The following is a 57,671-nucleotide window of genomic DNA, read 5'->3' as shown; positions in this document are numbered from 1 at the left end:
CCTTACAATGACGACGAGGACGGTTATGAAGGCGCATGGTTTACCTGCCCTGTGACCTTTGAGGAAATCAAGGAAAAATTAGGCGTGGAAAAAGAGGAAGATTTTGAAATTGAGGACTACGAGCTGCCCTTTTCCCTCAATCCAGATATGCCGCTTTGGGAAATCAACGCCTTGTGCCGCATGGTGCAGGAAATCGAGGGCACGCCCCTTGGCAATGAATTAAGCGAGATACAGGCAAAGTGGTTTCAAAACATCAGCGACTTTTTCGACCACAAGGACGAGATACGCCACTATGATGTGCCGGACTCGGCTTCTCTTGCAGAATACCTTGTCATGGAGGAACACCGCTTCGGGGAGCTGCCGCCGGAACTTATGAAGCACATAGACTTTATTTCCTACGGTCATGAGCTGGAACAAAGCGACGAATACCTCTTTACGACCAGCGGTGTGTTCCGCTATCGGTAAGGCGGTGGCTGACTTTGGAGGAAATGCGTGTCTATATTGCCAACCTTGGCAAGTACAACGAGGGCGAGCTTATAGGCGACTGGTTCACGCCGCCTGTGGACTACGACGAGATGGCAGAGCAGATCGGCTTGAATGACCGATACGAAGAATACGCCATCCATGACTATGAGCTGCCCTTTGAAATCGACGAGTACACGCCCATTGAGGAAGTCAACCGCCTGTGCGAGATGGTGGAGGAACTGGACTATCCGCTGAATGAGGTGATTGACGACCTGCTCTGCCATTTTTGCAGCGTGGAGGAACTCTACGACCATAAGGATGACATTATTCAGTACCCTTGCGATAACATGGTGGACGTTGCCTACCACTTAATTGACGAGTGCGGCGTTCTGGGCGAGATACCCGACCGATTGCGTAACTACATAGACTATGAAGCCTTTGCCCGTGACATTGACTTGGAGGGATGCTTCATAGAAACCAGATACGGAGTCTTTGAGTGTCCGTATTAACAAGCTGGCAGACCTGCACAAACGTGTGATTCTGGCAGCTAATTTTATATATGACAACAGGTGGTAAATCCATCTGCTTTATGCAGCAGTCTGTGAAATGCAGGCTGCTGTTTCCATTTTAGAAGAAAGGAATGGTACAAAACATTGAAGAAAATAAGAAGCTATACCAGCATTTGGAGCGTGGAAAAGGTCATTTACGCAATCAACGACTTTCAGCTCCCGTTCCCCATCACACTTACACAGATGGCGTGGTTCGTGGTATCCCTCTTTGCGGTAATCGTGTTTGCAGAGCTGCCGCCCCTAAACATGATTGACGGGGCGTTCCTCAAATACTTTGGTATCCCCGTGGCGGTGACGTGGTTCATGAGCCAGAAAACCTTTGACGGAAAGAAGCCTTATGGTTTCCTAAAATCCAGTTTCAGCTACCTGCTGCGCCCGAAAGTGACCTACGCCGGAAAAGCGGTGAAGCTGAAAACCGAATTATTGAATACAGCCATTACGGCAGTTAGGAGTGATGTGTATGTTCCCCATTAAATATATCGAAAACAATCTGGTGTTCAACCATGACGGGGAGTGCTTTGCTTACTATGAGCTGATACCCTACAATTATTCGTTCCTGTCGCCGGAGGAAAAGTACATGGTACATGACAACTTCCGGCAGCTAATCGCACAGAACCGTGACGGGAAGATACACGCCTTGCAGATCAGCACCGAGTCCAGTATCCGGCAGACACAGGAACGCTCCAAAAAAGAGGTCACAGGCCGGCTCCGTGAAGTGGCTTGTGCAAAGATAGACGAACAGACCGAAGCGTTGGTTGAGATGATTGGGGAAAATCAGATTGACTACCGCTTTTTTCTTGGCTTCAAACTGCTGGTGAATGAGGAAGAAATCAGCTTGAAGCACGCCGGAAAGTCCGCTGCCATGACCTTTGCCGACTTTCTCTACGAGGTCAACCATCAGCTCATGGGGGATTTTGTGTCTATGAGCAATGATGAAATCGCCCGTTTCCAAAAGATGGAGAAGCTCTTGGAGAGCAAAATCTCCCGCCGCTTTAAAATCCGGCGTTTGGAAAAGCACGACTTCGGCTACCTAATCGAGCATATTTACGGGAAAACAGGCGTTGCCTATGAGGACTATGCCTACGACTTCCCGGTAAAGAAACTGAAAAAAGAAACGCTGGTGAAGCGGTTTGACCTTATCCGTCCGACACGCTGCCAGATTACGGAGAACCAGCGGTATTTAAAGATGGACAGTGAAGAACAGACGACCTATGCCGCCTACTTCACCATCAACAATATCGTCGGCGAGCTGGACTTCCCATCCAGTGAGGTATTTTACTACCAGCAGCAACAATTCACGTTCCCCGTGTCCACGTCTATGAATGTGGAAATCGTCACCAACAAAAAAGCATTGACGACGGTAAGGAACAAGAAGAAAGAGCTGAAAGACCTGGACAACCACGCTTGGGAGTCCAACAACGAAACCAGCAACAACGTGGTGGACGCTCTGGACTCTGTAAATGAGCTGGAAACTACCTTAGACCAGTCCAAAGAGTCCATGTATAAGCTGTCCTACGTGGTGCGTGTGGCGGCTGACAGCTTGGACGAGCTGAAACGCCGCTGTGATGAAGTCAAGGACTTTTACGACGACCTCAATGTGAAGCTGGTGCGCCCGTTCGGGGATATGCTTGGTCTGCATGGGGAGTTCATTCCAGCCAGTAAGCGATACATCAACGATTATATCCAGTACGTGACAAGTGATTTTCTGGCAGGTCTTGGCTTTGGTGCGACCCAGCAGCTAGGAGAAAGTGACGGTATCTATATCGGCTACAACCTTGATACGGGCAGGAACGTCTATCTGAAACCGAGCCTTGCGGCACAGGGAGTCAAAGGCTCGGTCACAAATGCGCTGGCGGCTGCATTCCTTGGCTCACTTGGGGGCGGCAAGTCCTTTTGCAACAACCTCATTGTCTACTATGCGGTGCTGTTCGGGGGCAGTGCGGTCATTGTAGACCCAAAATCCGAGCGTGGGAACTGGAAAGAAACGCTGCCGGAGATTGCACAGGAAATCAATATCGTGAACCTTACCAGTGAAGCGAAAAACAAAGGACTGCTTGACCCTTACGTGATTATGAAGAACTTAAAAGACGCTGAAAGCCTAGCAATCGACATCCTGACCTTTTTAACAGGTATCAGTAGCCGTGACGGTGACAAGTTCCCCGTGCTTAGAAAGGCAATCCGCTCTGTCACACAGGGCAAAAGGCGAGGTCTTTTGTGCGTCATTGACGAGCTGCGGAAAGAGGACACTCTTGTTTCCAACAACATAGCGGAGCATATCGAGAGCATGGTGGACTATGACTTTTCCCATCTGCTCTTTTCCGACGGTACGGTGGAACAGTCCATCAGCTTAGATAAGCAGCTCAACATTATACAGGTGGCTGATTTGGTGCTGCCAGACCGTGACACAAAGTTTGAGGAATACACCACAATGGAGCTGCTCTCCGTGGCTATGCTTATCGTTATCAGTACCTTTGCTCTCGACTATATCCACTCCGACCGGAGCATTTTTAAGATGGTGGATTTAGACGAAGCGTGGACGTTCTTACAGGTGGCACAGGGCAAGGCTCTGTCCAACAAGCTGATACGTGCCGGACGTTCCATGAACGCCGCTGTCTATTTCGTGACACAGAACTCCGGCGACGTGGACGACGAGAAGATGAAAAACAATATCGGTCTGAAATTTGCATTTCGATCCACGGACATCAGCGAGATCAAGAACACGCTTGAATTTTTTGGTGTGGACAAAGACGACGAGAACAACCAGAAGCGGCTACGGGATTTGGAGAACGGACAATGCCTGTTTCAAGACCTTTACGGTCGGGTGGGCGTTATCCAGATACACCCTGTCTTTGCCGACCTGTTCCATGCCTTTGATACCAGACCGCCAATCAAGACAGAAGAAACGAGGTGAAGCCTATGCGTAAACATAAAATACTGCGCTATGCAGGTATCACCCTCTTAGTCATTGTGGGTATCCTCGTTTTCCTGTCCATCACAGGTACGGTGGCTCATGCCGCCGGATTGGTGGACGACACGGTGGACGCTGCCAACCAGTATTCTAAGTATCCGCTGGAAAACTACCAGCTTGACTTCTACGTGGACAGCTCATGGGATTGGCTGCCTTGGAACTGGCTGGACGGTATCGGCAAGAGTATCCAGTACGGCTTGTACGCTATCACCAACTTTGTATGGACAGTGAGTATGTATATCTCCAACGCCACAGGGTACGTGGTGCAGGAAGCCTACAAGCTGGACTTTATCTCCGATACCGCAAACGCAATCGGAACAAACATCCAGACCCTTGCCGGGGTAAATGCAGGTGGCTTCTCGACACAGGGGTTTTATGTGGGTTTCCTGCTTATCCTTGTACTGCTGGTGGGTATCTACGTGGCGTACACAGGTCTTATCAAGAGGGAAACCACAAAGGCTGTCCATGCAGTCGTCAATTTTCTTGTGGTATTCGTCCTGTCTGCGTCTTTTATCGCCTACGCTCCCAATTACATCACGAAAATCAATGATTTTTCTTCGGACATCAGCAGTGCGGCACTGTCACTGGGTACGAAAATCACCCTCCCAAACTCCGATAGTCAAGGGAAAGACAGTGTGGACTTGATACGGGACAGCCTGTTTTCCATACAAGTACAGCAGCCGTGGCTGTTATTGCAGTACGGCAGCTCCGATATGGAGGACTTGGGTGCAGACCGTGTGGAAAGCCTGCTCTCTGCCAGTCCGGACACCGACACCAGAGAGGATACGGTAATTGCAGAAATCGAGGACAAGGACAATCCAAACATGAGCGTCACTAAGACCATGAGCCGCTTGGGAACGGTGGTCTTTCTGTTCCTATTCAATATCGGTATTTCCGTTTTTGTATTCCTGCTTACGGGCATGATGATTTTCTCGCAAGTGCTGTTTATTATCTACGCCATGTTCCTGCCCGTGAGCTTCATCCTGTCCATGATACCCTCTTACGAGGGCATGGCAAAGAAAGCCATCACAAAGCTGTTCAACACTATCATGATGAGGGCAGGCATTACCCTCATTATCACCGCCGCTTTTAGTGTGAGTACCATGTTCTACTCCATCTCGGCAGGCTATCCATTCTTTATGATTGCCTTTTTGCAGATCGTCACCTTTGCAGGCATTTACTTCAAGCTAGGCGATTTGATGGGAATGTTCAGTTTGCAGTCCGGCGACGCACAGCAGGTCGGCAGGCGTATCTTCCGGCGACCTTATATGCTCCTAAACCGTGGGGCAAGGCATATGGAGCGTCGTGTCGGCAGGACGTTAGCCGCTGGCATGGCTGGCGGTGCGGTAGGTGCTGCGGTGGCTTCTGGCAGCCGTAAACCCGATACAAGGAAATCTGCGGACAGACAGAACCACGCCACAGGCAGCCGCACCAATCATGATACCGGGCAGTCCGGGGATACTGCTACTTTTGGCAAGCGTGCTGGCTCTAAGGTGGGTGCGGTGCTGGATACAAAGCAGAGAGTCAAGGACAGGGCACAGTCCGTTAAAGAACAGGTGAAAGATATGCCGATACAGGCTGGATACGCCGTTCATTCCGTGAAAGAACGGGCAAAGGAAAACGTGTCCGACTTCAAGCGTGGCATGGTGGAAGAAAAAACCACCCGTCAGCAAGGACGGGCGGCAAAACAGGACAGCCACAGGCAGACCATAGCAGAAAAACGTATGGCAATGGAAAGAGCAAAACCTACAGGATCAATGGCGAAAGGTGCTGCCCCTGTCCATGAGCGACCAGCCACAACGCCTGTATCCGGCGTAACAGCACCACAGGCGACCGCTGCGAAAGGTGCAGCCGCTAAGACAGAGCCGACCAGCAGGGAACGTCCGGCGGCGGTATCCAGAGAAAGCTATGAGAAGCCGACGACCACGAAAGGCAGCGAGCCAGCGGCAAAACCACAGGAACAGCGCACACAAGTGGTACGGGAGTCGGGGGCACGTCCACAGACAGTCAAAGAGCCAACAAAGGCACAGATAAAAGAGCCTGCTCCTGCCGGAACTAAGACCACTCGACAAACCAATACACAGAAAACGAGCCAGAACATCCAGCGTAACACTGTGAAGAAATCCACCAACCACAACATGAAGAAAGGACGGAAAAAATGAAGCTGCGGCATTTAGCACTGCTTGGTGGAATTTTCACGGTGATTATTAGCCTGCTGCTGTTTTTGTTTATCATCACAGCGGACGACGAGGAAAGCGGCGGCAGTTCCGGCTTTGACTATTTGGGGATGAATCTGTCAGCGGAGGTCATGAAACACCAGCCAACAGTGGAGAAATATGCAAAGAAATACGGGATTGAGGACTATGTGAATTACCTGCTTGCCATCATGCAGGTGGAGTCCGGCGGCACAGCGGTGGACGTTATGCAGTCCAGCGAATCGTTAGGTCTGCCGCCCAACTCTTTAGGAACAGAGCAGTCCATTGAACAGGGATGTAAATATTTTGCTTCTCTGCTTGCTTTGGCAAAAACGAATGGCAGTGATATAAATACCGTCGTCCAGAGCTACAACTATGGCGGCGGTTTTGTTGATTATGTGGCAAGCCACGGGAAGAAATATACCTTTGAATTGGCGGCTGGTTTTGCAAGGGAGAAATCCAGCGGTGTCAAGGTAACTTATAAAAATGAAATCTCCATCAAGGAAAATGGCGGCTGGCGGTATAAGTACGGAAATATGTTCTATGTCCGTCTGGTGGCGCAATATCTGGCAGTACCCAATTTCAGTAACGCTACGGTACAGGCAATTTTCAATGAAGCTCTCAAATATCAAGGCTGGCCGTATGTATTTGCTGGCAGCAACCCAAACACCAGCTTTGATTGCAGTGGTTTGACTTCATGGTGCTATGCAAAAGCTGGACTCTATATCCCCCGAACCGCACAGGCACAGTATAATTTCATGCAGCATATCCCACTTTCACAGGCACAAGCTGGTGACTTAATATTCTTCCACTCGACCTATATCACCAGCGATTATGTGACCCATGTAGGGATATATGCAGGCAATAACCGAATGTATCATGCAGGCGACCCCATCGGCTACACATACATTCTTGGCTCTGATTTAGAAAAATATCTGATTGGAGCAGGAAGAATCAAACAATAGAAAGGAATTGATAGGATGTTTAAAAAGAAAGAAAAAGAAGCAAAACCAAATAAGGTTAAAAAAGTGCGTGTTGTGAAAGCAGGTACGCACAAAAAATCCGTGATTGCCCTGTGGCTGGTGCTGATTGCCAGCGTCAGCTTCGGGGTGTATAAAAATTTCGCCGCCATTGATATGCACACCGTCCATGAGAAAGAGGTTATAGAGCAGCGTATTGTGGATACCAACAAGATTGAAAATTTTGTCAAGGACTTTGCAAAAGCCTATTATTCATGGGTGAATAACAAAGAAGCCATTGAAGCAAGGACAAAAGCCATCAGTCAGTATCTAACAAAGAGCTTGCAGGATTTGAATGTGGACACGGTGAGAAGTGACATTCCCACCAGCTCTGCGGTGAATGAGGTGAAAATCTGGAACTTGGAACAGGCTGGCACAGACGAGTATACCGTCCTCTATTCGGTCGATCAGACCATCACAGAGGGCGACCAGACCAGACGAAATACTGCTGCTTATACTGTGGTGGTTCATGTGGATGGTGACGGAAACATGGTAATCACAAAGAACCCGACCATCAGCCGGATACCAGCAAAATCCGGCTATGAGCCAAAGGCAGCGGAAAGTGACGGAACGGTGGGCGCTGCCACCACGGAGGAAGTGACGGAGTTCTTGGAAACATTCTTCAAGCTGTATCCGGCGGCTACGGACAAGGAGCTTTCCTACTATGTGGCTGGCAATGCGCTGAAACCTGTAAACACTGATTATCTGTACTCCGAGCTAATCAATCCGCTGTTTACAATGGATGGAGATAAGGTCAAGGTGTCCTTATCGGTGAAATATCTCGACCAGAGGACAAAGGCGGCACAGATTTCACAGTTTGATTTGGTGCTGGCTGAAATAGATGGGAACTGGAAGATTGTAAAATAACCCCAATAGGGCATAGTATTTTTTCTATGCCCTAATTTGTATTGACTTTTTATGTAATTGGAGTTATATTGATAGTAGTATCAATGATACTATAAATTAAAGGAGGTCAATAATGTCAATCATTAACCTAATGCTTTTAGGCTTTCTTATGGAAAAACCAATGAATGCATATGAAATAAAAAAGGAGGTCGAAAACAGAAATTTAACATGGTGGATAAAAGGTAGTTCGCCATCTATTTATCGGAATATCAATAATTTGTCGGCAAAAGGTTATATAAATGGCAAAGTGGTACGTGATGGCGAAATGCCGGAGAAAACAGTTTATACGATTAACGAAGTTGGTAAAAATTACTTTAATGAGTTAATGGAAAAGTATTCTCTTACACCACCACAAATTTATCTTGATTTTACAGCTGTAATTTCAAATATTGGAAAACTGGATAAAGCAACCGGAAAGCAGAGGATTAGAGAGATGTATAACTCTTTTCTCCATACAAATAGTGTTTTGAAATCGGTAGAAGATGTATTTAAGCCATATCAGGCGAAAGCGGTAATAAATTTAAGTGAAAGAATGTATGATTTATTTTGTGCATGGCTGCAAGAATTTTATGAAAATTATTATAAAGAACCTTTTGTCAAATGAATATGTTATATTGTTTATGACCATGCTGAATGTCAATAAACTTAACAGCATATTTTTTTAATCAACAAGTATCAATAATACCGGTATCTGTGATACTAATTAGGAGGAACTTATATGTTTAAAGTATTTGAAAATCTGTATCTCATTGAAAATGAAATGGGAGCAAATGTTTATCTCATCAATAATGGTAAATCTTTTGACTTGATTGACACTGCAATGTTTATGGAAACTGATAAGTTAATTGCAAAAATTGAAGATGGGGGCTTTCATATCGAAAATTTGAACAAAATTATTTTAACGCATTGCCATTGCGATCATATTGGCGGTGCTGCTGAATTAGTTAAACGAACAGGTGCAAAAGTTGCTGCACATACAAAAGATATACCGTATATCCTTCATGAAAAGGTTATTGATGGCTCATATCATTATATGATGATTCAAGAACAAGCCTATATGAAACAATATAATTGTGTTCTTGAAAAAGTCGATATTGTTCTATCGGATAAAAATATCATTGATACATTGGGTGGTTTAGAGGTCATCCATGTTCCAGGTCATACACCAGGTAGTATTGCATTATATCAATCAGAAAATCAAATAATGTTTTTTGGTGACGTTATAAGAAATAAACATAATAAGGGGCTGGTAATTGGTGTACCAGATAAATTCAATTATGACACTAATCAAACAATACAAGACGCTCAACATTTGATGGAATATCCTATAAAATATGCTGTTTTCGGACACGGACTACCACTGACTGAAAATGTGGAACGATTACTTATAACTGCCCGAACACCAGAGGAAGTCAAGGCGAGTAGAAAAAAATCAAAAGCACATAGAAAATTAGCTAAAGCAGAATAAAATACAAATGTATTTTGGGAGGTATATATGGATGAACAATTTAAATGGTTATTGTGTCCAATATGTAAAAGTAAAACTAGATTAAGGATGCGGAGTGATACAGAACTTAAAAATTTCCCCCTGTATTGCCCAAAATGTAAACAGGAAAAGCTAATCAATGTCAGTAAGTTAAAAATAACAGTTATTAAAGAGCCAGACACTAAGATGCAGAGCCGATAATTCAGAGGATTTTCCACCTCATAGATTATCGGCTCATTTTTTTCTGCCCTCTTTTAATCTGCAAGCAAAAACGGATTTTGTATTTTACTTGACAATCCTATCTTTAAGCAGTAAAATCAAACCATAATTCAAACGGTGTTTGAAAATGTATTCGATATTATGAAAGGATAGGATCTGCCCATGAAAAATGACACTAAAAATTTGATTATTGATACGGCTATTATGTTGATTAAGGAGGTTGAGAAAGAACCAGAGAACATTACCATTAGGGATATAAGCAAAAGAGCTGGAATTGCTGTAAGTCAAATCAATTATCACTTCCAGACAAAGGAAAACTTGCTGTCGCAATGTGCTCAAAAAATGATTAGTAATGTTATAGGAAAATTTGATGATTGCCTTACAGAAATGTCTTGTATGACGACTTTTGAGGGATTGGAGAATATGCTTAATCTTACATTCACCTATCTGTATGAAAATGAAAACTTAGCAAGAATTTCAATCTTATCAGACCACAGAACTCCGTCACCCACAGATAACACTAATCAGACAATGAATGTTTATAAACCTTTAGTGGATAAAGTATGTACTGAAAAAGGCATTACAAATTCTCCATTGGTGGAAATACTTTTAATGCAGTCTTTACAAGGTGTTTTTCTTAGGACTGATGTTATTAAAACTGAACTAGGGGTAAACCTTAGAAATCCAGAAGAAAGGAGAAAATTCCTTCATGAAGTTTTAGAGAGATTTTTCACAGGTATATGATTATGTCAAAGAAAAAAAAGTGTGTGATTATTCTATTACTTTTATGTGTTTTATTTTTTCTGATTGGAGGTTTGTTTATGCACAAGAAAATGGTTAAGGAAGAAATGTTTACTTCACAAGATATTGACGCTATTTTATTAGACGGAAATATAGCTGATATTACAATAACGCAAAGCAGGACGAACGATTTGAAAATAAAGCAATATTCAATGAAAAAAATCGAAAAGTCTATGGAATATCAGTCGGAAATAAGTAATGGTGCTCTTAATATTAAAGACCATTCTGATCAAGTAGCTTGGTTTATGGGAATTAAGGGAAGTGCTGGTATTTCATATGAAATCCAAATACCCATTGATAAAACGGTTGAATTGAAGATTAATTTGAACAAAGGAAACATACAACTTGCAGATGGAACATTTAGCAGTGTAGATATTGTAATAAATAAGAGCGGTAATATTGAGCTTGATAACACTGTCTTGAAAAACAATTCAGAAATATATACATGTGCAGGAAACATTGATATAAAGTTTAGCTTTGATAGTGAAAATTTTGAAGTAAATGCTATTGTCACATCTGGAAACAGGAATATTGATAAGAGTTATTCTAAGGGCGACTATCTACTTAAAGTGCGAAGCGACAAAGGAAATATTACAGTAAAATAGATTACAAGAAATGAGGTGATATTTTTATGAATGATACCGAATGGATACTTTGCCCTATTTGTGGAAATAAAACCCGTTTGAAAATTCGTAGAGATACGCAATTAAGGAATTTTCCACTGTTTTGTCCAAAATGTAAACAGGAAAAGTTAATCAATGTCAGTAAGTTGAAAATAACAGTTGTTAAAGAGCCAGACACTAAGATGCAGAGCCGATAATTTAGAGGATTTTAGACCTCATAGATTATCGGCTCATTTTTATTGCCTGTCACCATATCCCGAATGATTGGCAGGTAAATAAAAATGGAGGAACTAATCTTCCCCCACTTCCTTTGATTTGATAATACCAGCAGCGACACTTTCCATGATAACCATATCTTTGTCGTCAAAAGTATCAAGCTGTTGTTCCAACTGTCTGCGGCGAGTGCTTTTCACTTTATCGCCGGACGGGAGGAAAATTTCATCAACGGATACATTGAGTAAAGTTACAAGGTCGTAAAATACCTGTAAACTTGGGTGCTGCCCTTTATTCTCAATGTTTGTCAGATAGCGTGGGTCAATCTCAATTTTTGCTCCCACCTGTTCACGGGTCAGACCTTGTTTCATCCTTGCTGCTTTAATAGCAAGTCCAAAGGCTCTGAAATCGTATTTATCTTCTGTTTTACGCATAGTTAATCACCTCACTACATTTTACTGTTCCTAAAGAATTTACAACAGGTACAGTAAAACGTATTGTAAGGTTTATCAGTTCCTATGAACAGGTGAATAATAAATATATATGCTGCTTGGCGGTAATAAAAAAAACCGTTGTCAGCAGTAATGCTTTTATATGCCCTTTTCGATAAAACGACGGTTTATACAGCCGCCGTTTTATTTTTTCCTAACGGTGGACAGACTACTGGATGGTTTTGTTTTAGCGGCTTTAGGAGGTAGCCGCATGGAACGCCTGCATATTCGACAACATTCGACCATTGGTAAACCGTCAAAAAAATCCGTTTAATCTCTGCGGTATTTCATACTCCTGTATATGGTTTTTCACGTCATATAGCAGGAACAATTTGGAAAGCACAAGATCAGTACGCGAGTATTGTCCTTGTGCTTTTTTGCTGTACAAAACTTTTTAGAGAAGTTTTTGCGGTTGGGTATCAAATCCCACCTCTTGCGGCGAGTGTTAGTGCGAAAAGAGGTAGAAGCCTTTTCGCTTTAGCAACTTTAGCTGGAAAGGAGGTGAGATTATGAAGCCATCTTCTTTCGAGAACGCTATCAGACTTCAATTTGATTGTCTGGCTCGCAAGGTTGTAGGAACAACCGTAAAGGACTATAACCGTGAGCTTGGCAGACGTGCAAAGCGTGAAACTCCATTCTGTGAGCTGCCGGAAATGGAATTAAACCATATCGGCACTTGCGACGAATACTCGGTCGAATTTACAGCCTTTGAGGTATTCGGCAATGAAGTCCGTATCTATGATGAACAGCTATGTGAAGCAATCAAAGAATTAAATGAAAGGCGACGTAACATTCTGCTTATGTCCTACTTTCTTGAGATGACCGACGCTGAAATTGCACAGGTCATGGAAATGGAACGATTTTCCGTTTGTAGAAACAGGCTGCACACATTAAAGCTAATCAGAGATATGTACGAGGAGGAATAAACCATGATGAAGTCTACAAAGAAGTGTCCGCTATTTTCCACGATCAGCTCGGCTGCTGACGGTGACGAGGTAGCAATCGAAAAGATTTTAAACCACTATGACGCTTACATATCAAAAGCCAGCTTGCGCCCGTTCTATGACGAACACGGAAATATGTATATCGTGGTCGATATGGAACTGAAAGGCAGAATACGAGCTGCGCTGATTGAAGCAATTTTGGGATTTGAAGTCAAAGTGAAATAAGTGTAATAGAGAGTGCCTACCACCTCATTTCCGCTCTTTACCGTTCTTTGAAAACTGAATAAAGTAATCAGATACGTTTGATATGCGGCGAGCCTGCGGACTGGAACGCCACGACCACTGAAAGGAGGGACACCAGCGAGCGACCACGCCAGTGATCCGCAAGCAACTATTGGAAAGGTTGCTGCCATGACCCGTATATCAGAATAATGATACACCCGTATGACACGGTTCACCCATCAGAATGGGAATGGTGAAAGTCCAGTGGAGCTGCCGAAGCCATCTGATTACTTCTAAATCTAAAAATGCAAGGAGGGGTTTCATGAATAATTTGATTCGTTATAGTATGCAAATTGCCATGCTAAAACAACTGCTTGCCCGTAAATTGATTTCTGAAAGAGAGTATACCCTTGTAAAACAAAGATTGATGAAAGATTACAAAGTGCTTTCTGACATAACTGCTTGAATTGTGTTTATAAAAGTGATATTATAACACTATAAAAGGAACACAAAACAAGGAGGTATATTATGCAGGAAGTTGAAGTTATTAAAGCAAGAAATGTTTTATCAAAGCAAGCCCGTGGAAAAGCCATTGAGCGTTTACGTGTAGCTGCATATTGCCGTGTCAGCACAGACAGCGAAGATCAGTTGAACAGCTATAAGTCACAAGTCCAGTATTATACGGATATGATTAAGAAAAACAAAGAGTGGGTATTGGCTGACATTTATGCGGATGAAGCGATTACGGGTACACAGGTGACAAAAAGAGAAGATTTCCAGCGTATGATAAATGACTGTATGAATGGCGACATTGATATGGTGATTACAAAATCAATTTCAAGATTTGCCAGAAACACGTTAGATACATTGAAATATGTTCGTATGTTGAAAGAGAGAAATATCGCTGTCTATTTTGAGGATGAAAAAATCAATACTCTTACAATGGACGGAGAATTGTTGCTTGTTGTCCTTAGCTCTGTCGCACAGCAGGAAGTTGAGAACATTTCAGCTAATGTGAAAAAAGGCTTAAAAATGAAAATGAAGCGTGGCGAGCTGGTAGGTTTTCAAGGCTGCCTTGGCTATGATTATCACCCGGAGGACAAGACAATTACTATTAATCAAGAAGAAGCAGAGATTGTCAGATACATTTTCAATCGTTATGTTGAGGGAGCTGGCGGTTCTGTTATCGGACAGGAACTTGAAAATCTAGGCTACAAAACAAAATATGGCAGTTCTACATGGGCGCCATCTACAGTCATTGGAATTATTAAGAATGAGAAATACAAGGGTGATATACTGTTGGGTAAAACATTCACGGTTGATCCAATCTCCAAACGTCGGCTTGAAAATATGGGTGAAGAAGATAAGTTCTATATGAAAGACCACCATGAGCCAATCATCAGTGAGGAAGTCTTTGAAAAGGCACAGGAAATTCTTAACCGGAGAAATAAGAACCGGACGACAGTAGGCAACGGTAAGCGTGAAAAGTACAGCAGGAAATACGCATTTAGCTGTATGCTGGAATGTGGTTTCTGCGGCAGCACTTTATCAAGACGGAATTGGCACAGTAGTTCGGAGTACAGCAAGGTTATCTGGCAATGTGTAACAGCTACGAAAAAGGGCAAGAAATTCTGTCCAGACAGTAAGGGAATACCAGAAACAGCAATCGAAGAAGCGTTCATTGAAAGTTACCGTTTATTATGCGATAATAACAAGGATGTATTAGACGAATTTCTGCAAAGGCTGGATGATACTTTAAGTAACAGTACAGTGAACAAACAGCTTTCCAAAATCGAAAAGGAAATCAGTGCAGTAGAGGGCAAGAAGAATAAGCTGGTTGATATGCGCCTTGAAGATAGCATAGATAAAGATACATATGAAACGAAGTATGCTGCACTTATGGAAAAAGCGGAACAGCTTGTTGCCGACCGTCAGAAATTGCAGGAAACAGCCGCTAATGAAAAAGATATTAAGCGACGTTTAAAGGAGTTTAAGTCTACGCTTGAACAGAATGAGGTTTTGGATGTGTTCGACCGCCATGTATTTGAAAGCATTGTTGAAAAAGTAATTGTCGGCGGCTATGATGAAGATGGAAACAAAGACCCTGCACAGCTCACGTTTGTTTATAAAACAGGGGTGAAAAACAGTGTAGATGGCAGCCGATTTAAGCCGCAAAGAAAAAATGCGAGAGGACGACATAGAAGTGATGAATTGTGTTCACATAGAAGTAACGAGGTTGATAAAACGTGTTCCGATAGGAGTACCGACACATGTTGAGTGCGTTTGTTTAATGACCCGAAACAAGTAGAAAAAGTGCCGAAAAAGCCGATAAAATGGGCATTTCTCGAAAGTCTGGATTGGCGGTTGAGAAACGGATAATTTGAAAATAAGGGCGAGATTTCGATATGACCTTGAGAGTAAATCGAAATCTGCCCTATGACTTATTATTTGATTTTGCCTTGGTGAGTGCTTACGATTGCTGACATAGTGGGAGTGTGTAGGATTATTGACAGCAATCGGAGCGTTTGAAAGGTAAGCAAAATGGCTACGGTGCAGCATTGATGTCAAATGAGCAAGGAGGATTTGAAGTGATAAATTTAGGACAACTTAAAGAGATAAAAGACTTAAGAAAGGTATGGCCTCATGAGGCATTGGATTTCACACCGTGGCTTGCAGAAGAAGACAATCTAATGCTGCTGTCAGATGCAGTAGGGTTAGAGATTACCGTGGATGAAACTGAGTCAAGTGTCGGTGATTTCAATGTAGATATTTATGCGACTGAGACCGGGACGGACAGAAAGATTATTATCGAAAATCAACTGGAAGATACCAATCATGACCACCTTGGCAAGTTGATTACATACGCATCAGGAAAAGCTGCAGATATTGTGATTTGGATTGTAAAGCGCGCACGTGAAGAACATAGAGCAGCCATTGAATGGCTGAATAACCATACGGATGAAAATATCGCATTCTTTCTTCTGGAAATTAAGCTGTATCAAATAGGTGACTCTGATATTGCTGTAAAATTTGAGGTTATTGAGAAACCAAATGACTGGACAAAGGAAATCAAGAGACAGACAAGCAGTTCGCCTACACTGCAGGCGAGGTATGATTACTGGGTTGCTTTTAACGAGTATGCATTTAATCATGCTGCATTTGCTAAGGCATTTAACAGAAGAAAGGCCAGTACTGACCACTGGATGACTTTGAGCGTTGGTTCTTCTGCCTGTCACATCAGTTTGCTGCAAGTCAGGAAAGATAACAATATTACTGTGGAATGGTATATCACTGATGATAAGGAACTTTATCAGAAATTCTATTCTCATAAGGCGGATATTGAATCAGATATGGGAATGACACTGGATTGGAGAGAACTGCCGGACAAGAAAGCAAGCAGGATTTTGGTGATTCATGAGGCGGATTTTGACAATAAGGACAAATGGCCGGAGCAATTTGATTGGGCGATGGATGTTGCAATGAAGATGAAGAAGGCCTTTAAAAAATATTTGTAGAGTATCATTAAGAGAGAAATATAAACAATTAGAGAAGCAAAGGAGCGCCACCCAATAAGGATGTACGCTCCTTTGCTGTGCTGGTTGGACTGTCTAAATGGTATTCAGATGCCGCCCTCGATGTCCACTTCAAATTTGCTATAAATAAAGTCAAGCAGTTCCGCTGCTGTAGGGGTATTACCCACTTTTCTTATGCGTTCCCAATATAGATTGTCTTGAGAAGCCAGTCCCATTGCTATATATTCATTAAATATTTTGGAGAGATCATTTTCTGTCATGCCGCAACGTTCAGCCATATGTTGCAGAACCGTCTTTCCATCAAATCGTAATCCCTGCATATATGATTTGCTGTATGCCAGACGGATTGACCGGAGAGCATTTTCCTTGATTCGTTTTACTTTGTCAGGGGGTATGTTTTCCGTTTTAGCGACTCTTGTATATTTCTTTAAATAGTAGCATTTCAATAGGATGTTAATCTGCTCTTTGGTTACAGGTTCATAATTTTCCATGAGTCTGTACCTCATCCGTATCTGACGGTATCATATCCAGAAAAAGCTGGAAGATCTGCCTGCTGGTTTCAATGTCACGATAGGTTAGTTTGTAGAGTAATTCATCCGTAAATCCCTGTGCAAACAAAGTGGAAGCTGGTGCGATAATAAATCGCTGCTTTATTCTCTTGTTTAATTCCTCCAGCATTGACTCACCAGCTATGTGGGAAATCTGGTCATAAACTTCCTGTACTCGTATGATATCCACGGAGCCACCAATGTTAGTCACCTGTTCTTTTACAAACTTTCCTGTGGAGGTCAGTATTGCCTCATCTGCCAAAAAGAGAAGCAGTATGGAAAGATTAGTGTAGCGTTCTTGGAAAATCAGTTTGTCTTCGTATTGTTGGTAAAGTTCTTTCATTCGTGGATAGAGCGGATGTTCATGCTGTGGTTCTGTTCCATCCAAAACATGAAACAGCAGACCTTGCAGTTCACCTCCTGCTCGGAAACCCTCATCTGCGGATTCAAAGGCAAGTTGGCCACTACTCATCCCTTCAAAAATCATGGAGAGGTAGTGATCCAGCAAATACCCTTGTTTGCCAAGCTGCAGACGAATCTGCTTTGCCAGTTTGAAAATTGACAACAGGGAGTCTTCGGTGACTCTGCTGTCTGGACAGCTGAAGAAGCTGTCTGTGTGATGGAAAATGTTCATGTTATCCCGACCTTTCATTTATAGGGTCGGGTATTTCCCGTATCTTCAAAAGCGCACGCAATGGCGGAGGATGGAATCCTCTTTTCCCATGCACACGCTGTTAATTGCTTATTGTGCAGCTGTGATAAATGCGATATAATAGCCTTGTCGTGGTGCCGCTTTTGCGGTTGTGCTGGGTGGCTTAATCACCTTAGTGCAGGACTGGTGTGGTGCAAACACATCAGTCTGCCATGACGTTTTTTATTGTCGGGGAAACCCCGCCGTTGTTATATAAACTCTAAAAAGCAGGATTGTCAAGTCACAGTTTTCTATGTGGTAAGGTAAATTTTTTGATTTGGAAAACAGATGGAACAGTAGCGACATTGATACCAAGTGAATATCGAAAAACAGCCTAAATCGAGGCTTTTGCAAAGTGCTGACCTGCGAAGGTCTTATTTTTTGCCTTGAGATAGAATTTTGCTGCACACGGTCATTTGAAAAATGAGTTATTTTGCATACAGCATTAACGATAGCATAGGGGTATCGTTGCAATGGTTGAACGCTCTAACGATTGTTTCTTTGTGAGCGTGAGAATTGAAGCACAAAAAAGTCCGAGCAGACTTGATGTCATGCTCGGACAAAAGTATTATTTGGCGTGATTATGCAATTCTTGGTACAGCCTTTCTGCAAGAGCCTTTTGGATAATGCGATACTTGTCTGCATCCATGAATAATTGCTCATAGGCTTCCATGTTTTCTACATAAGCGGCTTGTGCCATATCCTCAAAAATTGTTGGGAAAATACTGCGTTCATACACCTGTTGGTCGTTTGATTTTGCAGCTTTTTTGACTTTTGAGTCTTTTTTCATTTTGTTGTACAGAGTATCAACAATAACTCGGTCGGTCTCAGTGAAGTCTCCAAAGAATTCTTCGTTGATTTTGTCGATGATTTCTTCCAATGGTGTAAGGCGTTCTTTTTTTGCACCAGCTTTTTTGGGAGTAGTAGGCTTCCATTCGCCAGTGGTTTCATCCAACTCGATTGCGCCTTCATATGTCTTTTCCAAGCGGTAGTATTCCAATTTAACACGATTGTCAAGGTCAAACTCAGGTGCTGGGTCTGCAGGGAGAAGTTTGCCAAGGTACGAACACAGGATATATTCGTTGTGGAGTTCCTTATCAAACATTCGTGTAATCTGTGAGATATAGTTATACCATTTTGCAAAAGCACGGACTTCTCTTCTGAACTGATAACGCTGTTCTTGATCTAACTTGTTATATTTATCAGCAATAGGCTTCAGAGCATTGGAGATTTGTCCCTGTGTGGTATTTGCTTTTCGGACATCTGGGTCAAAGTAAATATTAGCAACATTTTGAACATCTTCCTCTGTGTAGACATTCATGCCACGGATGATTTTCTGTGTAGTATAAATCAAATCAAAGTTAATTTCCTCGGTAAGGCTGGTTTCTTGATAGAATTGTTGGAAAGCCTCTTTGATTCGTTCCACAGGATTTACAAAGTCAAGGATATAAGTATCCTCTTTGCCGGGGTAAATTCGGTTCACACGGCTGAGTGTTTGAACAGCCTTAACATCACGCAGCTCTTTATCAATAATCATTGTGTGAAGGAGTGGCTCATCAAATCCAGTCTGATATTTCTCTGCTACAATCAAAATGTTTCCTTCATCATGGAATACAGCTGCAGTTTGGCTCTCTTTTACTCGGTTGCCATTACGGTCTACATTCATACCTGTTTCGGTATATTCTGTTCCGTTAGGGTCATCAGGGTCTTTAAGGCTTCCACTGAAAGCAATCATGATTTCTACATCGTCATATTTGTTTGTTTCCAAATAGCGCTTAATCTCATGATAGTAGCGAACAGCAGCAAGTCTGGAAGCGGTAACCACCATCATTTTTCCTTGACCGTGGATTTTCTTCTTTGTCACATCACGGAAAGTCTCAACAATAATAGCGGCCTTCTGATGAAGATTATGCGGATGCAGTTCTTCATATCTGCGGATAGTACGTACTGCTTTAGAGGTTGGAACCTCCGGATTATCCGGCACATTCTTTGCCAACTTATAGCACATTTTGTAGGTGGTGTAGTTAGCGAGTACATCCAGAATAAAGCCTTCCTCAATCGCCTGACGCATGGAATATACATGAAATGGATGGAAGGAGCCATCTGCTTGCGGTTCTCCGAAGATTTCCAGTGTCTTTCCTTTTGGGGTGGCTGTGAAAGCAAAGAAACTCATATTTTGATGTTTGCCTTGACTGAGCATTTCTTGCACAAGAGGGTCGTTCTTTTCAATTTCCTCTACAGCTTTTTCTTCCAACTCAGCGTATTCCTTTAATGCATCGCTGACATCTGCAAGTGCAGCCTTCAGTTTCAATGCACTCTGACCAGTTTGACTGCTATGTGCCTCATCTACTATAACAGCATAATGCCTGCCGACTGTGGAGTGTACCTCATCATAAATTACAGGGAATTTTTGAAGGGTAGAAATAATGATTCGCTTGCCCTCGTTAATAGCATCTCTGAGATCCCCGGAGTTCTTTTTCTCGTCAATGGTTATAACGCTGCCAAGCGTGTGATCAAAGCCGGATACTGTGGCTTGCAGCTGTTGGTCAAGAACACGGCGGTCTGTGACAATGATAACACTGTCAAAAACAGGATTATTGTTTTCGTCATGCAGACTTGCCATGCGGTAAGCAGTCCAAGCAATAGAATTTGACTTGCCGGAGCCCGCACTGTGTTGAATAAGATAGTTGTGACCAGATCCGTTTTCACGCACATGAGAAACAAGACCTCTTACCACATCCAACTGATGATAGCGAGGAAAAATCACTTTTGACGATACAGTTATTTTGGTTGAGCCATCCGGCATTATTTTTTTCTTTTCGGAACGCTCATAGCTTATAAATTTTTGGAGGATATCAAGCAATTTGTCTTTCTGTAAAACATTCTCCCAGAAATAGCTTGTGACATATTTTCTGTCCTCCGCTTGAGGATTTCCGGCACCACCATCTCTGCCGGGACCGTTGCTGCCTTGATTGAATGGTAGAAACACAGTTTCTGCACCGTTCAATTGGGTGGTCATATAGACATTGTAAAGGTCACAAGCAAAATAAGCTAAGACACGCTTATTAAATCCAAAAGCATACTCCTTTGGATTGCGGTTATATTCCCATTGACGCATGGCATCATCTACGGACTGCCCGGTAAGCTGATTTTTGAGTTCAATTGCAATAACGGGAATACCATTTACTGCAAGCATCATGTCAATGCTATTCTTGTTTGCTTCTGTGTAATGCCACTGTCGGATGCACTGACAAGTGTTTTGACTGTAATGTTCATTCGCTAAATCATTTAGTTCGGACTCTGGTTTAAAGTAGCAGACACGAAAACTTATGCCACGGTGTTTGAAGCCGTGACGAAGGACGGAGATTAAGCCGTCTTGAGTAACAGCGTTCTCAAATGCCTTGTAGAACTGATGAATAGGACTGATGGTACACATACGCTCAAAGCGTCTCCATGCCATCGGCTGCGTAGCCTGCACAAAGTTGGTAAGCGTAGTAATGTCCAAAGCCATGCCGCGGCTTTCTTCACTGCAATATCCTGCATCGGTAGCTTTTGTCCAGCCACCTTCTTCGGAAATTAGATAGTTCTCGATATGCTCCTCGAAGTGCTTTTCCGATTCGTTCAGTCGCTGGAAAGCATCTGAATACGCTTCCATACGGTCTGCTGTCGTTTTACTGTTCGCCATACTTACACCACCTTTCTTTTTCCTGTTACGGTTTCGTATATGAGAGATTTTTTATATGAATCAAGATCATCGATTAACGATTGCTTCTCTGAAATGAGAGAATCAATAGCACCGCACTTATTGGTGAGGTATTTTGTAATCGTTCGCTGTTCATCTATGCTATTGGGAATTACAATAGGCATTGCATATACAATGGTCTTAGTAAGGTTAACTATGAAAGAACCCCTACAATTAACATCAATAAAAGGTTGAAAAAATGTGCTTTTAGAGAAAAGCCACATAAAATAATTGGTATCTATTTTGCTGGTATCTAATCTGAATTTTGCTAACCTTTGGTTAATGATTCCTTCGGGCATCTCATTTGTGATAAGCATAGCACGACCTAAAGAACCGACAATCGGGAAAATAATATCACCCGGAGTAATGAAAAATTGTGACATTTCCTCACGTCTGGAATTAGGTAAATACAAATTCTTGTCGCTGACAGTCGATTGGTTTGCTATATGCTCAGGGGTATACACAAGAATGTTACCATCACGAGCCAATTTATCTGTTATCAATGAACTGCCAAAAGGACCCGATTTATATTCTTGAATGAAGTAACGAAGAGCGATAATGCGATTACTGGCTGCAGTTTTTCCAATCCATTCTATTCCGCTGTCTCTCATCTCAGTATTTGGATTTAATCCTTTTGTTATTGTTCTGTGTATGAGAGATGCTCGCCATTCCTTGTACTCCTCAATACTATCCTTAGCTTCAGCAATCAGTATATCGATTTTCTTACATTGTTCATCAAGATAAGTGACTATCGCTACTTGTTCTGTATCAGAAGGAAGTACCACACGGAGTTCTTTTACCTCATCATAATTTAGTCCTTGGCGAACCCCTGAACCCATGCCATAAAAACCTTTTTTGAGGTCAAAAGAATGCAGCAGGTAGTATAAATACTTCGCTGTTTCCTTTCTGATGGGGTGGAGGGTAGTGTATGCAGAGGTAATGATGCCACGCTCTGTTGCCAAACCAACACGCAAGCTGGTGTGATCGTTTTGCAGGTCTGTCAGCCGAAGGACAATGTCTCCGTCTTCAATGATGTTATAGCCATTAAAGGATTCTGGCAAAAGACCTCCATTGGAGTTAATATCTTTTCTCTTTATTCTGCCGTAACTCAAAGAGAGCAAATTGTCTTCACGAAGGTCTGAATTCTTGTTTTTTACTTGTGTTACAAGTTGATATAGTGTATAGGTTTTCCATGTGGATGGAATAGCACCAATCCAATCAATTCCGCTATTCTTCATAGTTTCGTATTCAGCCACCTTACTCACCACCATTCCCAAACAATTCATGAAGTTTTTCCATCATGGAGTGTTCATGCTTTTCTATGCGCTTTGCAATATCAGCAGCAGGTTCCAATTCCTTATATTCATAGAATGTACGAGTGAACGGAATTTCATAACCGACTTTTGTTTTGTTTCGGTCAATCCATGCATTCGGACGATAAGGCAGAACCTCTCGCTCGAAATAGGCGTCAATGTCCTCATCAAGCGGCACATTTTCTGTATCTCTTTTTGATGTATCCGCAACCAGTTTCTTTGCTTTCTTAATTGGCTTTCCATTCTCATCCAACTGCGGACTTTCGATGGTAATTTTGTTATATCCCAAGCTGACAGCATCCATCACTTTTGCTTTGCAGATGATTTCAGTACCATTGGCAAGCTTATGGGTATAATTGTGGGTGATGTAATCACCATAGGCACCGATGATTAAATTACGGCAATCCTCTGTAATATCAACGCGCTTATTACCAATAGGCTTGCGGCGCTGCTCATAACATTGGCTGGCATCAATCAGAAGCACTTGCTCTCTGTGAGATTCCGGCTTATCTTTTGTTACAATCCAAACATAGGTAGCAATACCCGTGTTGTAAAAACTATCATTCGGCAACTGAACAATGGCATCCAGCCAGTCGTTTTCAATAAGGTAACGGCGGATTTCACTCTGCCCACTTCCGGCATCGCCTGTGAAAAGAGAAGAGCCGTTTTGAATGATGGCCATGCGGCCGGTATCCTTTAGCTTAGAGAGACCATTTAACATGAACAGCATCTGACCATCAGACTTAGCGGGCAGTCCAACGCCAAATCTTCCGGCATCGCCCTTTTTGTGTTCTGCCTCTACGTCAGCGGCTTCACGTTTCCAATCGATACCAAATGGAGGATTGGAAATGACGTAGTCAAAAGTATAGCTTGAGAACTTATCGTCATTCAGCGTATTTCCGAACTGCATATTTTCTGGGTCTCCGCCACGAATCAGCATATCGGCTTTTGCAATACCAAAAGTAAAGGGGTTGATTTCTTGTCCATAGCAGATAATGTCTGCCGTGTTATCCAATGCTTTAACACGTTCTTCCATGCAAGTGAGCATCTGGCTTGTACCCATTGCCATGTCATATACAGTTTTTGCAGGTGCATCTTCATCAGAGAAGTCTGCATTCGTGGTTAACAAGTCACACATTAAGTAAATAATATCTCGGCTTGTGAAATGCGCTCCGGCTTCTTCGTTATAGCTTTCTGAAAAGCGTTGTACAAGGTTTTCGAATACATAACCCATGTCAATTGCAGAAATTCTTTCAGGGTCCATATCTGCATCGTCTTTGCAGAAGTCGCTGATTACTTGATAAAGGACTCCGGCATCTGTCATTCGTTCAATCTGAGTAAAGAAGCCCATATTTGCAAGAATGTCGATTACATTGTCTGAGAACCCGTTGATATAGTCTTCAAAGTTAGGCTTGATATTTTCGGGATCGGCTTTTAATTTCTCGAAAGTGAATTTGCTGGTATTGTAAAAGCGATAGCCGGATGCTTTACGCAAGAAGCCATCTTTGACAGCCAATTGCTTTACTTTTTCGTAGGTTTCCAATACTTTCTCCTGCGTAGGCAAAAGGCAGTCATGAAAACGCTTGATAACAACCATCGGCAGGATAACCAGACCGTATTCGTGCGGTTTATAGGCCCCAAAAAGTGAGTTTGCCACATTCCAGATAAGGTTTGCCTTTTCTCCTATATTTGTACCAACAACTTGGATTTTTTCATTAGAGTTCATACTCTCGCTCCTCCTTGATATTTTCAGTGATTTTCTTAATGTTGTCGATGAATCTTGCAGCCGGAATGCCTAATCGCTTTTCACAATCATCTGAGGCGATGGTGTCATGTGCAATAGTCAGCATACATCTGGCTCGTAATACATCAAAGATACAGTGGGGCATTTCACTAATTGCATCACAGATGCCTTTGACTACAGCAGTATATTGTGTCGGAGGAGATTCCTCCGGCTGCAATGAATTTTGAATTTCGACATCATAGAATTCCGTTATATCGATTAAATCTATAAACTCCGATAGTTCATCTGGAATTGAAGCTGTCCAAGATGAGAGATCCCCATACTCCCATTTGCCATCAAAAATATCTAATAGCATCTGAAATTGATTGTATGCTTTATTCAACCGTGGACGGTTGCTCATCCCTTGTTTAATCTGAGAGACATCACGCCCGGTTATGAATTTTTTGTTTTGTGTTAGTTTATCGTCTTTATGCACTACGGGAAAACGCTTCCCATCAGAGTGAATGATTTCAATAAAAGCATTGCGACCATGCCGTAGCACACACTCTTGTGAGAGACACGGTGGAACAGTGGGAAAGCAGGCTGCAATCGCACTTCGCAATTCTTCGTTCGGTTCTATATAAATATGTTTGACTTTATTAGCTTCAAACATACGGAAGAACTTAATATAGGTCGCTTCCGAGCAATCCACCAGAATATCTAAACAATAAATCTCTTTTCCCTCTATTCCCAAAATCATAGGATACAGTTCTCTGTAATAAGGGAATTCCACAATGGCTAATGTCGATGGAGTAGAGAGCGTGGGTTGATTTGCTTCACGATACTGAATTCGTCTTCGCATGATGGCACCGACCGAAGCAGTGGAAGCAGGTACACCATAAAAATCGCATACCTTCTTATAAGAATATCTGAAAGTACCCTCTGCCAATAAATCTGATAATCGGTTAGTGAAGCGACTGCCTTTCTCTGAAAAATCTATATCCTCCGGAAAGACACTGCTCTTGCATCCATCACATCGCAGATAACGCTGATGGAAAATCAAGTCAATGATTTCAAAACCATCATCGCCGGTAAGGATATCCTTAAACTTGCGTGTAACTACCTTTGATGTCCTTGTCTTTTGTGACTGACAAGCAGGGCAGGTACATTTTTCATTTCTGAAATAGCGCTTATGTACGGCAGAAAAGGAACTGCCATCACTTTCGTCATCTAAAACAAGAAGGCTGCTAATGCCCAGCTTTTCAGTTTTGGCTTTTGAAACATCGGTCTTTTTATACGTTTTCTTGCCCAAGGCATAGTCCTCCTATTTTCTTTTTACTACATTATACCACCATAAAGTAAATAAAAATAGAGTTTAATATTAAATTTGTGCAAAATACCACCAAGAACTAAATAGTACAATTTTTTAGCAACGAGTGATTTTGATATAATGTGTATAGTGAAATTGGAGAGGAGGCGAAGCGTATCGAAACATGGAAAAATGAAGCAGGAAAGCGTGTTTGTGATTTTAGTACAGACCATACAATTGTGGAAATTGTGATAAAAGGATACATAACACGCATAACAGCAAATCAAGACGGAACTCTCAAAATTGAGAATCTTCCATATCAGAAAGCAAGTTAATAACCCGCCAGAACGCTTAGACGGCAGTGCGGACCCAAGAAGCCTTTAAGGGCAACTGGGTCACACTGCCGTTTTAATTTTGATATATAGCTTGGGAGTAATCCCAACTTTATATATAAACCCCGTTTCAATGTTCACTGCCTGATCAGCAGTGCCCAGAGCGGCGAAACGGACACAAGTAAATAACAGTCAACCCACTGGGACGGTTGGCCATTTGAGAAGTGAGGATTCATTTTTATGGCCAATTATTATGGGATGTCCTGTGTGGATTCTCACTTCGGTAATCAGACCGAAGGAGGGTCTACACAATGTACAATTTTGAAAATCTACAGACAAGCAGTGAAAACAAGCGGTATTACATCCCTATGGAGGTAACAGCGGAAACCATCAAGGATTTCTGTATTAACCCGGCGGATGTGGTATGGACGAGAATCGGCAATAGCAAAGTGCGTGTCATCATGATTCAGGCCACCAAGGAGCAGTATTACGAGTATATGCGCCCGCTTTGGAAAGAGGACAAGCGCCTGCAGAGGCAGGAGTCGATGGCATCGCTGGATAAGCTGTACGAGGAAACCGAGTATGAAACAGTCGATACAGCAGACCTTGAAGCAGATGTTATGAAGAAGGTAATGATTGACGAACTGCATAAGGCTCTTGATGAACTGGAAGAAATCGACCGCACGATTATGGAAATGTACAGCAATGACCATAGTGAAAGCGAAATCGGACAGGTTATCGGCATGAGCCAAAAGGGTGTCAACAAACGCAAGCATAGGGTATTGCTGAAACTCAAGACTAGATTAAAAGATTTTGAATAAGGGATAATCTCTGCCTGCTCCGCCGCAGCAGTATCCGGCGGAGCAGGTTTTTATATTTTTTTCTGAAATAGTGGTTCTTAAAACACAAGTGGATGTCCTTTCACTCTCAGAGGGGCAAACAAAGCACCTCGGAAAGGACGGTAAATGTATGACAAACCGATGCAGAACAGGCACGAACGACTGCAAAAGTCAGGAACTCGACCGTGAGTTATCGGATGTACTTATTGCAATCAGTGTCGTGTCAAAACGAATCGCTGACAGGCTTTCTGCAGTCAGCGGCGGAGAAAAGATGAATATGGAAGGAGGAAATCCAGATGGGAAAGGTAAGTGAATTGTCCGTGCTCGTTGATGAGCTGCGCAAATGTGGAGAGACTTTGGTAGGCATTTCACAGGAACTGGCTGATATGTTCAGCGGCGCCGAGGAAGAAAAGCAGCCTATAAAAAAGACTGCGGCTAAGAAGAAAGCAGTTGAGGAACCAAAGCAGGAACCGCAACCGGAGACAGAAAGGCCGCTCACTCTTGAGGATGTCAGAGCCGTGTGTGCGGATAAATCCCGCAGTGGTTTTACAGCAGAGGTTAAAGCAATTCTCACAAAGCATGGCGCAGACAAGCTGTCGGAAGTAGACCCGGCAGAATACAAAGCACTGCTTGCGGAAGTGGAGGTGCTTGGCAATGCCGGATAAACAGAAGGTGAATTGCACTGCAGGTGCAAGAGAGGCTGGTCTGGGCCACGCAGTATTATCAGCATCGTCCAGTCACAGGTGGCTGGAATGTCCGCCATCGGCTCTGCTCTGTTCCAAGGCAGGAGATACAGCCAGTGAGTTTGCATTGCAGGGTACCGATGCCCACAGCCTTTGTGAACATAAGCTGAAAACCGCACTGGGGCAGAAATCAAAAGACCCTGCGGAAAATCTGCAGTATTTCGATGAAGAAATGGCAGACTGTTCGGATATGTATGCCCAGTATGTGCTTGAGCAGCTGGAAGCGGCAAAAGAGAAATGCAAAGATCCGATTGTTCTGATTGAACAGCATCTTGATTTCTCCAAATGGGTGCCGGAGGGATTTGGCACCGGGGACTGTGTCATCGTATCAGATGAGACCCTTACAGTCATTGACTTCAAATATGGTGTCGGCATTTTGGTGGAAGCGGAAAAGAATCCGCAGATGATGTGTTACGCACTGGGAGCCTTACAGCTGTTTGACGATATCTACGATATTGATTCGGTGACCATGACCATTTTCCAGCCAAGACGGGACAGTGTCAGTACCTATACCATTTCCAAAGACGAACTTTTGAAGTGGGCGGATGAGGTGCTTTGCCCTACGGCACAGCTGGCGGCAAAGGGCGAGGGCGAATACAAAGCCGGAAACCACTGCCAGTTCTGTAAGGTAAAAGCCACCTGCCGCAAGAGAGCCGAGTACAACCTTGAACTTGTGCGTTACGATTTTGAAATGCCTTCCACCCTTGAAGACGATGAGATAGAGGCCATTCTTTCAAAAGTTGACGCACTGGTATCTTGGGCGGGCGATATCAAGGAGTACGCTTTGCAGCAGGCAGTCAGCGGCAAGGAGTGGAAAGACTGGAAGATTGTCGAAGGACGCTCCAACAGGAAATATATCAACGAAACTGCCGTGGCGGATACGGTTAAGGATGCCGGATATGACCCATATGAACATAAGGTTCTGGGAGTTACGGCAATGACCAAACTGCTCGGCAAGACAAGATTTGAAGAACTGCTCTCAGGCTTTATCGAAAAGCCGCAGGGCAAGCCAACATTAGTACCTATGTCGGACAAGCGTCCGGCAATGAATACAGCAGCTAACGATTTTAAGGAGGAAAACTAATATGTCAAAGAATTATACCAACCCTACCAAGGTAATCACAGGAGTAAACACCCGCTGGTCTTATGCAAATGTGTGGGATGCGAAATCCATCAACGGCGGCGCACCGAAGTTCAGCGTGAGCCTTATCATTCCCAAGGACGATACTGCAACGGTCAACAAGATTAAGGCAGCCATCCAATCCGCGTATGAGGAAGGTCAGTCCAAGCTGAAGGGTAACGGCAAGACCGTGCCTGCACTTTCCATCCTCAAGACTCCGCTTCGTGACGGCGATCTCGAAAGACCCGATGATGAAGCCTACGCAGGCTGTTACTTCGTCAATGCCAACTCTGCATCTGCTCCGGGCATCGTAGATGCAGACCGCCAGCCTATCATCGACCGCAGTGAGGTATACAGCGGTATGTATGGCCGTGCCAGCATCAATTTCTATGCGTTCAATTCCAATGGCAATAAAGGTATTGCCTGCGGTCTGAACAATCTTCAGAAGATGAGCGATGGAGAGCCTCTTGGTGGTAAGAGCCGTGCAGAGGATGATTTTGCAACTGATGACGATGACGATTTTCTTTCTTAAGGAGGGCACCAGAATATGACAACAGTGCAGAGTATGATGCTTGCGGTTTGCTTTGGTGCAGTAGTGGGTACCATGATTGCCAATGTAGGATTCCTCATCAAGTGTGCCATTGACAGCCATAAGGAAAAGAAGCGTAAACGCATGGAAGAACAGAATAATCAGTAAACAGCGGGCGGCGGAGGTACATTCTTCGCCGCCTTGCTTATAGAAAGGAATGACAATATGGGAAAAATACAAACGCTCTCGATTGATATTGAGAGTTACAGCGATGTGGATTTGCAGAAGTGCGGAGTATATAAATATGCCCAATCCCCTGCATTTGAAATCCTGCTGTTTGGTGTATCGGTAAACGGCGGTGAGGTTATGGTCTATGATCTGGCACAGGGAGATACCGTGCCGATGGAGATCATAGAAGCACTGACAGATGATTCCGTGACAAAATGGGCATTCAATGCGGCTTTTGAGAGAGTGTGTCTGTCAGTATGGCTGCAAAGGCACTATCCCGAACATTTCAGCAGTTACAGCATTAACGAAGATACGGTTGGAGATTACCTTGACCCATCTGAGTGGAAATGCTCCATGATATGGTCGGCATATATGGGGCTACCTTTATCCCTTGCTGGATCTGGCATGGTGCTTGGCGTGGAAGAACAGAAATTAAAGGAAGGCAAAGACCTCATCCGTTACTTCTGTGTTCCATGCAAGCCAACCAAGGTCAACGGCGGACGGACACGCAATCTGCCGGAGCATGATACAGACAAATGGAGTCTGTTCAAATTCTATAACAAGCGTGATGTTGAGGTGGAGATGTCCATACAGGACAGACTGAAAAAATATCCCGTGCCGGATTTTGTGTGGGACGAGTACCATCTCGATCAAGAAATTAATGACCGCGGGATTGCGCTTGATATGAATGTGGTTGAAAATGCCATTGCTTTTGATTCGAAGTCCAAGGCAGAGTTAGCAGAGAAAATGCAGGAACTGACTGACCTTGATAACCCCAACTCCGTGGTACAGATGAAACAGTGGCTTGCGGACAATGGCTTGGAGATGGACAGTCTTGGCAAAAAGGAAGTGGCGCAGGCGGTCAAAACTGCTCCGAAGGAACTGGCGGAGGTTCTTCTCCTGCGGCAGCAGTTGTCCAAATCTTCCGTAAAAAAATATCAGGCAATGAAGAATGCCGTCTGTGAGGACGGCAGGGCGAGAGGAATGTTTCAATTTTACGGTGCTAATCGTTCTGGGCGATGGGCAGGCAGAATGATACAGCTGCAGAATCTTCCGCAGAACCATATGCCCGATTTGGAACAGGCACGAGGTCTTGTGGCATCCGGCAATTATGATGCCATGGAACTTCTATATGATGATATCCCGGATACCTTGTCGCAGCTTATTCGTACAGCTTTTGTGCCAAGAACCGGGATGAAATTTGTGGTGGCAGACTTCTCTGCTATTGAAGCAAGAGTGCTGTCATTCTTGGCAAAGGAAAACTGGCGAATGGAAGTCTTTCAGAATAATGGGGACATCTATTGTGCATCGGCATCTGCCATGTTTGGTGTGCCTGTGGAAAAGCATGGCGAAAACGGACATCTTCGTCAAAAAGGCAAGATCGCAGAATTGGCTCTCGGCTATGGCGGTTCAGTCGGTGCATTGAAAGCGATGGGTGCTTTGGATATGGGACTTGCCGAGGAAGAGTTGCAGCCGCTTGTGGATTCATGGAGAGCAGCCAATCCAAACATTGTGAGGTTTTGGTGGAATGTTGACCGATGCGTAAAGGATACGGTCAAAAACAGAGTAACCACAGAAACACACGGCATCCGTTTTATCTATCAGAGTGGAATGATGTTTATCGAATTGCCAAGCGGCAGACGGCTTTCCTATGTGAAGCCACGCATGGGTGAGAACCGTTTCGGCGGTGAGTCTGTTACCTATGAGGGTGTGGGCGGTACGAAGAAATGGGAACGCATCGAAAGCTATGGTCCCAAGTTCGTGGAGAATATTGTGCAGGAAATCAGCCGTGACATTCTTGCCTATGCTATGCGTACCCTGTCCCACTGTTTTATCTGCGGTCATGTGCATGATGAATTGATTATTGAATGCAGCATGGGAGTTTCAATTGATGCGATTTGTGAGCAGATGGGAAGGACACCGCCTTGGATAAACGGACTTCTGCTCCGTGCGGACGGGTACGAATGCAGCTTTTACAAAAAAGATTAAAAATACGGTTCTTAAAGTTCAGGGTTTTGTCCTTTCACTATCAGAGGGCAAGACCCTACTTTTATGGAAGGACGGTATTTTTTATGAAAGAACTGATACAAAAAGACGAATATGGCATTTTTGCCGACACGCACGACACAGCGAGGGTGGACAGCCTGTATGTGGCAGATTATTTTGAGAAATCCCATAACCACGTGGTGCGAGATATTAAAAAAATACTTTCGCCGCAGTCTGGATTGAGCGAGGAATTTAATGTGTCCAATTTTGGACGCATTACCTATACAGATTCCAGAGGAAGAAAGCAGAAAGCTTACGCTATGACCCGTGATGGATTCACGATGCTTGTTATGGGATATACGGGTGCAAAGGCAATGAAATTCAAGGAACTGTACGTCAAGCGTTTCAATGAGATGGAGAAATTCATCAAGGCATTGGTATCCGCAAGACAGGAGTTCCCACTGCTTACGGCAAACATCAAGCTGCTCCATGATGCTCCCAAACCGTATCACTTCAGCAATGAATGCGATATGTTAAACCGCATTGTGCTGGGCATGACTGCAAAGCAGTTTAGGCTTGCCAACAACATCGAAAAGGGCAAAAGCATCAGACCGTATCTGTCAAAGGAACAGATTGATATGCTGGAAACCTTGCAGAAGGTCGATGTGGGTCTGCTTGTGGCATTTCCGAATTATGAAGACCGTAAACGCCATCTTGAATGGTACAAAACCAAATTAGAGGAGGACAAATAAGATGTTTTATGTGAAAGAACAGCTGAATGATGCAATGGAGATTTTAAGATAATTCAGATAAAATCCTTGAAGTAAAAGATTACACAAATATAGAGAATAGCGAGATTGAAGATTTAGTTTCGTATGAAGTCTTAAATAAGGCATTAATTAGAATATTGAAAGGATATGATGATGAATTTGAAGATGATTATTCTAAAATGCAACCAATAATAAACCAAATCGAAAAATTTGCACAAGAAAATGAAATTGTTTTGGAAGCTGGATGGAAAGTTGAATTATCAAAGTCTGTTAAAGTATCAATGCAAAAATCAAAAATAGTAGTTAATGACAGCACTTTGGAAAAGTGGATAAAGCTGTTTAATGATTTTTTAAAGTAGTTCGATATAAAATAAATAGAAATTAAAATGAAGCTTTATATCGTCTTGAAATTTTAGGCTTTATCAGACTGAAAAAACAACAAATCCAGTTGTGTTTTTAACCTTCTATATAAATACGTAATTGTTTGGACAATGAAACGCAAGTTGAGGCAATGGTACTTCTTTCCCATAAAAAACCAGACAGTTATATTAACGTAAAAGTGGAGTTTGGCGAGGGTGAGGGCAAAGTTCCATTGGATAAAATTGCGGAAAGAGCCGAAGCGTATAAACCAAAAGAGAAAGTTACCTACAAGATGATTATGAAGTACCTACAAGCTGAGTACGGCTTCAAAGTACATACTGCTTATATAGCGGGGGTAAAGAGGGATTTAGGCTTACCGATGTACGATGCTCCTAATGCAGTAGTGGAGTTGAAACATCCTCGGAAACATCCGACTACTGTGCAAATAGAAGCTATAAAGGATGCTTTGAAGTATTTTGAAATTATCTAAAGTAGCAAGCGTATCATTAGGAAAAATGATACGCTTTTATACAGTTTGATATAGATACATAAGAATTTTACGCTTATTATTTGGCTGATAAAACCGATGTAGAGAACTAGGCGCGACATTAGCTTGCCTTCTATAGGATATATCAAATTATTGTTGGATATTCATGGAAAATCGCAAAGAGTTGATGTAAAATATATTAAATTAAAAGAGTATTTTATGATAAAATTAAAGGAGTCACTATTGAGTCAACGATGCTATTCCAACATGGAGTGGGTTTAATTATTAAGGTAAAATAACATTACTATGTTCGTTAATTGAAATAAACAAAATGATTAGTATTGATTCTGACGTGAATTGTAAATCGAGATGCAACCTCTACGACTTACAATTCACGAACAACATTGAAGTTGATGTTAAGGTGAAGTGCATAGCGGGTGAATTAACGCAGGCACAGCTTGCAGAGAAGATTGGAACAACGGGACAGTATGTCAATCGTATAATCAAGAAAAAAGATGGTGTGGTGAACAAAACGTTTGTGCAGATGTTGGAAGCTCTTGGGTACGATGTTGAACTTACTTATGTTAAAAGAGAAGATTAGGTGATAAGAGATGATTATTTATGCGACCAAACAAACCTTTGAGAGATATAAATTAAAGCTGCCATCGGAGTTATCTCCCCCTATCAATATAATTGCAGAAACTGTTATTAAAAATGAAAGCGGAGATAAACTTCTTGAATGGGGCGCAAAGCTGTTTTATTTTGATAAAAGAAAATGCATTCAAGTTGTAAATTTCGCAAGCAAATTCACTTTGTTTTTAGTTGATGTTAAAGTAGCTGATTTAGAGAATGTGGGAGATATGATGGCTCATTACCTACTTGAACTTTATAAAGATGATAAGCAAATGACTAGGGCTCTAAAAAAGTTGTTTGAAGGAAATTCAGTGACCTGCTTTGCAAAGCTTACGGATAAAAGTGCAATCGCAACCTTGAATACAACGCAGAGCAGATTTGCTGATGATGGATACCGTTTTTATGAGTTTATTCGAGATGGCATTCTGCACACTATGGAAATCAATCATGCAGTGAATTTTAAGTGGTTGTTTACCATGAAGATAGGCGGCAAAACAGAGTATATTTATGCTGGAGAGAAATTCCGAGAGTGTGTACTTGAACGATATGGAAACCCTAAACAGTGAAATTTGGAGGGTTACCATACCGAAAAAGAATAAAGAAGAAATAAGAATCTGTTCTAGTGTGGCTGAATATCTTACCTATGTCACTTCCGCTGGTGACAGCGAGGATAGCTTTGAAATGCGTTATAAGGACGAGAATGTATGGCTGGACGCAGAAGATGATGGCAAGAACTATAGTACCAATCATTATTCTTTGGAGATAATCATTGCTGTTGGCTTTAAGGTTAACTCTGAACGAGCAGTCCAATTTCGTAAATGGGTAAATCAAATTGCAAAAGATTATACGATTAAAGGCTGGGTAATGAATGTAAAACGTATAAAAAGAGGTACATATCTTACTGAGAAATATTTTGAGAAATAGCTTGGGTGTGTCCGTGAAATACGGGCAAGTGAGAGAAAATTTTACCAATAAATAACAGATCTTTATGCCACGGCGGTTGATTATGATAAGACTGCCGCGACAAAACGTTTTTATGAAACGGTACAAAATAAAATGCATTATGCCATTCATGGACATACTGCTACTGAAATAATTGTAGAGAGAGCTGATAGCGAAAAAGATTATATGGGGTTAACTACATGGTCAGATGCACCGAGTGGAAAAATCAAAAAAGCGGATGTTTCAGTTGCTAAAAATTATTTTTCAGAGTTTGAAATGGGGCAGTTAGAACGTATGGCTTGCTTAAAGAGGTGGGAAAAGTATCTGCTGAGATTGCAAAGCTTCACGCAGAAACGGAATTTGAAAAATATCGGGTGATTCAATACAAATTGTTTATGTCTGATTATGATAAGTTTTTGCTGGAATTAGAAGAACAAACAAAGAAAAAATCGTATTGAGTATAAACCGCAGTTGACATTGTAGCAGAGATTTAGTTATTCGGAAATCCCGAACAACTGCTGTAAACTTCGGAATTAACCACGAGTCAACCTGTCGGAATTTTCGACAGGTTAGAAAAAAAGCATTTTGTCTATAAATAAGATAGAGTAACATGGAGGACTGATATGAAAAGATATATCGCCCTTTTAAGAGGCATCAATATAAGTGGGAAAAACAAAATTTCTATGGCGGAACTGAAATCATGTCTTATAGAAATTGGTTATGCAGATGTTTTTACATATCTCAATAGTGGAAATATTGTTTTTTCGATTGATGAGAGCAATGAAATTGTAGTTGCTGATAAAATAAAAGAAATGATACAAGAACGGTTTGGTTTAGATATTCCTGTTTTTGTTATTTTACAGGAAGAATTGAAAGACTTATTAAGTAAAGCCCCTGTTTGGTGGGGAACGGATGACAAAGAGATTTATGACAATCTGATTTTTGTAATGCCTTCTGCTACCGCTGAACTGATTGCTGAGAAAATAGGTGAGCCAACAAAAGAACTGGAGCAGATATGTATCTGTAAGAATGCTATTTTCTGGTCTTTTGATAGGAAGAAATATGCGAAAGCGAACTGGTGGAAAAAAACAGCAAGTGCAGGAATTGGCGAAATGATTACAATTAGAACAGCCAATACTTTGAAAAAGATAGTTGAAATGTAATGTTTAAAAACGTCCGGCTTGCCAGAACATTCGTGAGAATAAAACGGTTGCCTGTTCCCCTATGAATAGACCTCTGTTTCCTAAATACCATTGACCGATTTGGAAATGCAGATTCAGTGGATTTATTACCCGATATAATAAACTGAACTTAGCCTAAAATTTGAACTTGAGGTGATGATAATATGATATTTGAAACGGATAGGTTATATTTACGAGAGATGAATCGGTCTGATTTCAAATCTTTAAGCAAGATATTAAAAGATGAGGAAACTATGTACGCTTACGAAGGGGCGTTCAGTGATATTGAAGTGCAGGAATGGTTAGATAAACAAATTTTGCGTTATCAAAAATGGAACTTTGGTTTATGGGCAGTCATCCTTAAAGAGACGGATGAAATGATTGGCCAATGTGGACTTTCGATGCAGCAGTGGAAAGAGGAGGAAGTGCTAGAGATTGGTTATCTTTTCGAACGGCTATACTGGCATAAAGGGTATGCTACCGAAGCGGCAAAGGCATGTAAAAAGTATGCGTTTGAAATTTTAAAAGCGGATGAAGTCTGCTCTATTATCAGAGATACCAATGTTGCATCTCAAAATGTAGCCATAAGAAACGGTATGACAATGACGGACACATGGACAAAATATTATAAAGGTGTCGATATGCCGCATTACCGCTATATCGTATATCGCTGACGAGTCCAGTCTGCTTGAAATTTTTTTATATGAAGCTATTTTTGTGCCAAAGAGTGTGCCTGCTCCGCCGAGGAAAGTCGTCGAACAGCCTGAGCTACAGGTATATGTAACGGATTTTGCGAAGAAAAAGAATCGGTACTGCTTTCATGTAGGAAATGCTTTGTATATTAAAACGAAGAGGATATCAACAGGCATCACTTGTTGTACAAAAGGAAAACTACGACGTAAAGTCATACAAAAAAGTGGGATTTGAAATTGTCGATGGGAATGAGGAAGAACGGATGGGGAAAAAATTGTCTCAGATGAATTTGGAGGAGCTATGGCAGTTATTTCCGATTTTTCTGACAGAGCATGAGGAGTGCTGGAAAGATTGGTATCACGAAGAAGAAACGGCTTTAAAGGGAATTTTGCCTTCAGATAGGATAAAGCGAATCAGCCATATCGGAAGCACAGCTATCAAAGCAATATGGGCAAAGCCAATTATAGATATCCTTGTGGAAGTATCAGAGAGCTATAACTTGCAAGAATTTAAGGAGCCATTATCGGAGGCAGGATATATAGGTATGGCAGAGTCGGAGAAAAGCATTTCATTCAATAAAGGGTATACGGAAAATGGGTTCGCAGAGCGGGTTTATCATCTCCATCTGCGCATGGAAGGTGATCATGACGAATTGTATTTTCGGGATTACCTGAATGAATATCCTGCTATAGCAGCGGAATATGAAGCTCTCAAGCTGCGGCTGTGGAAACAATATGAGCATAACAGGGATGATTATACGGAAAGTAAGGCCGCTTTTGTAAAGGACCAGACAAGGCGTGCAAAGCTTGATTTCGGGAATAGGTATGAAGATTAAAGTGTATTCTCTTAAAAAGCTCATTTACAGAGACGGAGAGGTATCTATCATGAAAGGTTTTTTATTGCTAATTCCATTTTTTCTGATACGGTTCGGACTGTTGACACTTTTAAATAAAGATGCGGTGAAACGTGCCGCTTATTTTGCTCCGTTAGCAGGAAAAGAAATAACAGCATATTGGGTTTATCAAATATCAAATTTGGCAATATTCATTTATATATGTTTCCTTACGGTAAGAATAAGATTTTTCTGGATATTTTGTGCCGGATTGTTTTTTTATGCGACAGGATTGATACTTTGTGCGGTTTCGATTGTGAATTTTGCGAAACCTTCGGATGACGGGCTAAATTGTAATGGACTTTACCGATTTTCCCGTAATCCAATGTATGTATCCTATTTTATTTATTTCGCAGGGTGCGCACTGCTGACGCAGTCGCTCTCGTTATTCGGGATTGTAATCATATTTCAAATTTCTTCACATTGGATTATTCTTTCAGAAGAGAAATGGTGCATAGAAACATTTGGGGAGGAATACAGACAGTACATGAAAAAAGTTAGACGGTATATTTAAGGTGTTGGTAAATAGCAGTGGAAAAATGGAAATCCAGTATAGGGGTGCACTGTAGAAATATCTCCACAATTTTCCTTTGACAATTCTCATGCTCCTGCACCGTCAATTTTCTTTAAGCTTTCCATACCTGATTCAAATCTTGTTTTCTTCATTTCTTTTTACCTCCAATTTTGATAAAATGTAGTTATCTGTTAAAGAAAGAATAGTACTTAGGCTATAGGTTCATACACTCTGCGTTATTATGAGAAAAAGGGAGTGCTTTCTGTGAAACATGATGCTGGAGGAGAGCGGGATTACCGTGAAGAAGATGTGAAATGAATGAAATTATTGATTCGGCACAGGGAATCCGTATTGGAAGAGCAGAAGAGATGGGGGATAGAAATGAAGAAAGTTCTTGAATTTGATGCAGTTTTAATTAAAAATCCAGATATGGATGCTGCATATGTAGAAGTGCCGTTCGATATAAAAGCCATTTTTGGAAAATCACGTCTGCTGGTACACGCAACTTTTGACGGAGAGCCTTATGACGGACAGGTGGTGAAGATGGGTACGCTATGTCATATCATTGGTGTTCGAAAGGATATCCGTACAAAGATTGGTAAACAGCCGGGGGAGAAGATTCATGTGACTCTGGAAGAACGGGAAAAGCCAAAGCCGGCGTTTTCTACTGTAGATGAATATATTGCTAGCTACAGCAATGATGTGCGGCAGCGCATGGAAACATTGCGGCAGATTATTTTAGAGTGCTCACCGGATATTACCGAGAAGATTTCCTGGGGTATGGCTACCTTTGTACTTAACGGCAATCTTGTTCATTTTTCGGGGGAAAAGAGACACTTGGGTTTTCATCCTTCTCCAAGCGCAATTGAAGCATTTAAGGACAGTTTTGCGGATTACAAATATTCAAAAGGCACGTTACAGCTGCCGTATGATAAACCCATGCCGTATGAATTGCTTCGTCAGATGACATTGTTCAGGGTACAGGAACAAAAGAAGAAATGAAGCAGGGAACTATTGCAAGAGATTGTTATGGAAGAATTTATCTGGACTTTAAAAGGTGAAAGGGCGGATAAACTGGAATGTGCCATACGAGGGCGGGAGCTTTCAGGAGATGTAAGGATATGGTAGACAGAATGGGAATTTCACAGAAGTGGCACGATTTTCAGGCAGAGTATTACAGGAAACTGGCAATGGAGTGGTGTCGGGAGCATGGGCTAGAGTATGTGGAGGGGAGCATATGAAAATTAGGTTTGCAGAAAAATCAGACATTGAAATTCTTTCTACATATGATAAACACATCAGGATAACGGAACTGGAATCTGCCGTGTCGCTTGGCCGGGTAATTGTGGCAGAAGATAACGAAATACTTATAGGTTGGCTGCGATGGAATCTGTTCTGGGATAACACGCCGTTTATGAATATGCTGTTTATACTTGAACAGTATCGTAGCAGTGGTTATGGAAGAAAAATGGTTGCTTATTGGGAAAAACAAATGAAGACTGATGGGTATCATTTAGTCATGACATCTTCTTTGTCGAATGAAACGGCACAGTATTTTTATCGTAAACTGAACTATGTGGATTCTGGTGCACTCCTGTTGCCCGAAGAACCCTTGGAAATTATTTTTGTGAAGAAGCTATCTTTTATGAAATCGGTTGTCGAAATATGATAGCAAGAGTAAAATGAACTACCAAATAACATAATCTTTTTTAAAAAGAAATGTCCATGCAGTATTGGCAGCTTCGTTATAAGTTCCGGCACGTATCAGTGCAAAATATCAAAATTATCTTTATAAAAATACGAAAGGAACAATGTTTATGGAAGAATCGTAGGAGTTTTAAAGTTTATGAGAGTAGTGTATCTTCGTCAAGTGGATACGACTATCGAAAATTGTGATACAAAACTGTGCCGCAAATTAGAGTGCAGGGTAAGTGGTTAGAAGAGCTAGGTTTTGAATCTGGGTCTGAAATCAACATAGAATGCCTTGATGGTAAATTGATTATTACAGGAGAGAAACTATAGCTTAATAGTTAAAAAAATAACTGGTGGAATAGACTGGTAATCTTTTTGCATGTCAGAAAGTGTTAATAATTATACAGTTGAAACTATTCCGATAAATGAATATAATATAAGAGTAAGTGGTTGATTCGAAAATGGAGGCTAATATGGATTTTTTGACGACTAATGAAATGTCTAAAATATGGAAAATATCAGCACGAAGAATTTCACTGCTATGTAGTGAAGGCAGAGTAGAAGGCGCGGTTAAGAAAGGGAAAACATGGCTTATTCCAAGGGATGCGAAAAAGCCGGAAGATCCAAGACGCGCCAAAGGCAACGAATAGAAAATCAATAGAAAAGGTGAAATTATGCGATACTTGGGAAGTAAAATTAAATTACTTTCATCAATAGAAGATGTGATAAAAAAGAACAATATTCAAGGTGAGACATTTGCAGATTTATTTGCAGGTACTGGGTGCGTAGGAGATTATTTTAAGGATAGATATAACGTGATATCAAACGATTTTCTTTATTTTTCGTACGTGTTAAATATGGCTAAACTGAAATATGGAAGAACGCCAAAATTCAAAAAAATTGAAAGAAAGATTGGTTGTAACATTTTTGACTGGTTAAATAAAATGAACTTCACACCTGATGATAAATTCTTTTTTTATAATAACTATACTCCAATTGGGGATAGAATGTTCTTTACAGAGTCCAATGGAATAAAAATTGATGGAATAAGACTAAAAATAGAAGAACTGTTTACAACAGACGAAATTAATGAGAATGAATATTACTTCTTACTTGCATCTATGATGGACAGTCTAACAAGAGTTTCAAATACATCAGGGACCTACGAAGCATTTTTTAAGTTTTGGGATTCGAGAGCTGGAAAAGAATTTGAACTTCAGCCTCTCGAAATTAATGAAGTTGATTTATATGGTAAAAACACGGTTTACAATCGAGATACAAATGAGCTAGTTCGGGAAATAACGGGAGACATTGCATATATCGATCCTCCATACACAGTTACACAGTATGTATCTGCTTACCATATGTTTGAAACTTTGACAAAATATGATGCACCTGCAATCAAAGGTGTCGGAGGAAAAAGAGGCAGGGATGGTCAAAACTCTCTATACGCACAGAGAACTAAGGCAAAACTTATATTTGAAGATTTATTTAGACAAATAAAATTTGAACATGTACTGATTAGTTATAGCAATCAGGGCCTTGTTCCATTAGAGGAGTTGTGTGAGTTGGCAAGTCATTTTGCTGTTGATGGAGAAGTTCAAATCAATCATTATGACTATCAAGAATATCAGAATCACCGTTCGAGCAATAAAAGAAATGGTAAAGGGCTTAATGAGGTAATTATATATTTCAAAAAAGATATGAAGATTAACAAATCACCAATAAATTATTCAGGTAGTAAGGATACATTACTTCCAGAAATTTTGAAGGCATTACCGGCTCAGATAGATACTTTTGTAGATGTAATGGGTGGTGCATTTAATGTAGGAGCAAATGTAACTGCGACAAGAAAAGTTGTTTACAATGAAATAAATCCATACATTTATGAATTGGTCAGTTGGGTGCTTGGCGAAGATAAAACTAAAATCATCAAAGATATAGAAAATAAAATAGCCTCTTGTGGACTTGAAAAGGGCGGAAAAGAACAATATGAAGCATTGAGGTCTTTATATAATGAAAAACAGAATCCGCTTGAATTGTACGTACTACACATGTATGCATTTCAAAATATGATAAGATTTAATGGCTCACATAAATTTAATACACCAATAGGAGTAGCTGGTTATAGTGAAGATATTAAGCAGAGAATCCTTAATTTTAAGTGTAAAGCTCCGGAAGTTGAGCTCATTAATGGCGATTATGTTAATTTGAAATGGGAAACATATCCACCAGAAACAGTATTTTATTTTGATCCTCCTTATTTTATTACTAGTGCTGCATATAACGATGGTAAACGCGGAATGAAGGGGTGGGGACTTAATGAGGAGATAGAACTACTATCAATTCTTAAACAACTTGATTCTCTGGGATATAAGTTTATTTTATCCAATGTGATAAAACACAAGGATAAGGAAAATACTTTATTAATGCAATGGATAGAAGAGAATGGATATAAAATAATCGAGGTGGGAGTGAGTGGCTGGAGATATGCCAAAAACGAGGTTTTGATAATAAATTACTAGGAAGGAGCACAGTATATGGAACGTTGCTTGGTAATACCCCAAGATTTAATTGATAAGCTAAATCGCGCTTATGCAGATGCCCCCACAAGGGGAAGATGGACTGCGATAGGAGTTAATAATGTCAATGAAATGATACAACGGGTAATTGATGAGTTGAATCTTAAAAATCCTAAATTACTTATTCGTAATCATAGAGTTGAAAATAGCACCAACATTAGATATAGGGTAGAAAACTCTGGTACTACATCAAAGTTTGGTGGCTATATAGAAAATAATAAGGGCAATATAGATGCGTTGTTTTTTTATATTGAGCCTAATGTTAGTAGTGCTAATGATTTTCTATCAAGATATGTCATGCCTTCTATTCTGGGAATTTACAAAAGTGTCGAGAAGCGAACAAAAGATTTACATATAAATAATATGCCAGTTTATATTGTAAGTTTGTGTTCGACATCAAGAATCGGTAATGATTCTGTAAAAAGGACAATTATTTGCGCAGAAACGATGGGATTTGATTATGTGGACGTTTTTAATAATTCGTATAAAGAGGTAATAAACAGATTTGATGTTAATGGTAATCCAATAACTACAATTGAGACATTACAAGAATTGGATTATTTTCTCAAGTATAGTGGTACAAATGAGTACTTCAATTTGGATACAGTTACAAAAACCATGACAATATTATCTGGTAGATTTACAGCGAATAATTCAAATGTCACAGCTGAATTATACAGATATGTATTGAGAGTTATTCCGGCGTCTTACATGGCAAGCAATGAAGGGTATAAAATTGATGCAACAAGTCTTTCTACGATTAATAATGATAGTGTTAAGTTGATTAAAAAATATATGGAAAAATTTTAACATAAAGTGGAGGAGAAAAAATTATGCAAACAATATATTACGGTGCTCCGGGAACGGGTAAGAGTTATACGATTGATACTACAATTATTAGTGGAGTACCTGACGATCATGTTTTTAGAGTGACATTCTACCCTGATTTTACTTACAATGATTTTATTGGCCAGTTGTTGCCGAAAGTAATACCATCGACTGTGCCTGGAGGCGCTAGCACTATAACATATGATTTTCAAAAAGGTGTGTTTACTTTAGCATTAGAAAAAGCATATGAAAATACATCAAATGCAGTTTATCTCGTAATAGAAGAGATGTCACGGGGGGATTGTGCTGCTATATTTGGAGATATTTTTCAATTACTAGATCGAGAAAAAAGTGGCGTCAATAAGGGGTATAGTAAGTATTTTATTGATAATGAATTAATATCAAAAGACATTTTGCCTTTGAAACCATCAACAAAGGTGAAGTTACCTCCTAATTTTCATATTTTAGGAACTGTTAATACCAGTGACCAGAATGTGTTTGTTATGGATACAGCATTTAAAAGACGATTCGAATGGAAATATATTAGTCCAAAACCAGTTGCGGGCAGTAGTTCAGGAACTTTTAAGAATAATGTTCAACTTTCTATTAATGACGGTACAAGTCTTAAGCCTATTTTCTGGGTTGAATTATATCAAAAGCTTAATATTTTTATTGCTGACGAGAAGTATTTAGGTTTAGGAGAAGATAAGCAATTAGGACCATTTTTTATTGAGTTTGACTTGAGTGCTTCAGCGACAGAACATAAGAAACAGATAAAGAATAAGCTGTTACATTATTTGTGGAGCGATGTTCATAAAGCTTCATATAGAAATGATATGAAACTATTTAAAGAGAGCATAGGAACGTTTGCTGAATTATATGATGCGTTTGAAGCGGACGAACAAGTATTTAGTGCTACATTCATTGGTATCCTATAAGTAAGGGAGAGTTAAGATGGCAGCCATTTATTATTATGGCCAAGACGGAATTATAGTTGATGACGAATTGATAGAGATCTTTGGTCTGGGAACAAAAGAAATAAAGTATTCAGATAAAATAGGTAAAAATGTTTTTGATATGGTAGGCTTTGTTTTCAGAAATAATAAAACTCTGGTCGTTTTTCCCAAAAACTATTATGACAGTTCATACATCAATCTACTTAATAAATCTCATCAAGAGTTAAGTCAAGATATAAGATTATTATTTGGTGTTATTAAGAAATACTGTGAAACTGAAAATACTTCTGCTTCTGCAGGCTCATATATGGGCGCAAACGCTGGATATGATTCAGACTACCCATTTAAACCTTTTTATGAAGTTTATGAGTATTATCAGAAGTATGGGCTTTATAAAGAAAAAGAAACTAAGATTGTAGAAGGTACGTCATGGAAAATAGACTGGAAGTCGACGATTAGTAAAGCAAATAAGATAATTAGTGGAGGGAACCTAATATTTTCTCCACTCTATGTAAGTAAAAAGAACTATAATGCGGTATTTATAACTGAGTGCATGGCCTTTATTATAGACCATACTATAGAAAATTATCACGATTTTCTATGTATGAAGAAAACTGGTTCCAAATCAAAATTCGACTTTTTAAATAACATTGATTATGTTTTAATGCAGTTAAAAATTAGTGAAAATACTGTGTTTAAGGATGTAAACAAAAAATTAGTACGCAGTATGATAGAGTTCTTTGAAGAGCATAGAGGAAAAGCAAGAGGTGGATATACCCATGTAAAAATAAGATACTTTGATATGATATGGGAGAAAATGGTTGCCTCATTCATAAATAAGCATTTTGTGGGTATCGATTCAAGCACGGGTGCAGCGCTATTTGATGTGTTTTTACAGACATCAATGATTTCTTTTGAGGATAAAACCTATAATGATATTGATGATTCATGGCATCATTTTAGCATCCATATAGACCATCTTGCATACGTAAATGACAAGCTTTATATTTTGGATTCGAAATATTATACAAGTGTTAATAATCTTAATTATAAACAGTTAGCTTACAATGAAATTCTTAGATATCATTATCCGGGAATAGTTGAGATTAATAATATCCTATTATTGCCGGGGATAGAGCATGTAGACAATCATTTTTCGTACTCTGCAGGATATATTGGTAGCAGAACTATTGGAACAAAAATTGTTGAACAGTTTTTATCACCAAAGAATATAATGGAGGACTATTTGAGACAGTAATATTTACTATGGTAATGGTAAAGAAGAGAGGTGTTATGTACGGCAAATGGAAAATATATTTTCTGTTTTGCAAAGAGGATGATGATTCTGACTCTGTGTACATAGGAGAAGCATAAAATATATTTCAAAAGAGAGGTGCTCCAATGCTGTTTAAGTATATATTAAGTTATGCTATTGGTTTGGTAATCGTATATTTTTGTAATGATGAAATTATATATTTATTGAGTGGAAAGCAAGCGATTATTAGATTTATTGAATTGACACTTCCTTTAACAATACCAAGTTTAGTATATTTCTTTCAAGTAAACAGAGCCAGACAAGAACGTAAAGAAAAGGAAGAACATAAAAAAGAAAATCTTAAAAAAGATGAAAAGGATAAATTTGAGAAATCATTACCCTTTTTTTATGTTAGAGATGGAGTGATTTTTGCTAAAAATCCACAAAAGGCGCCTATCCTTAATGTGAAGCTTCAGGTCGAGACGATGAAAAATAATTTCTCTGTAGAAGAGGACTTAGATATAAGAGGTCTAATTTATTCAGAACATTATATAGCAATAGGAGGATTAGTGGATGGGGATGAAATAAAAATAGATGAGCTCTTAAAGAGTAACAACATTCCTTTGGATATCAAATGGTTAGGAGTGTCAGCTATGACTATAACAAACGATATTGTTTATTATATATATTTGCCAAATATAAAAATGGGTTGGCATTTTTATAAGAATAATGACTTATTAGATTCAACAATAGTAAAGTATATAGGTGATGACCCCTACAGCGAATTAGCACAATTTTTAGCGGTACATATCTCGGATAATGAGAATGAATTTTCATATAAGGAAAAGATTCTGAATGATATAGTGATTTGTTTGGAGAAGAATAATCTGCGCGGAGCTTTGGCAAATCTGATTGCACTGGTTCGACAAGTAAAAGAATTGGAAAAATGCGAAAAGCTTTATATATTATACCAATCATATCTGATGCTTAATCAACTGGAGGATTCTCGAAAAATAGAGCCTAATTATTTTAAAGGCAATTTAGTTGAAGAATGCGGGTTTACAGAGAAGTACAGGGAAATGATAGAAAATAGTAGACAGAAGTTCTCCATAAAGGAATATTTATTTGATATTATTCAATTAATAAAATCAGATGAGAAAGTCTCTTTAGATTTCTGGCTTCGTAACGTAGAAGTGTATGTACTAGACCAAAGCTATGTATACAATGAAAGAACTCTAGAGGAAGAACTTAAACAGACAATTCCGCATATTGTTGGTGATGTCATAAATTAAGTTATTTGTGCTAACTTTAAATAGATTTTTTGGATTACTATTTTAAACTGGATGAGTGACTGGGATATGGTAGAATTTTCATGTAAGCCAGCAGAGCTGGAAGAATACAAAAAACATAGGGCATCCTTTGTGCGGAGCTATTCCGGCAGGGGATGCTTTTGTATTTTAGTAAAAGCAAAAACTAAATTAGTTAATTAGTATTGACATAATAACTAATTACATGATATTATATCTACAATACAAATGAGTATACGGAGGTTTAACGGTGAATAAAGAAATCAGATTGAATATGAATTCAGATGTGTATGAGAAATTCTGCCTTGCCTTGAAATTAACGAATGAATCAGAAGAGACGGTAATTGAAAATTTTATGCGTTCGTATATTGCAAGGACTTTTGAGAAGGTATCTCAAGAATATAATCCAAAGGTGGCAGAAAAACAAAATAAAGCTGCGGCGAAGGACTATTATGGAAAAGCACTCAATAGGATTCCTGTTTGGGCATTAAAGCCCGAACAGTATAATCACAAAATCATCAAGGCATATTTCACCGCGGTTAATACCTCAGGTAAAGCAACTGTCACAAGGATGGAGCAGTTATGCAGCGATAAAGACCACCCGGAATTATATGTTCCTACATTTAAAAATAATTATTCTCAGATGAAACTGGATGGCCCCAAGAGCCATGGTAAAGTTTTTGAGGATGACGGCGATGAAGTTTGGATTTGGAGTGAAGTCGAGGAGATGCTTATGAAGTATAAGGATAGTTTTTTCCATGAAGAGGCGTAGCAATGGCTGTTAATATGAAGTTTTAAATGAACATTATTTCTGCCATCTTGTAAATGAGAGTCAATACGAAAAGAGGAATGATGATGAAAAGAGAATTGGGGATTGGAAGATGTGGACTTGCCTGTTGTCTATGTTCGAAAAATACATATTGCACAGGCTGTGATTCTGGAGAATGTCCGGGTAAGGAATGGTGTGAAAATAGAAAATGCTCTATTGAAAAAGGAGTCGCTCATTGCTATACATGTGAGGAAGAGTGTAAAAAGGGGTTGCTGGGAAAAATAAAACCTTATGCGTTTAACCTCTTTATAAAAAGATATGGTGAGGAGCAGCTTTTAGACTGTTTGGAAGCAAATGAGAAGGCTGGTGTCGTCTATCATAGAGAGGGAGTAAATGGTGATTATGATGATTTTGAGGAAATAGAAAAATTAATTGCATTTATACAAACTGGCAGACAACTTTAAGTCAGCCGACTTGAAATTTCGTAATATTATATAAACTTTGTCCTGTTTGAAATATTGATTGATAAACGTGGAGGAAATGACGTGGAAAATAGAAAAGTATATGTTTCAGATGACAGCTACCTTTTGTACAGGCTTGCGGAAGACGATAAAGAAGATTACATTAGCTTACTTAAGGAAGCTAATACAAGCACCAATCTTTACGATAGTGAAGAGAATTGCAATATCATGTGGAAGATTGCTATAGAGACTGGATGGGAGTTTTCTATTTTCCATAAAAATGGAGATTACTGTGGAAATATTATGTTGAAGTATCCAAAGTCAGAGCATCCGGAGATAGGTATTGATATTGTGGGCAGATATCGCAATCATGGGATAGGACCGAGAGCAATCAGGATGTTTGCAAGAAAAACATATGAAGAACGACCGGTTGAATATTATGTGCTTCGAGTTTCTTCGAAGAATTTGTATAGTAAACATGTAATAGAAAAACTTGGTGCAGTACCAGATGATTCAGAAGATTTGTTCCTGAAAAGAGTGGTATCCGTATTCAAAGATGTGCTTGGAGAAGAAGCATATCAAAAGGCAAGGGAGGAGGCAGAAAAACTGCTTACCGACGATGAGGAGGAGATATATCAGTACAGATATTTACCGGAATCGTTTTTGAAAAATTAGTTTTCCGTAAAGATGGGATTATTGAAAAATAAATTTGTTATACCAAATGTAACCTTTAGAAAACTAAAAGTTTGTAATGACACGATAGAAGATTACTTCTAAGGTAGAGAAATAGAAAGGAGAGTTCCTATGGATTTGTATTCACCTATATTTACCCGCGCTTCCACGCGCAAATTTGATTCGTCGCCGCTTCCGGCAGACACGCTTTCACAGCTCGAGGACTTTATTTCAGGGTTAAAACCTCTTCTGTCTGACGTAAAGCTTAAACACAAGATTGTGAGCGGCAGTGAGGTCAAAGGGATGGCGCTGCCAAAAGCTCCCCACTATCTGCTGATTTTCGGCAAGAAGCATCCGCTGCGCGACACAGCCGCCGGTTTTTTGTACCAGCATGCTGAGTTGTGGTTATATGCGCAGGGGTTTGCCACACGGTGGCTTGCAGGAGTGAAACCAAAAGAGGCAGACCCGGACTATATCATCGGGATAGCATTCGGAAAACCGGCTGTGCCGACGGTGAGAAGGCCGGAAGAATTTAAACGGAAGCCGCTTGAAGAAATAGAGAGAGGGGTGGATTCCCGCCTTGAGGCGGCAAGGCTTGCGCCGTCCGGCAAGAATGGCCAGCCGTGGTATTTTATCGTGGACGGGAGCAGGGTATACACCTATTGCAGGACGGGCTCTGGCAGCCTGTTCGGAAAGATGTACGGCTTTACGGATTTGGACGTGGGGATTGCACTTTGCCATTTGGCTGTGGCAGGTGAACACGAGGGAAAAGAGTTCCGGTTTGCCGTGATGAAAGAGGGAGCACCGGTTCCACCGTCGGGATATACTTATGTGGGGACGGTTGAATAAGAGTATAAGAGGAGGCAATTTTCATGAATAAGGATGTGCTCTATTTTTTCGACAAAAAACCAGAGGCTTTATCTTTATATGAATTTTTTGAGCAGAAAGTCCTTTCAGAAATTGGGCCTGTAAGTATCAAGGTTCAAAAAACGCAGATTGCTTTTTCTAACAAGCACAATTTTGCCTTTGCATCATTTATACCGGTGCGGAAAGCAAAAGACAGGCCCCCTAACTATCTGGTCATAACCTTTGGACTTGAGCATCGTGTGGAGTCGCCGCGCATTGATGCCGTGACAGAGCCATATCCTAACCGATGGACGCATCATGTCCTGATTCAGACAACAGAAGAAATTGATGAAGAACTTATGGACTGGATTAAGGAAGCCAGCAGGTTCTCAGCGTGCAAGTAAGCTGCCGTCCGGAGGGCAGACGCATTTCGAGTCACAGCTCATAGCCGTGGGACAAAAGCTTGCGCACGGCTTCGACAAACCGGTGGACATCTGCCGGTGCGTCCGGACTGTACAGCAGACCGTAGGGAATGCTGTAATCCCACTCTACCGGTATGGACACCAGTCCGGGATGGACATCCTGCCAGCATTCGATGGTGAGCAGGACGTTCCCCTTCTCCGCACAGCGGTTGAAGACTGACATGTCGTAAAACTGGGCGGTATCCTCTATGTGGATTTGTGGATGGTGTGTTTCCAGCTCATTGCGGATGAAATCATTCACCTCAGAATCCCCATGCTTTACCATCATCAGTGTTTCTCCGTACAAATCTTTGACAGTAATAGACGTTCTTTTGGCAAGGCGGTGCTCTCTTGGCACTGCCGCCATCTTCTTATAGCTTCCGAGTGGCAGGAAATTACTGAGACTGAGCCACGTCTTGGAATCGCACACCCCGATTAGAAAATCAAATTTTGTTCCCAGCTGACGGATTTCCGTGAGAATGCCTTCATGGTTGTCTTCGAAAGGAACCAAATGAAGCTTATATTCAGGGAATTCCTTATTTACCTGATACCAAAGATCCATGAAAGGTTTGGCGGGGTTCAAAAGCGAGGTCCCCACACAGAAGGTAGTGTCTGCCATATGCACGGCGGCCCGGGCGCTTTCGAGAGACTTCCGGGAATAATCAATGAGAAATTTAGCGTCACGGTAGATCATGGCGCCGGCATCGGTCAGTCTGACGCCGGAGGACGTACGTTCCAGCAGAAGCAGATCCAGCTCTTTTTCCAGCGCATTCATCTGCTTCATCACGGCTGTGGGCGAAACATACAATAAGTCAGCAGCCTTTGTAAAGCTTCCACAGTCGGCCACTGCTATAAAGGTATCGAGCATACGGTTATACATAGAACATCCCTCCACATCACAAGCGCATTAACAAAAGGTTTATACAATGATAACATTTCAGAGATTCCAGGTCAAGCGGACGGAAGGTATAATAAATATAGAGCAAACCAAAAAGAGAAAGGATGAATGATTATGAAACCGTTAGTTGTATTTTTTTCCCGCGCAGACCAGAACTATGTGAACGGAGCGATTAAGACATTGGAGACTGGCAACACAGAGGTGGCCGCCGGCATGATACAGGAGCTGACAGGGGCGGATATGTTCAAGATTGAGCCGAGACAGAGCTATTCCAAAGATTACAATGAATGTATCGCCGAAGCGCAGGCGGATCAAAAGCGGGATGCCCGTCCGGAGTTGAAACAGTATCCCGACAGCCTTGACGGCTACGACGTCATATATTTGGGGTATCCCAACTATTGGGGGACGATGCCTATGGCAGTGTTTACCCTTTTGGAGCATTTTGATTTTACAGGAAAAACGATAAAGCCGTTCTGTACCCATGAGGGAAGCGGGATGGGGAACAGTGAAAACGACATCCGCAGGCTGTGCCCGGGGGCGAAGGTGGAAAAGGGACTGCCTATCCGGGGCGGCAGCGTCAAGAGCGCAAAAGCAGATATACAAAAGTGGATTTAGCGGAAAGAAAGGGAAAATATGAACTATAGAAATTTGGGCAGTACCGGATTGAAAATCAGTGAAATAGGTATGGGCTGCGAGGGATTTGGGGAGGATGGATGTCAAATGGCCGGAAGGCTCTTTGACTTTGCTGAGAAAAATGGAATCAACTATTTTGACTTATATACGTCCAACCCTGAGGTGCGCCGGGCCGTGGGCAAGGCTTTGGAGGGAAGAAGAGACAAGTTCATCATCCAATCCCATATCTGCTCCGTGTGGAAAGAGGGACAGTATAAACGCACACGGGATTTGGATGAGGTAAAAAAAGGTTTTAAAGAAATGATGGCCTTACTGCAGACGGATTTTGTTGACGTGGGCATGATTCACTATGTGGATTCTATGAAGGACTGGGAGACGATTGTAAACGGGCCGGTGTTGCCGTACGTACTGGATTTGAAGAAGGCGGGGCGAATCCATCATGTAGGGCTCAGCAGCCATAACCCACAGGTGGCGCTTGCGGCCGCCGAAAGTGGATTTATAGAAGTCCTGATGTTCAGTGTGAACCCGTGTTATGACCTGCAGCCTGCCAGTGAAGATGTGGAAGAACTCTGGAAAGATGAAAATTATGAGGCCCCCTTGGTAAATATGGATCCTCAGAGACAGCGGTTATATGAAATCTGCCAGCAGCGCGGGATTGGCATTACCGTGATGAAAGCGTTCGGGGGCGGAGATTTGCTGGAGGAAACGATGTCACCGGCGGGCAAAGCCTTAACGGTCAACCAGTGCCTCCATTATGCCCTGACCCGCCCCGGAGCATCATCGGCCCTTGTGGGAGCCCACAGTGTGGAGGAGCTGGAAACCAGCCTTGCCTATGAGGAGGCTGCTGAAGAAGATAAGGATTATGCGCTGGCGTTTGCCTCGTTTCCCAATATCAGCTGGCAGGGACACTGTATGTACTGCAGCCATTGTGCGCCGTGTCCGAAAAAGATAGATGTGGCGTCGGTCACGAAATTCCTGAATCTTGCGAAGGCGCAAAAGACAGTTCCGGAGACGGTCCGGGAGCACTATGCCCTTCTTCCACATCACGCCGGCGAATGTATCGCCTGCGGTGTATGCGAGAAAAGATGCCCCTTTGGCGTAAATATTCGGGAAAATATGAAAAAGGCAGAAGAAATATTCGGGCAATAGAAAAGATGGGAGCATTTTGACATCATAAATCCTAAAGAAAAATTTATGTTTATTTTACTGGATGTTTAGACCTCACTGCTATGATTTTTTACAGATGCAAATCATAAGACAGGGAGGAACATAAAATGCAGTTTTTACTGGAATACATGAAACATCCGTCCAAAATAGGGGCGGTAGCGCCAAGCAGCAGGTATCTCGCAAGAAAAATGGTGGAATCTGTCTGCTTCCAAGAATGTGGCTGTATCGTCGAATACGGCCCGGGAACCGGAGTGTTTACGGAGCAGATCGTGTTGAGGAAAAAAGAAGATACGGTGCTTCTTGTGATTGAGCAGAATGAGCAGTTCTACGAAATTTTAAAAGAACGTTACGCAAATAAGCAGAATGTGTATGTCATTCACGGCGATGCGGCAGATATTCTTCACTATCTGCACAGCCGCGGGATACCGCAGGCCGATTATATTATTTCTGGCCTGCCCTTTACATCGTTGCCGCCGCAAGTTTCTAAAAAAATATTCCACGCAACAAAGAAGGCTATGGGAGAGGGGGGAAGATTTATTACATTTCAATACACGTTATTGAAGAAAAAGCTTTTTCAATACTGGTTCAACATTGAACATATGTCTTTCGAATTAAAAAATTTACCTCCGGCATATGTTTTCACTATGACAAACAGGTGTTAAAATGGAGTTGTTCTATTTTATCTGTTATTGGTGTTTTGCTGAACGCCGCACAGATAATGAAGTGGAGGAACAGATAGGGAGGGATTGGGCATTGAACGACGGTTATGTATTGATTGTGGATGATGATGCGGATATCCGGAACATGGTAGGAATCTATCTAGAAAATGAAGGACTGCCTTATATCAAATGTGAAGATGCGGGGAAGGCGCTTGAAATTCTTGACAATCATAAAATCGATTTGATTCTGCTTGATATTATGATGCCGGGAATCGATGGAATGGACGCCTGCATACAAATCCGCGAAAAATCGCAGATTCCGATTATATTCATGTCTGCCAAATCACAGGATATAGACAAGGTACAGGGTTTGATGGTCGGGGCAGACGATTATGTTGTAAAACCCTTTAATCCAATCGAGCTGATCGCGAGAGTAAAGGCCCAGCTGCGGCGGTATAAGCAATATAATGAAAACGCAGTTTCCAAAACGATGCAGTATAAAGAGCTGGTATTAAACGGACAGACAAGGCAGGTATGGATGAAAGGGGAAGAAATCAGGCTGACACCCAAAGAATTTTCCATTCTTGAACTGCTGATGAAGAACCGGGGGATTGTTCTGACAATATGCCAGATTTATGAGCAGGTCTGGCGTGAAGAATTTGCAGAAAATGATAATACGGTGCTGATGCATATCTCTAATTTAAGGGAGAAAATAGAAGGGAAGGGGCAGGAGTTCCAATATATAAAGACGGTGTGGGGAGCAGGTTATAAAATATGAGATATAAAATACAGGTCAGACATGTTACCGGTATATTGGTGGGAGCCGCATCGGGGAAATTCGTATACGATGAAATGGACCTGCTGGCTCGGTACTTGAAAATGAAAGGTATATATTCTGACACGGACGGACTGAGGTTTTTCGGTGGATTGTTAGCGCTTGCAGTATTCGGTGTAGTTTGTTTTCTGTTTTCAAAATATGGAAAAAACGGTCTTGGAAATTATCTGCTGTTATCGGTTGTCGTATCCCTTGCCGTTGTCATTGCTCTTGTATTCCTTTCCGGATTCGCGATACAGGTACCGGCCGTGCAGAAAGCAGTCAGAGAGATGACGGAGCAGCAGGGCCTGCTTATCTCCGGTATTCTTTATATTATATTCGTTGTATTGATTTTTATATTTGTATTCAGCTTTCGGTTTCTAGTGAAAAGCAAGGTAAACTATATCCAATATATCACCAGTGAAGTCCGGCAGATAGAAAAGAATGGATTCGGCAGGCAGATAAAAGTAAAATATCAGGATGAATTGGCAGAGCTAAGTCTGGGAATCAACAATATGTCTTTAGCCTTGAAGGAGAAACAGGACAGGGAAAAGGAGCAGGAGGAACAAAAGAACCGTCTGATTGCGGATATTTCACATGATTTAAGGACACCGCTCACCTCGATTATCGGGTATACTGAGCTTATGAAGGAAGACGGGTTCAGTGACAAAGAGAAATGCGGACAGTATTTGGAAGTGATTGACCGGCGGCTGGGAAATATGAAAACGATGGTGGACCAGCTGTTTGAATACACACGATTGACACAAAGTGATTATCATTTAAATCTTCAGCCCGTAAAATTAAATAAGCTCTTGGATTATATCAACTTTGAATATGGAAGCATTCTGAAAAATATGGATTTCAAATGGGTGATGGAGGTAGAATTTCAAGACACCGTCATACTGGCAGATGAAGAACGGTTTATGCGTGCCATGGGGAATCTGTTGGACAACGCAAAAAAATACAGCCGGCCCCAAACTGAAATCAGATTAGACGGAAGGAAGAGGAAAGATTTTGTCCAAATTGAACTGTCTAATGAGCTGGAAGACCCTGACAAGATTGATACAACCTGTATTTTTGAACGGTTTTATAAAGGAAATCAGGCAAGGCTCTCGGAGGAGGGAACCGGGCTTGGACTTCCCATAGTAAAAAAGATTATAGAACTACATGGCGGGACGATAGGGGTAAAGACGTTGGACAGGAGAATTGTATTCACAGTAGAAATGCCTTTGTACAAAAAGGAAAGCGCAAGATGAACGTATAAAAACAGGGGGCAGGACGATGCTGTTAGAGCAGATACTTGTTCTCTCCCTGAAACTCATTTAAAATACCAGCCATATAGAGGATAGGATTGTTGGGAAGAAGGAAGTCTGTGAATTCTATCAAAAATACCGGGAATTAAACACAAAAATCAAGGGAGAGCAGCGTACTGTTTTTGCGTATACGAAATAAACTCTCTCACAGCAATTGAAGTACGTTTTCTATCTTTTACAGCGATTCCAAGCGTACGGTAGTAGGGGTGGGCGGTCCTTTTGGGAATTACCCGGAAACAGGTTCTGGACACCACTAATTCCGGAAGGATTGCAATACCCAGACCATTCTCAACCATAGAAAGGACTGTATTATCTTCTTTCGAAGAATATTTGATATTTGGTGATATATGGTTTGCTTTGAAAATAATCTGGCTATCATTATCATTGCCTTCATCCAGATAAATAAAAGGTTCGGTTTTCAGGGATTCTATCGGGAAAAACAGCTCATCAGCCAAAGGATGATCTTCTGGAAGAAGGACAAATAACTGGTCTTTCTTTAAGGTAATAGTCTCAAAATTGGTAATATTTTGAATTGCAATAAGACCAATATCAAATTGTCCTGCAGAAAGACCATGTTCTACTTCAGTAAAATCTCCTTCTGAAATCTCAAAAGTGATATTGGGGTATAATTCTTGGAATCCTTTTATCAGAGGAGGAAGAATATAGCATCCAATAGAATGAAATGATCCAATACGTATCGTGCCCTGAACAAGACCGTGCAACTGGTTGATTTGTTCAGCAAGTGCGTGCTGGTCGTTGATTATATTCTGAATATAGGGAAGCAGAATTTCACCCTCAGTTGTAAGAGAAATCCCGGAACGGCTGCGCAGTAATAAAACGGTTCCCAGTTCATTTTCCAGAGAATGTATTACCTGACTGACGGCAGACTGCGTATATCCAATGAGATCTGCTACTTTGGTGAAACTGCCAAGTTCAATTACTTTTAGAAGTATATCGTATTTGGAAAGATTCATAATAAATCCTTTCTAATAAACATAAATACAGGTTACAAATCATTATAACACTGCACAAAAAATATGCAATATTCGAATCGAGACGAATATTGCATAGGGGAAATTTTTTACTATTTTAGACGAGGGACTGGCCTAATATCTTCGCAGCTTTGGGGTAATCACTGTTTTCAATATCTTCTCTGGTGTACATGCCTATTGCCTGAATAGATCCAAGATCTTCCCAGTGAAGGTATTGGCAGATATTTAGGTAGTGTTGGTGAAGTGCGTCTAAAGTCCAACTGTCAGTATCTCCGCATGCAGCTAAAAGAATCGCTTTCTTTTTCAGGCTGCGAAGGGCTGCGTTATTGGCATAGAAACGGTCAATGACCATTTTCATCTGGGAACTCATTCCAAAATAGTATAAGGGAGTCACGAACACGACACAATCCGCATTTTTCAGGAGTGGGTTTAGTGTTTCCATTCCATCTTTATAAATACATCCATTTTCTGTAGTACGGCAATGATCACAGCCGGTACAAGGATGAAGCTCTTCTTTACAGGCATGAAAAGTAGTGATATTATGACCGGCAGAAGCAGCACCTTCTGCAAATTTGTCGCGCAGCAATGCAGTTGTTCCTTTGGTATGTGGACTTCCATTAATTATTAGAATATTCATGATTAGAACCTCCTTTTAAAATTATCATAACGGTAAATAGCCAAAAAGTAAAATTAGAAAATGACATATATTACATAAGAAAATCTAATGTAAATATTATTGACATAAGAAAAAAGTCGATGATAAAGTGAGAGAAAATCAGAATATTATAAGAGTGTTATTAAAATATGGGCCGGTAAATCTTAATCATATAGAAAGTCACTGGTATAAACCAAAAGATTATATCACATAAACAATGTAGAACTACTCAAAAAATAGCTAAGTTGCTAAAATAATAATATGGAATGATTTACATAAAACACAGTTTTGTATGCCGTTAAAGCCAGTGTCTGCAACACATTACAGGATCAGGTGGTGAATTTATTGAAAACGATTATTGTGATTGCTGTTATCGTAGTGGTAGTAGTGGCCGTTATTTTGGTTTTTGCTAAGAACCGGAAAAAGTAAATCCCCAAGAACAAAAATGTTATTTGGCTTTACATACAAATCTTGAAAAAAGC

The 57,671-nt window shown here is 41.1% G+C and carries 63 protein-coding genes and 2 pseudogenes (1 of these 65 cut by a window edge); 55 read left to right on the top strand and 10 right to left on the bottom strand.

The features are described from left to right. The 13 genes from BN6465_RS09860 to BN6465_RS09800 form a co-directional block, all read left to right on the top strand. A protein-coding gene (locus BN6465_RS09860) for an antirestriction protein ArdA (protein WP_082891644.1) crosses the window boundary here: on the top strand, positions 1-465 show its 3' portion. It extends 39 nt beyond the left edge of the window; only the last 465 of its 504 coding nucleotides appear in the window; its start codon lies beyond the left edge, outside the window; it ends in the stop codon at positions 463-465. Between the two features lie 23 nt (positions 466-488). Next, positions 489-974, top strand: coding sequence for an antirestriction protein ArdA (locus BN6465_RS09855; RefSeq protein ID WP_066734104.1), 486 nt, complete (start codon positions 489-491; stop codon positions 972-974). Positions 975-1,118: 144 nt separating this feature from the next. Next, the gene (locus BN6465_RS09850) at positions 1,119-1,508 is read left to right on the top strand and encodes a conjugal transfer protein (RefSeq protein WP_066734102.1); all 390 of its coding nucleotides are present in this window, start codon (positions 1,119-1,121) and stop codon (positions 1,506-1,508) included. Beyond that, complete coding sequence (gene tcpF, locus BN6465_RS09845; RefSeq protein ID WP_066734100.1) at positions 1,495-3,945, top strand: conjugal transfer ATPase TcpF; 2,451 nt, start codon at positions 1,495-1,497, stop codon at positions 3,943-3,945. Before BN6465_RS09850 ends, tcpF begins: the two co-directional genes overlap by 14 nt. A gap of 5 nt (positions 3,946-3,950) precedes the next feature. After that, positions 3,951-6,164, top strand: a complete 2,214-nt coding sequence (locus BN6465_RS09840) for a CD3337/EF1877 family mobilome membrane protein (RefSeq protein WP_066734099.1) — start codon at positions 3,951-3,953, stop codon at positions 6,162-6,164. Further along, on the top strand, positions 6,161-7,162 hold the full coding sequence (locus BN6465_RS09835; protein WP_066734098.1) for a bifunctional lytic transglycosylase/C40 family peptidase: 1,002 nt from the start codon (positions 6,161-6,163) through the stop codon (positions 7,160-7,162). The genes BN6465_RS09840 and BN6465_RS09835 overlap by 4 nt, the downstream gene beginning before the upstream one ends. 15 nt (positions 7,163-7,177) lie before the next feature. After that, entirely contained in the window at positions 7,178-8,083 is a 906-nt protein-coding gene (locus tag BN6465_RS09830) for a conjugal transfer protein (RefSeq protein WP_066734097.1), read from the top strand. Between the two features lie 112 nt (positions 8,084-8,195). Beyond that, the gene (locus tag BN6465_RS09825; RefSeq protein WP_066734095.1) at positions 8,196-8,726 is read left to right on the top strand and encodes a PadR family transcriptional regulator; all 531 of its coding nucleotides are present in this window, start codon (positions 8,196-8,198) and stop codon (positions 8,724-8,726) included. A 114-nt stretch (positions 8,727-8,840) separates the two neighbouring features. Next, positions 8,841-9,590, top strand: a complete 750-nt coding sequence (locus tag BN6465_RS09820; RefSeq protein ID WP_066734093.1) for an MBL fold metallo-hydrolase — start codon at positions 8,841-8,843, stop codon at positions 9,588-9,590. Between the two features lie 27 nt (positions 9,591-9,617). Further along, positions 9,618-9,809 carry a cysteine-rich KTR domain-containing protein gene (locus tag BN6465_RS09815; protein WP_066734090.1) on the top strand — a complete coding sequence of 64 codons (192 nt, stop codon included), beginning with the start codon at positions 9,618-9,620 and terminating at the stop codon, positions 9,807-9,809. 180 nt (positions 9,810-9,989) lie between these two features. Further along, on the top strand, positions 9,990-10,571 hold the full coding sequence (locus BN6465_RS09810) for a TetR/AcrR family transcriptional regulator (RefSeq protein WP_066734088.1): 582 nt from the start codon (positions 9,990-9,992) through the stop codon (positions 10,569-10,571). A 77-nt stretch (positions 10,572-10,648) separates the two neighbouring features. After that, the gene (locus tag BN6465_RS09805) at positions 10,649-11,233 is read left to right on the top strand and encodes a DUF4097 family beta strand repeat-containing protein (RefSeq protein WP_066734086.1); all 585 of its coding nucleotides are present in this window, start codon (positions 10,649-10,651) and stop codon (positions 11,231-11,233) included. 26 nt (positions 11,234-11,259) lie between these two features. Continuing rightward, positions 11,260-11,448 (top strand): cysteine-rich KTR domain-containing protein, encoded by a 189-nt coding sequence (locus BN6465_RS09800; RefSeq protein WP_066734083.1) that lies wholly within the window; start codon positions 11,260-11,262, stop codon positions 11,446-11,448. 93 nt (positions 11,449-11,541) lie between these two features. Here the strand turns inward: BN6465_RS09800 and BN6465_RS09795 are convergent, their stop codons facing one another. Continuing rightward, entirely contained in the window at positions 11,542-11,898 is a 357-nt protein-coding gene (locus BN6465_RS09795; RefSeq protein WP_066734080.1) for a helix-turn-helix domain-containing protein, read from the bottom strand. Positions 11,899-12,464: 566 nt separating this feature from the next. Here BN6465_RS09795 and BN6465_RS09790 point away from each other — a divergent pair. From BN6465_RS09790 to BN6465_RS09770, 5 genes are all read left to right on the top strand, one after another. Continuing rightward, on the top strand, positions 12,465-12,881 hold the full coding sequence (locus BN6465_RS09790) for a sigma factor-like helix-turn-helix DNA-binding protein (protein ID WP_066734077.1): 417 nt from the start codon (positions 12,465-12,467) through the stop codon (positions 12,879-12,881). A gap of 3 nt (positions 12,882-12,884) precedes the next feature. Then, the gene (locus BN6465_RS09785) at positions 12,885-13,124 is read left to right on the top strand and encodes a helix-turn-helix domain-containing protein (protein WP_002592280.1); all 240 of its coding nucleotides are present in this window, start codon (positions 12,885-12,887) and stop codon (positions 13,122-13,124) included. Between the two features lie 319 nt (positions 13,125-13,443). Next, entirely contained in the window at positions 13,444-13,587 is a 144-nt protein-coding gene (locus BN6465_RS09780) for an SHOCT domain-containing protein (protein ID WP_066734074.1), read from the top strand. A gap of 62 nt (positions 13,588-13,649) precedes the next feature. Then, positions 13,650-15,398, top strand: a complete 1,749-nt coding sequence (locus BN6465_RS09775; RefSeq protein WP_066734071.1) for a recombinase family protein — start codon at positions 13,650-13,652, stop codon at positions 15,396-15,398. A 311-nt stretch (positions 15,399-15,709) separates the two neighbouring features. Continuing rightward, positions 15,710-16,636, top strand: a complete 927-nt coding sequence (locus BN6465_RS09770) for a DUF4268 domain-containing protein (RefSeq protein WP_066734068.1) — start codon at positions 15,710-15,712, stop codon at positions 16,634-16,636. Positions 16,637-16,740: 104 nt separating this feature from the next. Here the strand turns inward: BN6465_RS09770 and BN6465_RS09765 are convergent, their stop codons facing one another. The 6 genes from BN6465_RS09765 to BN6465_RS09735 all read right to left on the bottom strand — a co-directional run bounded on the left by BN6465_RS09765 (position 16,741) and on the right by BN6465_RS09735 (position 25,983). After that, the gene (locus BN6465_RS09765; RefSeq protein WP_066734065.1) at positions 16,741-17,145 is read right to left on the bottom strand and encodes a hypothetical protein; all 405 of its coding nucleotides are present in this window, start codon (positions 17,143-17,145) and stop codon (positions 16,741-16,743) included. Beyond that, complete coding sequence (locus BN6465_RS20980) at positions 17,132-17,836, bottom strand: hypothetical protein (RefSeq protein ID WP_199882816.1); 705 nt, start codon at positions 17,834-17,836, stop codon at positions 17,132-17,134. Before BN6465_RS20980 ends, BN6465_RS09765 begins: the two co-directional genes overlap by 14 nt. Positions 17,837-18,461: 625 nt before the next feature. Next, on the bottom strand, positions 18,462-21,578 hold the full coding sequence (locus BN6465_RS09750; protein WP_227183467.1) for a type I restriction endonuclease subunit R: 3,117 nt from the start codon (positions 21,576-21,578) through the stop codon (positions 18,462-18,464). Between the two features lie 2 nt (positions 21,579-21,580). Then, positions 21,581-22,891, bottom strand: a complete 1,311-nt coding sequence (locus BN6465_RS20975; protein WP_227183466.1) for a restriction endonuclease subunit S — start codon at positions 22,889-22,891, stop codon at positions 21,581-21,583. Position 22,892: 1 nt separating this feature from the next. Beyond that, the gene (locus BN6465_RS09740; protein WP_066734062.1) at positions 22,893-24,674 is read right to left on the bottom strand and encodes a type I restriction-modification system subunit M; all 1,782 of its coding nucleotides are present in this window, start codon (positions 24,672-24,674) and stop codon (positions 22,893-22,895) included. Continuing rightward, positions 24,664-25,983 (bottom strand): hypothetical protein, encoded by a 1,320-nt coding sequence (locus BN6465_RS09735; RefSeq protein WP_066734060.1) that lies wholly within the window; start codon positions 25,981-25,983, stop codon positions 24,664-24,666. The genes BN6465_RS09740 and BN6465_RS09735 overlap by 11 nt, the downstream gene beginning before the upstream one ends. Positions 25,984-26,623: 640 nt before the next feature. On the opposite strand from BN6465_RS09735, the gene BN6465_RS09725 reads away from it, so the two are divergent. From BN6465_RS09725 to BN6465_RS09575, 32 genes and pseudogenes are all read left to right on the top strand, one after another. Continuing rightward, on the top strand, positions 26,624-27,133 hold the full coding sequence (locus tag BN6465_RS09725; protein ID WP_066734055.1) for a sigma factor-like helix-turn-helix DNA-binding protein: 510 nt from the start codon (positions 26,624-26,626) through the stop codon (positions 27,131-27,133). Positions 27,134-27,281: 148 nt separating this feature from the next. Beyond that, positions 27,282-27,464 (top strand): hypothetical protein, encoded by a 183-nt coding sequence (locus BN6465_RS09720; protein WP_066734053.1) that lies wholly within the window; start codon positions 27,282-27,284, stop codon positions 27,462-27,464. After that, positions 27,448-27,816 (top strand): DNA ligase, encoded by a 369-nt coding sequence (locus BN6465_RS09715; RefSeq protein WP_066734051.1) that lies wholly within the window; start codon positions 27,448-27,450, stop codon positions 27,814-27,816. The genes BN6465_RS09720 and BN6465_RS09715 overlap by 17 nt, the downstream gene beginning before the upstream one ends. Then, complete coding sequence (locus BN6465_RS09710; protein WP_066734048.1) at positions 27,806-28,978, top strand: DUF2800 domain-containing protein; 1,173 nt, start codon at positions 27,806-27,808, stop codon at positions 28,976-28,978. Before BN6465_RS09715 ends, BN6465_RS09710 begins: the two co-directional genes overlap by 11 nt. A gap of 1 nt (position 28,979) precedes the next feature. Continuing rightward, positions 28,980-29,546, top strand: coding sequence for a DUF2815 family protein (locus BN6465_RS09705; protein WP_066734045.1), 567 nt, complete (start codon positions 28,980-28,982; stop codon positions 29,544-29,546). A 15-nt stretch (positions 29,547-29,561) separates the two neighbouring features. Further along, positions 29,562-29,711: a hypothetical protein gene (locus BN6465_RS20970; protein ID WP_199882815.1), complete on the top strand. Its 150-nt coding sequence runs from the start codon at positions 29,562-29,564 to the stop codon at positions 29,709-29,711. A 57-nt stretch (positions 29,712-29,768) separates the two neighbouring features. After that, positions 29,769-31,760: a DNA polymerase gene (locus BN6465_RS09700; RefSeq protein WP_066734043.1), complete on the top strand. Its 1,992-nt coding sequence runs from the start codon at positions 29,769-29,771 to the stop codon at positions 31,758-31,760. 83 nt (positions 31,761-31,843) lie between these two features. After that, positions 31,844-32,509 (top strand): Rha family transcriptional regulator, encoded by a 666-nt coding sequence (locus tag BN6465_RS09695; RefSeq protein ID WP_066734040.1) that lies wholly within the window; start codon positions 31,844-31,846, stop codon positions 32,507-32,509. Positions 32,510-32,664: 155 nt separating this feature from the next. Beyond that, positions 32,665-32,886: a hypothetical protein gene (locus BN6465_RS09690; RefSeq protein WP_154670237.1), complete on the top strand. Its 222-nt coding sequence runs from the start codon at positions 32,665-32,667 to the stop codon at positions 32,884-32,886. A gap of 143 nt (positions 32,887-33,029) precedes the next feature. Further along, positions 33,030-33,377: pseudogene (locus BN6465_RS09685) on the top strand (hypothetical protein); the annotation flags it as partial. Positions 33,378-33,726: 349 nt separating this feature from the next. After that, on the top strand, positions 33,727-33,975 hold the full coding sequence (locus BN6465_RS09680; RefSeq protein ID WP_066735231.1) for a helix-turn-helix domain-containing protein: 249 nt from the start codon (positions 33,727-33,729) through the stop codon (positions 33,973-33,975). 10 nt (positions 33,976-33,985) lie between these two features. Further along, the gene (locus BN6465_RS09675) at positions 33,986-34,573 is read left to right on the top strand and encodes a DUF6933 domain-containing protein (protein WP_066734030.1); all 588 of its coding nucleotides are present in this window, start codon (positions 33,986-33,988) and stop codon (positions 34,571-34,573) included. Beyond that, positions 34,554-35,407 (top strand): annotated as a pseudogene (gene rhuM / locus BN6465_RS09670) (RhuM family protein). The gene BN6465_RS09675 and the pseudogene rhuM overlap by 20 nt, the downstream one beginning before the upstream one ends. A 165-nt stretch (positions 35,408-35,572) precedes the next feature. Further along, a complete protein-coding gene (locus BN6465_RS09665) occupies positions 35,573-36,112 on the top strand; it encodes a DUF1697 domain-containing protein (RefSeq protein WP_066734027.1) in 540 nt (179 codons plus the stop codon). A gap of 182 nt (positions 36,113-36,294) precedes the next feature. Next, on the top strand, positions 36,295-36,804 hold the full coding sequence (locus BN6465_RS09660; protein ID WP_066734016.1) for a GNAT family N-acetyltransferase: 510 nt from the start codon (positions 36,295-36,297) through the stop codon (positions 36,802-36,804). A gap of 281 nt (positions 36,805-37,085) precedes the next feature. After that, positions 37,086-37,658 carry a GrpB family protein gene (locus BN6465_RS09655; protein ID WP_066735228.1) on the top strand — a complete coding sequence of 191 codons (573 nt, stop codon included), beginning with the start codon at positions 37,086-37,088 and terminating at the stop codon, positions 37,656-37,658. Then, on the top strand, positions 37,648-38,229 hold the full coding sequence (locus BN6465_RS21580; RefSeq protein ID WP_334292656.1) for a methyltransferase family protein: 582 nt from the start codon (positions 37,648-37,650) through the stop codon (positions 38,227-38,229). Before BN6465_RS09655 ends, BN6465_RS21580 begins: the two co-directional genes overlap by 11 nt. A 216-nt stretch (positions 38,230-38,445) precedes the next feature. Beyond that, on the top strand, positions 38,446-38,547 hold the full coding sequence (locus tag BN6465_RS21575; protein ID WP_074017791.1) for a MerR family transcriptional regulator: 102 nt from the start codon (positions 38,446-38,448) through the stop codon (positions 38,545-38,547). Then, positions 38,548-39,231 (top strand): DUF1905 domain-containing protein, encoded by a 684-nt coding sequence (locus tag BN6465_RS21455; RefSeq protein WP_330384785.1) that lies wholly within the window; start codon positions 38,548-38,550, stop codon positions 39,229-39,231. It abuts the gene before it with no gap. A gap of 235 nt (positions 39,232-39,466) precedes the next feature. Further along, a complete protein-coding gene (locus tag BN6465_RS09630) occupies positions 39,467-39,898 on the top strand; it encodes a GNAT family N-acetyltransferase (protein WP_066734011.1) in 432 nt (143 codons plus the stop codon). Between the two features lie 236 nt (positions 39,899-40,134). Continuing rightward, a complete protein-coding gene (locus BN6465_RS21570; RefSeq protein ID WP_154670235.1) occupies positions 40,135-40,251 on the top strand; it encodes a SymE family type I addiction module toxin in 117 nt (38 codons plus the stop codon). A gap of 143 nt (positions 40,252-40,394) precedes the next feature. Further along, entirely contained in the window at positions 40,395-40,571 is a 177-nt protein-coding gene (locus BN6465_RS09625; RefSeq protein ID WP_066734007.1) for a helix-turn-helix domain-containing protein, read from the top strand. 33 nt (positions 40,572-40,604) lie between these two features. Further along, the gene (locus BN6465_RS09620; RefSeq protein ID WP_199882814.1) at positions 40,605-42,446 is read left to right on the top strand and encodes a Dam family site-specific DNA-(adenine-N6)-methyltransferase; all 1,842 of its coding nucleotides are present in this window, start codon (positions 40,605-40,607) and stop codon (positions 42,444-42,446) included. A 15-nt stretch (positions 42,447-42,461) separates the two neighbouring features. Continuing rightward, positions 42,462-43,313, top strand: a complete 852-nt coding sequence (locus tag BN6465_RS09615; RefSeq protein WP_066734001.1) for a hypothetical protein — start codon at positions 42,462-42,464, stop codon at positions 43,311-43,313. Between the two features lie 23 nt (positions 43,314-43,336). Beyond that, complete coding sequence (locus BN6465_RS09610) at positions 43,337-44,269, top strand: AAA family ATPase (protein WP_066733998.1); 933 nt, start codon at positions 43,337-43,339, stop codon at positions 44,267-44,269. 16 nt (positions 44,270-44,285) lie between these two features. Next, complete coding sequence (locus tag BN6465_RS09605; protein ID WP_066733995.1) at positions 44,286-45,545, top strand: LlaJI family restriction endonuclease; 1,260 nt, start codon at positions 44,286-44,288, stop codon at positions 45,543-45,545. A gap of 143 nt (positions 45,546-45,688) precedes the next feature. Further along, a complete protein-coding gene (locus BN6465_RS09600; protein ID WP_066733992.1) occupies positions 45,689-46,834 on the top strand; it encodes a hypothetical protein in 1,146 nt (381 codons plus the stop codon). A 265-nt stretch (positions 46,835-47,099) separates the two neighbouring features. After that, positions 47,100-47,621, top strand: a complete 522-nt coding sequence (locus BN6465_RS09595; RefSeq protein ID WP_066733988.1) for a hypothetical protein — start codon at positions 47,100-47,102, stop codon at positions 47,619-47,621. 83 nt (positions 47,622-47,704) lie between these two features. Further along, a complete protein-coding gene (locus tag BN6465_RS09590) occupies positions 47,705-48,082 on the top strand; it encodes a hypothetical protein (protein WP_066733986.1) in 378 nt (125 codons plus the stop codon). Between the two features lie 81 nt (positions 48,083-48,163). Then, complete coding sequence (locus BN6465_RS09585; RefSeq protein WP_066733984.1) at positions 48,164-48,754, top strand: GNAT family N-acetyltransferase; 591 nt, start codon at positions 48,164-48,166, stop codon at positions 48,752-48,754. A 129-nt stretch (positions 48,755-48,883) separates the two neighbouring features. Then, positions 48,884-49,600: a nitroreductase family protein gene (locus BN6465_RS09580; RefSeq protein WP_066733982.1), complete on the top strand. Its 717-nt coding sequence runs from the start codon at positions 48,884-48,886 to the stop codon at positions 49,598-49,600. 23 nt (positions 49,601-49,623) lie between these two features. Next, entirely contained in the window at positions 49,624-50,001 is a 378-nt protein-coding gene (locus tag BN6465_RS09575; RefSeq protein ID WP_066733980.1) for a DUF5655 domain-containing protein, read from the top strand. A gap of 31 nt (positions 50,002-50,032) precedes the next feature. On the opposite strand, the gene BN6465_RS09570 is transcribed toward BN6465_RS09575, so the two are convergent. Next, positions 50,033-50,938: a LysR family transcriptional regulator gene (locus BN6465_RS09570; protein WP_066733973.1), complete on the bottom strand. Its 906-nt coding sequence runs from the start codon at positions 50,936-50,938 to the stop codon at positions 50,033-50,035. Positions 50,939-51,070: 132 nt separating this feature from the next. Here BN6465_RS09570 and BN6465_RS09565 point away from each other — a divergent pair, with 132 nt between their 5' ends. From BN6465_RS09565 to BN6465_RS09545, 5 genes are all read left to right on the top strand, one after another. Then, positions 51,071-51,571: a flavodoxin gene (locus tag BN6465_RS09565; RefSeq protein WP_066735221.1), complete on the top strand. Its 501-nt coding sequence runs from the start codon at positions 51,071-51,073 to the stop codon at positions 51,569-51,571. A gap of 18 nt (positions 51,572-51,589) precedes the next feature. Continuing rightward, positions 51,590-52,738 carry an aldo/keto reductase gene (locus BN6465_RS09560; protein WP_066733971.1) on the top strand — a complete coding sequence of 383 codons (1,149 nt, stop codon included), beginning with the start codon at positions 51,590-51,592 and terminating at the stop codon, positions 52,736-52,738. 125 nt (positions 52,739-52,863) lie between these two features. Next, positions 52,864-53,418 carry a class I SAM-dependent methyltransferase gene (locus tag BN6465_RS09555; protein ID WP_066733963.1) on the top strand — a complete coding sequence of 185 codons (555 nt, stop codon included), beginning with the start codon at positions 52,864-52,866 and terminating at the stop codon, positions 53,416-53,418. Position 53,419: 1 nt separating this feature from the next. Then, positions 53,420-54,193, top strand: a complete 774-nt coding sequence (locus tag BN6465_RS09550; RefSeq protein WP_082891640.1) for a response regulator transcription factor — start codon at positions 53,420-53,422, stop codon at positions 54,191-54,193. Continuing rightward, positions 54,190-55,485 (top strand): HAMP domain-containing sensor histidine kinase, encoded by a 1,296-nt coding sequence (locus tag BN6465_RS09545; RefSeq protein ID WP_066733961.1) that lies wholly within the window; start codon positions 54,190-54,192, stop codon positions 55,483-55,485. The genes BN6465_RS09550 and BN6465_RS09545 overlap by 4 nt, the downstream gene beginning before the upstream one ends. A 155-nt stretch (positions 55,486-55,640) precedes the next feature. Here BN6465_RS09545 and BN6465_RS09540 read toward each other — a convergent pair whose 3' ends face one another. Together BN6465_RS09540 and BN6465_RS09535 are read right to left on the bottom strand one after the other, a co-directional pair. Beyond that, positions 55,641-56,516 carry a LysR family transcriptional regulator gene (locus tag BN6465_RS09540; protein ID WP_066733959.1) on the bottom strand — a complete coding sequence of 292 codons (876 nt, stop codon included), beginning with the start codon at positions 56,514-56,516 and terminating at the stop codon, positions 55,641-55,643. Between the two features lie 115 nt (positions 56,517-56,631). Next, positions 56,632-57,171 (bottom strand): flavodoxin family protein, encoded by a 540-nt coding sequence (locus BN6465_RS09535; protein ID WP_066733955.1) that lies wholly within the window; start codon positions 57,169-57,171, stop codon positions 56,632-56,634. Between the last annotated feature and the right edge of the window lie 500 nt (positions 57,172-57,671).

Origin of the sequence: Bariatricus massiliensis (genome assembly GCF_900086725.1) — a bacterium.
Classification (GTDB): domain Bacteria; phylum Bacillota; class Clostridia; order Lachnospirales; family Lachnospiraceae; genus Allocoprococcus; species Allocoprococcus massiliensis.
Note: the sequence above shows the minus strand (reverse complement) of the source record. Positions and strands in the feature narration are given on the sequence as shown.

Excerpts from the sequence above, each read along its gene's own strand:
- BN6465_RS09820 (WP_066734093.1), top strand. The coding sequence starts at position 8,841 with ATGTTTAAAGTATTTGAAAATCTGTATCTCATTGAAAATGAAATGGGA.
- BN6465_RS09630 (WP_066734011.1), top strand. The coding sequence starts at position 39,467 with ATGAAAATTAGGTTTGCAGAAAAATCAGACATTGAAATTCTTTCTACA.
- BN6465_RS09855 (WP_066734104.1), top strand. The coding sequence starts at position 489 with ATGCGTGTCTATATTGCCAACCTTGGCAAGTACAACGAGGGCGAGCTT.
- BN6465_RS09830 (WP_066734097.1), top strand. The coding sequence starts at position 7,178 with ATGTTTAAAAAGAAAGAAAAAGAAGCAAAACCAAATAAGGTTAAAAAA.
- BN6465_RS09590 (WP_066733986.1), top strand. The coding sequence starts at position 47,705 with ATGAAAAGAGAATTGGGGATTGGAAGATGTGGACTTGCCTGTTGTCTA.
- BN6465_RS09825 (WP_066734095.1), top strand. The coding sequence starts at position 8,196 with ATGTCAATCATTAACCTAATGCTTTTAGGCTTTCTTATGGAAAAACCA.
- BN6465_RS09740 (WP_066734062.1), bottom strand. The coding sequence starts at position 24,674 with ATGAACTCTAATGAAAAAATCCAAGTTGTTGGTACAAATATAGGAGAA.
- BN6465_RS20970 (WP_199882815.1), top strand. The coding sequence starts at position 29,562 with ATGACAACAGTGCAGAGTATGATGCTTGCGGTTTGCTTTGGTGCAGTA.
- BN6465_RS21455 (WP_330384785.1), top strand. The coding sequence starts at position 38,548 with ATGAAATTATTGATTCGGCACAGGGAATCCGTATTGGAAGAGCAGAAG.
- BN6465_RS09800 (WP_066734083.1), top strand. The coding sequence starts at position 11,260 with ATGAATGATACCGAATGGATACTTTGCCCTATTTGTGGAAATAAAACC.
- BN6465_RS09615 (WP_066734001.1), top strand. The coding sequence starts at position 42,462 with ATGGAACGTTGCTTGGTAATACCCCAAGATTTAATTGATAAGCTAAAT.
- BN6465_RS09700 (WP_066734043.1), top strand. The coding sequence starts at position 29,769 with ATGGGAAAAATACAAACGCTCTCGATTGATATTGAGAGTTACAGCGAT.
- BN6465_RS09720 (WP_066734053.1), top strand. The coding sequence starts at position 27,282 with ATGACAAACCGATGCAGAACAGGCACGAACGACTGCAAAAGTCAGGAA.
- BN6465_RS09815 (WP_066734090.1), top strand. The coding sequence starts at position 9,618 with ATGGATGAACAATTTAAATGGTTATTGTGTCCAATATGTAAAAGTAAA.
- BN6465_RS09555 (WP_066733963.1), top strand. The coding sequence starts at position 52,864 with ATGCAGTTTTTACTGGAATACATGAAACATCCGTCCAAAATAGGGGCG.
- BN6465_RS09540 (WP_066733959.1), bottom strand. The coding sequence starts at position 56,516 with ATGAATCTTTCCAAATACGATATACTTCTAAAAGTAATTGAACTTGGC.
- BN6465_RS09535 (WP_066733955.1), bottom strand. The coding sequence starts at position 57,171 with ATGAATATTCTAATAATTAATGGAAGTCCACATACCAAAGGAACAACT.
- BN6465_RS09805 (WP_066734086.1), top strand. The coding sequence starts at position 10,649 with ATGCACAAGAAAATGGTTAAGGAAGAAATGTTTACTTCACAAGATATT.
- BN6465_RS09605 (WP_066733995.1), top strand. The coding sequence starts at position 44,286 with ATGGCAGCCATTTATTATTATGGCCAAGACGGAATTATAGTTGATGAC.
- BN6465_RS09765 (WP_066734065.1), bottom strand. The coding sequence starts at position 17,145 with ATGGAAAATTATGAACCTGTAACCAAAGAGCAGATTAACATCCTATTG.
- BN6465_RS09785 (WP_002592280.1), top strand. The coding sequence starts at position 12,885 with ATGATGAAGTCTACAAAGAAGTGTCCGCTATTTTCCACGATCAGCTCG.
- BN6465_RS09705 (WP_066734045.1), top strand. The coding sequence starts at position 28,980 with ATGTCAAAGAATTATACCAACCCTACCAAGGTAATCACAGGAGTAAAC.
- BN6465_RS09750 (WP_227183467.1), bottom strand. The coding sequence starts at position 21,578 with ATGGCGAACAGTAAAACGACAGCAGACCGTATGGAAGCGTATTCAGAT.
- BN6465_RS09665 (WP_066734027.1), top strand. The coding sequence starts at position 35,573 with ATGAAAAGATATATCGCCCTTTTAAGAGGCATCAATATAAGTGGGAAA.
- BN6465_RS09780 (WP_066734074.1), top strand. The coding sequence starts at position 13,444 with ATGAATAATTTGATTCGTTATAGTATGCAAATTGCCATGCTAAAACAA.
- BN6465_RS09710 (WP_066734048.1), top strand. The coding sequence starts at position 27,806 with ATGCCGGATAAACAGAAGGTGAATTGCACTGCAGGTGCAAGAGAGGCT.
- BN6465_RS21580 (WP_334292656.1), top strand. The coding sequence starts at position 37,648 with ATGAAGATTAAAGTGTATTCTCTTAAAAAGCTCATTTACAGAGACGGA.
- BN6465_RS09565 (WP_066735221.1), top strand. The coding sequence starts at position 51,071 with ATGAAACCGTTAGTTGTATTTTTTTCCCGCGCAGACCAGAACTATGTG.
- BN6465_RS09560 (WP_066733971.1), top strand. The coding sequence starts at position 51,590 with ATGAACTATAGAAATTTGGGCAGTACCGGATTGAAAATCAGTGAAATA.
- BN6465_RS20980 (WP_199882816.1), bottom strand. The coding sequence starts at position 17,836 with ATGAACATTTTCCATCACACAGACAGCTTCTTCAGCTGTCCAGACAGC.
- BN6465_RS09570 (WP_066733973.1), bottom strand. The coding sequence starts at position 50,938 with ATGTATAACCGTATGCTCGATACCTTTATAGCAGTGGCCGACTGTGGA.
- BN6465_RS09840 (WP_066734099.1), top strand. The coding sequence starts at position 3,951 with ATGCGTAAACATAAAATACTGCGCTATGCAGGTATCACCCTCTTAGTC.
- BN6465_RS09660 (WP_066734016.1), top strand. The coding sequence starts at position 36,295 with ATGATATTTGAAACGGATAGGTTATATTTACGAGAGATGAATCGGTCT.
- BN6465_RS09625 (WP_066734007.1), top strand. The coding sequence starts at position 40,395 with ATGGATTTTTTGACGACTAATGAAATGTCTAAAATATGGAAAATATCA.
- BN6465_RS09810 (WP_066734088.1), top strand. The coding sequence starts at position 9,990 with ATGAAAAATGACACTAAAAATTTGATTATTGATACGGCTATTATGTTG.
- BN6465_RS09575 (WP_066733980.1), top strand. The coding sequence starts at position 49,624 with ATGAATAAGGATGTGCTCTATTTTTTCGACAAAAAACCAGAGGCTTTA.
- BN6465_RS09790 (WP_066734077.1), top strand. The coding sequence starts at position 12,465 with ATGAAGCCATCTTCTTTCGAGAACGCTATCAGACTTCAATTTGATTGT.
- tcpF (WP_066734100.1), top strand. The coding sequence starts at position 1,495 with ATGTTCCCCATTAAATATATCGAAAACAATCTGGTGTTCAACCATGAC.
- BN6465_RS09545 (WP_066733961.1), top strand. The coding sequence starts at position 54,190 with ATGAGATATAAAATACAGGTCAGACATGTTACCGGTATATTGGTGGGA.
- BN6465_RS09610 (WP_066733998.1), top strand. The coding sequence starts at position 43,337 with ATGCAAACAATATATTACGGTGCTCCGGGAACGGGTAAGAGTTATACG.
- BN6465_RS09725 (WP_066734055.1), top strand. The coding sequence starts at position 26,624 with ATGTACAATTTTGAAAATCTACAGACAAGCAGTGAAAACAAGCGGTAT.
- BN6465_RS09775 (WP_066734071.1), top strand. The coding sequence starts at position 13,650 with ATGCAGGAAGTTGAAGTTATTAAAGCAAGAAATGTTTTATCAAAGCAA.
- BN6465_RS09795 (WP_066734080.1), bottom strand. The coding sequence starts at position 11,898 with ATGCGTAAAACAGAAGATAAATACGATTTCAGAGCCTTTGGACTTGCT.
- BN6465_RS09835 (WP_066734098.1), top strand. The coding sequence starts at position 6,161 with ATGAAGCTGCGGCATTTAGCACTGCTTGGTGGAATTTTCACGGTGATT.
- BN6465_RS09580 (WP_066733982.1), top strand. The coding sequence starts at position 48,884 with ATGGATTTGTATTCACCTATATTTACCCGCGCTTCCACGCGCAAATTT.
- BN6465_RS09655 (WP_066735228.1), top strand. The coding sequence starts at position 37,086 with ATGGGGAAAAAATTGTCTCAGATGAATTTGGAGGAGCTATGGCAGTTA.
- BN6465_RS09600 (WP_066733992.1), top strand. The coding sequence starts at position 45,689 with ATGCTGTTTAAGTATATATTAAGTTATGCTATTGGTTTGGTAATCGTA.
- BN6465_RS09675 (WP_066734030.1), top strand. The coding sequence starts at position 33,986 with ATGATTATTTATGCGACCAAACAAACCTTTGAGAGATATAAATTAAAG.
- BN6465_RS09715 (WP_066734051.1), top strand. The coding sequence starts at position 27,448 with ATGGGAAAGGTAAGTGAATTGTCCGTGCTCGTTGATGAGCTGCGCAAA.
- BN6465_RS09695 (WP_066734040.1), top strand. The coding sequence starts at position 31,844 with ATGAAAGAACTGATACAAAAAGACGAATATGGCATTTTTGCCGACACG.
- BN6465_RS09550 (WP_082891640.1), top strand. The coding sequence starts at position 53,420 with ATGGAGTTGTTCTATTTTATCTGTTATTGGTGTTTTGCTGAACGCCGC.